This window comes from Pedobacter sp., assembly GCF_046462515.1.
GTDB lineage: Bacteria > Bacteroidota > Bacteroidia > Sphingobacteriales > Sphingobacteriaceae > Pedobacter.
Genome location: NZ_JBKGVD010000004.1, coordinates 115344 through 173014, shown reverse-complemented (window position 1 = coordinate 173014; position 57671 = coordinate 115344). Strand labels below are relative to the sequence as shown.

The following is a 57671-nucleotide window of genomic DNA, read 5'->3' as shown; positions in this document are numbered from 1 at the left end:
ATTTGCTGGCCTTAATTCGGGTTTCCAGATAAAGCCAGTCAGAAAACTTTCTTTAGGAAGTTTATCAGCAGGATTAACCGCTCCATCAATTTCTTTAACCATTGTAATCTGGTTAATTTTCTTATCCTTAAATGTAAACTTGATACGGCTGCTTACCGTTTGGTTTTGATTATCTATATCGCCTTTATTGTTTTTGGTGAAATAAATACTTTCGGCGTTGCCATCCACGTATAAGTTTCGCATTTGTCCATCGGCAAAAAAGCCTGTAATAATTTTGCCCTTGATCTGGTTAAATTTAGAGGTATCAGCTTGTTGGTTGGCAATAAAACCATTTTCAATAATCTGAAAACTGTTTATCTTTTTGTTTTTCAAAAACACGTTAATGGTATCGCCGGTTTGTTGGGTGCTGTCTGTCCACAGAATAGGATTTTTATACCATCTTAAAGCAGAATCTGCGGCTGCAAAAAATAGCGAATCTGCCTTTGCCTGCAGGTTGTGTTTAAAAACTTTAACATTATGGTAAGCTTTAATTACTCTGGTGCGTATCGTATCAGCAGCATTAACTAACGAGTCTTTTACAACTGCTTTGGTTAATACCTGTTGTGTACTATTAGTTTTTTTATCGGGTGCCTTTTTACCTGTATCAGACTTGAGTTCTTTATCTATTTTAATGATCTGCATATTTATCGTGTCTTTTATAGCAGGTGGAACATGCTTACTGAGGGTGTCGGCTAACTTTTGTTTAGCTGTGGTATCAGCGTTTAACGCATGGGCAATATCACGAGGTTTGTCGTCAAGTGTTTTTGCATCTTTGCGATTTTTACTTTTAGGCGCCACAGCAGTGGTTTTTTCTTTATTTCCGGCAGCAGTTAAGGCTTTTTTTGCTTCAGCTTTTTCCTTTTCCCTCTCTTGCTTGGCTTTTTCATCTTCACTACCTACCTCATTGTCTTTTTTTATGATAGGTTTAGCCAACAGCCTGAGGTTTTTTTGCAGTACCATTTGGCTTTCTAAAGTATCTGCGCCAAGCCAGAGCGTATCTGCTATTTTTTTATTATCAACCATTACCGAGTCATCAGATACCATGGCTACATAAGGGTTTCTGGTAACCAGAATTTTTTCTGTATCTCTAAAATACTCTCCTAAGTTTCCTTTTAAAGTAAAATCATCAACCGTATCTTTAAAAACAATGTTTTTTACAGCTTTACCATAACCTCGTTTACCGTAATAATATAGGCTATCACCTTGTAAAGACCTGCTTCCGCTAGTATAGAGGTTATTTTTGCCAAAATAAGCATTTTCTGTTTTGGTATTATAGGCTCCGCTCTCAGTATAAAGGTTTTCGTTTTTTTTGTTTTTAATATTGGTAGGACCATAAAAGTATGCCCAATTGCTTAGCGTATTGTAACGTAAGGTATCTGATTTTATAGTGCTTTCAGGATTGGTTACCAATACGTCGTACCTGAAGAAGGCATCACGTGAATTGGCAAAATACCAACCTCTTTTACTGGTAATGGTTACATCTGTCGTAACAATTTTTCCTCCGTTAACATAGGTGCCTATACGGGTTGCCATGTTATAATCCAGTACGTTGGTAGTTAAGGTAGAATTGTTTTTATCTACCATGCGTACATTCTTTTCTAAGTGGGCCAGCTTTTTATTGCCATCGTAATTGAGCAGGTCTGAATAGATGTTCAGGGTATCGGCCTGATTGATGTGAACATTGCCGAAGGCTTCAAAATAATTACGTTCTTTATAAAATACAGCACTATCGCAATATAAACGGGCATTATCGTGTCTGAATGTAGGATTTCTTAGATATGCAATCTGGTCTTTATTGGCACCATGCATCATATCAGCCCGCTCCAGAAAAATCAAAGTGCGTTGTCCGGGTGTTTGGCCGAGTAAAAACAGAGGCGAAAAAAGAAAAAATATAAATGTTAAAATCCTGTACACGCTGCAAATTTAGATTTAATTTTAGAACTGTTTACCAGAAGCCATAAATATTTAAATAACTTTGAACAATGTTGTTGCCCGTAAATGAATTCTTGCAATTTATAAGCCAAAACCAGCTGTTTAACTCTAACGATAAGGTTCTTTTAGCCGTAAGCGGAGGTAAGGATTCTGTATTAATGGCATATTTGTTTAAACAGGCTGGGTTTAATTTTAGTATTGCGCACTGTAATTTTAATTTACGTGGAGAAGAAGCTAAAAGAGATGAAGCTTTTGTAAAGTTTTTGGCTGCCACTTTAGAAGTGAATTTCTATGCTGTGCATTTTGATACAGCGGCTTATGCTGCTGAGCATAATATTTCTATACAAATGGCTGCCCGAACTCTTCGTTACAACTGGTTTGAACAGCTTTGTGTAAAAAACAATTACGCTTGCGTAGCTGTAGCCCACCATCAGAACGATGCCATAGAAACTTTATTGCTTAATCTGACACGTGGAACGGGTATTAGCGGGATGCATGGCATTTTAACTAAGAGAGATAAAATTGTAAGGCCTTTGCTGTTTTTATCACGTCAACAGATAGATGAATGGATCAGCAAAAATCAAATTTCTTTTGTAGAAGACAGCTCAAATCTGAGCGGTAAGTACGCCCGTAATAAGATAAGGTTAGAAGTAATTCCACATTTGAGACAAATTAACCCAAATCTGGAAGAAACCTTTGTACAGAATATAGAACGTTTTGCGCAAACTGAAAAACTGTTGCAGCACGTGGTTGCCGGTTTACGAGAGCAAATACTGGTAAAAGACGGTAATTACATACTAATTAGTAAAAAGGATGTATCGAACTTAGATCCTCAGCAGTTATTGTTTTATGAACTCTTATTGCCTTATCACTTTAGTGCGGAAGTGTGTAAAGAGATTTTAGCGCATATAAATGCGCAAAGTGGGACTTCTTTTTATAGCAAGAGCCACAGGTTAACTGTTGACAGAAAGCAACTCATTGTTTCGGCAATTGAAGAAAATTACCCATATTTTGAGATTGATAAAGAAGGAACTTTTACGGTAAATAGTGCTGTAAAATTGCAATTGAGCTATAGCAATACCTTATCATTTGAAACTAGGCCGCAAGCTGCATATGTGGATGCAGATCAACTGGTGTTTCCGCTTACAGTGAGAATATGGAAAGCAGGCGATAAGTTTAAGCCTTTAGGAATGAAACAATTTAAGAAGCTCAGTGATTTCTTTATAGATCAAAAAGTGCCTTTACCACAGAAAAACGATACTTTGGTTTTAGTAAACGGTAATGATGAAATTATCTGGCTGGCAGGAATAAGGCAGGACGATCGCTATAAATTAACTGCAAGCACAAAAAAAGTTGCTATATTCGAACTGTTAAATATCATTTAATTTAAGCGACCAATGGACAGCAAATATCCTTTCGTTGAGAAACAATACATAGGCAGAGATTATATCCGTATTTGTATCAGGCTATTGATGGCTGCATTTTGTTTTGGTGCTTATGTTTATGAAAGAGACCGCGATAATACCGTAGATCTGTTTCTTGTGGTTGGCTTTGGTATTATAGCCGTATCTATTATTCTCTTGTTTTTAATCCAGTATAAAACCACTATAACCAATAAAAGTGTAATTATAGATGGTTTATGGACTGCAAAAAGAGTAAAAATAGATTTGAACAGCATTGTAAATGTGCGTAAGGCTACCTATAGCAATTATCTTTTTAATAACCCAGTTTATAATCTGCATAAAAAAGGAAGTATCAGATTTTATTCCTCAGGTAAGGATGCCGTTGTGCTTACAGATCGCGATGGTTTAGAATATTTTATCGGTACTCAAAGGCCTAATGAAATGCTTTTGGTTATTCAAAAAGAAATGAACAGTTAAATCTGGCATTCTGTTCACTTTTAATTTGTTTTTTCATTACAATAAGTTTTAAATTAGGAATAGTTATTGCCTTACTAAGGCCTGTATATGTTAATTTAAATCGAACAATATGAAAAAAATCTACACCTTGTTGACCGTCGGATTTAGTTTATTGTCAGCAAATGTTTTTGCTCAAAAATATACCTCACAGGTTTCTAAAGATTCTTTAACCACTTTAAACTATAGATTAGATGCTTTAAAGGCAAGCCAGAAATTGTATGAACTTAAGATTAAAGAAGCTGATGAAGAGGCAGAAGTTGAAAAACTGAGAATAAAACTCTCAGACGCAAATGCCAAAGCAGAACAAGCCGCCAAGAAAAATACGTCTGTGGCCGAACTTTTAAAAGATGGTAAAACAGAGCATAAAAATGTAGCTAAAGCTGCCAAAGCTGCACAATCTGAAATGGCAGCAGCGGCTAAAGCATTAGAAAAATACAATAAGCAAATTAAAAGAGTTGAGGATTTGCGTGCCCAAATACAAAGTGAAGAGCAAAAAATTACCCAGAAAAACTCTCAGGTTGTATTTAAATAATGGCTATAATTTTCTTTAAATCAGAGCAGCCGCATTATTCCTAAAAAATATGCGGCTCTTTTTATTTTTAATTACAGACCATTAACAAAAAGTTAAATGTATATCGGTTACTTTGTTTTATAAAACAACAAATCATTAAGCTAAATGAAAATAGGGATTGTTTGTTATCCTACCTTTGGAGGTAGCGGAGTTGTAGCCACAGAATTGGGTAAAGCTTTGGCAAATCAGGGGCACCAGGTACACTTTATAACCTACAGCCAGCCGGCCAGACTGGACTTCTTCTCAGCAAATTTGTTCTATCATGAAGTTGCGGTAAGAGATTATCCTCTTTTTGATTATGCACCTTATGAATCGGCTTTGGCCAGTAAACTGGTAGATGTGGTTAGGTTTGAGCAATTAGACCTGTTACATGTACATTATGCCATCCCGCATGCTTCTGCCGCTTTTATGGCAAAGCAGATTTTAGCCACATATGGTATCAATATTCCTGTGGTAACTACCTTGCATGGAACAGATATTACACTGGTAGGCAAAGATGCTACTTATAAGCCTGTGGTTACTTTTTCCATTAATCAGAGCGACGGCGTAACCACAGTATCACAAGATTTAAAAGATGATACTTACCGTCATTTTGAAATTACCAAAGACATCAGGGTAATACCAAACTTTATAGATTTTAACCGCTTTAGCCTGCAACCTAAAGATCATTTCAAGAAAGCCATTGCACCTAATAATGAACGGATTTTGATTCATACATCTAATTTTAGGAAAGTTAAACGTACGGCTGATGTGATTAAGATGTTCCAAAAAGTTCAAGAGGTAATTCCTTCAAAGTTGTTGATGGTGGGCGATGGACCTGAACGTTCGGCAGATGAACAATTGTGTCGTGCACTGAATATCTGCGATAATGTGCGTTTTCTCGGTAAGCAGGATGCTATTGAAGAAATTCTTTCAGTATCAGACCTGTTTATTATCCCATCGGAAAACGAGAGTTTTGGTTTAGCTGCTTTGGAGGCAATGGCTTGTAAAGTGCCAGTTATCTCGTCAAATGCAGGAGGTTTGCCAGAGCTAAATGTAGATGGTTTTTGTGGTTACATGAGCAATGTAGGCGATGTGGATGATATGGCACAAAAAGCAATCTCCATTTTGAGGGATGATGAGACTTTGCAAAGGTTTAAAGAGAATGCGTTAACGAGGGCTAAAGATTTCGATCTGAAAAAAATATTGCCCCTATATATTGAGCTTTACAATGAAGTGATGCAGGTTAATTCATAACTGGGGTAAATTGCCTGAAAGCAGAAAAGGTGTCTAAAAATTAATTTTTAGACACCTTTTTTATTTATTTAATCAGATGTTTGATCTGTATCAGTTCATGTTCATCAAGGTAGCGCCATCTGCCTCTTGGTAAATCTTTTTTGGTTAAGTTACCATAAACTACTCGGTCTAATTTTACTACATCATAACCTAAGTGTTCAAAAATCCTTCTTACGATACGGTTTTTGCCACTGTGTATTTGAATACCTATTTCACGTTTGCTGCCTCCGCTTACGAAAGAAATATTGTCGGGTTTAATAAAACCATCTTCTAAATCCAAACCAAATTGAATCTTGTTGAAATCACCTTGGGTAAGGTTTTTGTTCAATTCAACATGATAAATTTTGGTAATACCGTTTCTTGGGTGCGAAAGTTTATCGGCTAATTCGCCATCGTTGGTCATTAAAAGCAGACCTGTTGTATTTCTGTCTAAACGCCCCACTGGATAAATACGTTCTCTGCTGGCATTTTCAACCAGTTGCATTACGGTACGGCGCTCCTGCGGATCATCGGTAGTTGTGATGTAATCTTTTGGTTTGTTCAAAAGTACATAGATTTTTTTTTCGCGCTTAAGCAACTCGCCATTGTAGCGTACTTCATCTTTAAAGGGATCTACCTTAAAACCTAATTCAGAAACCACCTTGCCATTTACACTGATTACACCAGCTTCTATAAGTTCGTCGGCTTTTCTTCTTGAGCAGATACCTGAATTAGAAATGTAGCGGTTTAAACGGATGGTATCTTGTTCAACACTGGTCTTTTTCCTTGGTCTTAAAACAGGAGCTACTCTTTCTCCTTTATCTTCGTTGGCAGTATTATGATTATATTTTGAGATTTCTCTTTTTCTGAAAGGGCGGTTATCTGAAAACTTACCCTGTTCATCTCTTTTGTAACCTTCTTTGCCTTTATAGCCTTCTTTACTGCGGGTACCGCGGTCAAATTTTGAAGGTTTAGAATCAAATTTATTGAATTCTTTGTTTTTGCTATCCTTGTTATCCTTAAATCTTGGTGAAGGTCCGTTTTCTTTGAAATTTCGTGGTGCGAAATTCTGCGAATCCTTCTTGCCTAATTTAGAAAAGGGCTTCTCAGCCGTTCTTCTTCCTCCTCTTTTTTCGCCCTTACCAGACTTGTCATCCCGACTGTTCTTGTGGTTATCTTTGCTCATCATATATTCAAAACGCATAAAATATGCGGATGCAAAATTACATAAAATGTACTAATGTATTTCTAAAAAAATGCGCTAAAAGAACAAAAAGAGAATCAATGTTTAAAGTGCTTTAAAAGCTGTTTTTTAAAGTTATTTCTGTAACTATTTGATAATTAAATAAATATAACTTACCTTTGTTGCCCTAAAATTATTGTTTAACTAAAGAAGGAGGAAGATGTTTAAAAAACACCTCATTCCATTGGTAGCAATTTTAGTAATGCTACTTATGGTAAAAGTGTTTGCTTATACACGACCGGCAGTAAAAACAAGTCTTGGAGAAGACAAAAAAATCAACATTATACAAAAGGCTGAGGAGCTTAAACCTAAACACGAAGAGCAGTTAGCTTTTGCCGAAGAAACATTGCCGGTAGGCGATGAGAAAGTAAGCAAAAAGATGAAAAAAGCATTGGCTGCCTTCTCTTATCAGAAATTACAAACTAACCGTTTGCATGAAAAGGCGGGGAAATGGTTCCCGATCATCGAGCCTATTCTGGCGGCATACGGTATTCCTAATGACTTTAAGTATTTACCTTTGGTAGAATCCGGTTTATTAGACGGGGTTTCTCCTAAAGGAGCGGCAGGGTATTGGCAATTTATGCCGGGTACAGCCCGTACTTATGGCTTAAAAGTTAATGGTCAGATAGACGAAAGATATAATCTGCGCAAATCTACCATAGCAGCATGCAAGTATCTTAATGAATTGTATGATGTTTTTGAAAGCTGGACTTTGGTTGCGGCGGCTTACAACGTAGGCGATACGCACATGAAGAAACAGATCAAAAAACAGAATCAGGATAACTATTTTAAGATGAAGCTGAATAGAGAAACTGCCAGTTATGTTTATAAGCTGATATCTATGAAAGAGATTCTGGAAAATCCGGCGGTATATGGTTACAAAAATCAGAGACCATTTATTGCCTATAATGTTGAAAATGAAAATGCTAATACTGCAATTGAATAGCATTTACATGTGATAAGCAATTTGCCCCGGTTTTTTAATCGGGGCTTTTTTATGTCTCAAAGTTTAAAAATACTACATTAGTATTGTTATGCATAGCAGGAAATTAAAGGTTACAGCAGTAGAGCAGCAGGTTAATGAAACAATAAAGATTGCGTTTGAGCCAACAGACGGACAAGCGTTTAATTATAGTGCGGGACAGTTTTTAACCTTAGTATTTAACGTAAATAGCAGAGAACTAAGACGTTCTTATTCTTTTTGCAGTTCTCCCCATGTTGACGAACCTTTGGCTATAGCTGTTAAATTAGTAGAGAATGGTGAAATCTCCAGATTTTTGCATCATCAAATAGCTGTGGGCGATATTGTAGAGGCAACAGAACCCAATGGTCAGTTTGTTTATGAAACTGATACAGATGTAAGGCGTACTGTTTTTTTGTTTGCCGCAGGTGTAGGTATTACGCCTTTGTTTTCTATCTTAAAATCGGCGCTTACAGCAGAAAAACATAGTGAGGTTGTACTTATTTTTAGTAACAGGACTGCCGAAGATGTACTTTTTAAAGATGAACTTGATAGCTGGAAAGAAAGATATGCTGAAAGATTAACCCTGATTTATTTGTTCAGCAGCTCAAAAGACTTAATGCGGGCACGGTTAAACAGTTTCTTAATTGGCCAGTTGGTACATGAAAATATGCATTTTGATGCTAAGGATGCCCTTTTCTATACTTGCGGACCGGTAGATTATATGGATATGTGCAGGATCAAGCTGCTGGGCTTAGGCTATTCATCCCTACAAATTAAAAGAGAAACTTTCGTTTTACCCGAAGATGAGCAGGATGAAGACGATACTACTGAAAAGGTAGTCGATAAAAACACTTATACTGTTAACTTAATTTTTAAAGGCAGCCAGTACCGTTTAGCGGTTCCTTATCCTAAACGTATTTTGGATGTGGCATTAGAAAACAAAATAAAACTGCCTTACAGTTGCAGCGGCGGTGTATGCAGCACATGTACAGCTACCTGTATAAAAGGAGGAGTGCGTATGGATTATAACGAAGTGCTTACTGACGAAGAAATTGCCGAAGGCAGGGTTTTGGTTTGCACCGGACATCCTACACAAAATGATACGACCATAACCTGGGATGCGTAATCTGATCCATCTTGTTGCTTAAGTATTAAAAATCAGGTGTTTGTTTTTTTAAAATAATGCTTGATAAAGTAAAATTTTATTTCCTACTTTGCGGTGTACATAATACACTTACAGCAAAATGCAATTTAATACTTCAATTATTACAACAATTATTACCACCGGGATTTTTTCTGGGGGATAGCCTGTTGTTATAATCTGAAGAAAATATAAACACAGAAAGCGCCCCCAAATTTGGGGGCGCTTTTTTTATTTAACCATATCCTAAAAACAATGAAAGTACTGAAATTCGGCGGCACATCCGTAGGTTCGGCCGAGAACATTAAAACACTTTTAAAACTTGTATTACAAGAAAAACAGAACGAAAACCCGGTAGTTGTATTATCGGCAATGAGTGGGGTAACCAACATGCTTACCGAAATGGCCGAAATGGCCGAACGGGGCGAGCCTTTTGCTACACAGCTTAATCAAATTGAAAATAAGCATTTTGAAATAATTAGAGCATTACTGCCCGCAGCAGATCAAAATCCTGTTTTTACAAAAATCAAGATATTTTTGAACGAATTGGAGGATGTTTTACAGGCTGTTTCTTCTTTAAAAGAACTAAGCCCGCAAACCAAAGATCTTATCTTAAGCTATGGTGAGAAATGTTCTACTTTTATGGTAAGTCATGTTGCCCGGCAGTATATTGATAATCCCTTATATGTTTTTGGCGCAGAGTACATTAAAACTGATCATAATTTTGGTAATGCCAAAGTTGATACTGTTTTAACAGACCTGTTAATCAAAGATTTTTACCGTTCAAATCAGGATAAAGTACTTTTTGTAACCGGTTTTATTGCCAGTAATGCAGAAAATAAAGTAACCACTTTGGGAAGGGGCGGTTCAGATTACACCGCTGCAATATGGGGTTCGGCATTGGATGCTGAAGAAATACAAATATGGACAGATGTAAACGGCATGATGACCGCAGATCCTCGCATGGTAAAGAAAGCTTTTTCGCTAGAGGAGTTAAGCTATACTGAAGCGATGGAACTGAGCTATTTCGGGGCCAAGGTTATTTATCCGCCTACCATGCTACCTGCATTTCTTAAGAAAATACCTTTGGTTATCAAAAACACTTTTCAGCCCGATTTTAAAGGGACTTATATCAGAAGCGATGTAAAGGCCTCTGTTATGCCTATTAAAGGCATATCTTCTATAGATCAGATCAGTATCATCAATTTATCAGGAGGTGGAATGGTAGGAAAAGCAGGTTTTAGCGGAAGGTTGTTTTCATTGCTATCCCGAGAACAGATCAATATGGTATTGATTACCCAATCATCATCAGAACATAGTATCACTTTTGCTGTAAAACCATCAGATGTAGAAACGGCTATCAAATTGATTGAGAAAGAATTTGAACTGGAACTCAATGCACAAAAATTAAGTTGGCCAGAAGTAGAACATAACCTTGCCGTTTTAGCGGTGGTTGGAGAGAATATGAAGCGTACACCGGGGATGAGTGGCAGGCTTTTCCATGCACTCGGCAGAAATGGTATCAATGTAAGGGCTATAGCACAGGGATCTTCAGAATACAATATTTCAGTTATTATTGGTAAAGACGATTTATCAAAAGCAGTAAACGCCGTTCATGATGCTTTCTTTACAGATTTGAAACGAACACTTAACATCTTTTGCTTAGGAACAGGAAATATAGGGAAAACCCTTTTTACACAGTTAAAAGATCAGATGTCTTTTTTGGCTCAAAATAATGATTTGCAGGTAAAGGTTACGGGTATAGGTAACACAAGGAAAATGATTTTTAATGCTGATGGTTTAAACTTGAGTACCTGGGAAACCGAACTGAACGAGCAGGGCGCACAGGCAGAACTGAAACGGTTTATAGATCAGATGGTAGCCATGAATTTACCAAACTGCGTTTTTGTTGACAATACTGCTAGTGAGGCACCTGTAGCTTTTTATCAGCATATCTTTGAAAATACCATTTCTATAGTAACCTGTAATAAGAAAGGTAATTCTGCCGCCTATGCGCAATATAAATTGTTTAAAGATACAGCCCGTAAACATGGCGTAGACTTTTATTATGAAACCAATGTAGGAGCCGGATTACCCATTATACGTACCCTAAAAGATCTGATGATGAGTGGTGATAAGGTTACGAGGATAGAAGCTATTTTATCAGGAACCATTTCTTACATTTTTAACAACTTTAAAGATAATGCCGGATTTTATGAAACCGTTAAACAGGCACAGGATTTAGGTTATACCGAGCCCGATCCACGTGATGATCTGAATGGTAAAGATTTTATGCGTAAGATGCTTATACTGGCTCGTGATGCGGGTTACCATCTCGAAGCAGATGATGTAAAAATCGATAATATTTTACCTGATTCATGCTTACAGGCACCAAGTGTAGAAGCCTTTTATCAGGAGCTTGAGCTTAATGCCACTTATTTTGAGGCACTTAAAAATAGGGCTAAAACTCAAAATAAGGTGCTACGCTATATAGGTAAGTTAGAAGATGGAAAAGCAGAGATTAGTTTACAAATGGTAGATGAAAATCACCCTTTTTATATGCTTTCGGGTAGTGATAACATCATTTCATTTACTACAGACCGCTATATGAACAGGCCAATGGTGGTAAAAGGACCTGGAGCGGGAGCAGAGGTAACCGCAGCAGGTGTTTTTGCTGATATTATTAATGTGGGGAGGGCATAACATGAAAAAGCAGCTTAAAGTATTTGCTCCGGCCACTGTAGCTAATGTGGTGTGCGGCTTTGATGTGCTGGGGTTTGCCGTAAATGAACCTGGAGACGAAGTGTTGATGACGCTTACAGATCAACCGGGTATTAAAATTATACAGATTACAGGTGATGGTGGCAAACTTCCTTTAGAGAGCCATAAAAATACAGTAAGCGCATCTGTACAACATTACCTTAAACATATCAACAGAGAAGATGTGGGTGTAGAAATTTCTTTGCATAAGAAAATGCCTATAGGTAGCGGATTAGGTTCTAGCTCGGCAAGTACAGTTGCGGGCCTTTTTGCCATTAATCAATTAATGGGTAATCTGTTAACAGCAAAAGAATTGGTGCCATTTGCGATGAAAGGAGAGGAGCTGGCTTGTGGTTATGGGCATGCAGATAATGTAGCCCCAGCCCTAATGGGAGGCTTTGTGTTGATCAGAAGCTATGATCCATTAGATATTATATCATTGCCTGTACCAGCCAGTTTACATGTAGCTATTGTTTACCCCGAAGTTGATGTACCTACAAAAGATGCCAGGCAAATGATCCGTACAAAAATTCAATTGAAAGATGCGGTTACACAATGGGGTAATGTTGCGGGTTTGGTAAGTGGTTTGTTTTTAGATGATTTGGATTTAGTGGGACGTAGCATGAAAGATGTGTTGGTAGAGCCCTTTCGATCTATCCTGATACCAGGTTTTGAAGAATTGAGAAACATAGCAATGGAAAACGGAGCTGTAGGATTTGGTATATCAGGTTCTGGACCTTCAGTTTTTGCATTGGCCGGGGATCCTCTTACTGCTAGAAAAATAACCGATTTACAGCAAGCGTATCTTTCAAAGATGAAAATCAACAGTTCTGCTTTTGTATCAGCGGTAAACACCGAAGGACCTAAACTATTGTGATCTGAACTCCAGTTATTTACATGTAATCAATATTTGAAAAATGAAATTTTATTCAACCCAAAATAAAAACTTGCGTGTATCATTTAAGGAAGCTGTTTTTAACAGCATGCCTTTAGATAGAGGATTGTATATGCCTGAGTTTATTCCACAATTAGGAGATCAATTTATTAATCAGATCGAAAAATATACTTTTCCTGAAATTGCCTTTGAAATAGCAACTAAATTGTTAAAAAATGATATACCTGAGCAGCAATTAAAAAAACTGATAGATGACGCTATAAATTTTGAAGCACCTGTTGTAAGACTTGATGATTCTACTTTTGTGTTAGAATTGTTTCATGGGCCTTCTTTAGCCTTCAAAGATTTTGGCGCTCGTTTTATGAGCAGGGTAATGAGTTACTTTTTACATGAGGGAGGGCCCATGCTGGATGTACTTGTGGCTACATCAGGCGATACCGGCGGAGCCGTGGCTTTAGGTTTTTTAGGTGTGCCGAATACACGGGTTACCATTCTCTATCCTAAAGGAAAGGTTAGCCCCGTACAGGAACTGCAGTTAACCACAAACGGGCAAAATATAAGATCGATAGAAATTGAAGGCACTTTTGATGATTGTCAAGCTTTGGTTAAACAGGCCTTTGCAGATGAAGAACTGAACCGGAAATTTCGTTTAACTTCTGCTAACTCTATTAATATTGCCCGTTTGATACCGCAAACTTTTTATTATTTCAATGCTTATGCCCAGCTTAAACGTATAGGTGTTGAACAGGTAACTTTTGCTGTACCAAGTGGTAATTTTGGAAATATTGCAGCAGGCTTACTGGCTTTTAAAATGGGCTTGCCTGTAAAGCAATTTATTGCGGCAACTAATGTAAACGATACTGTTCCCCGTTATCTGGAAACAGGAATTTATCAAACCAAACCATCTGTACCTACTTGTGCAAACGCTATGGATGTGGGGGCGCCGAGTAATTGGGTACGCATTATGGATTTGTTTCATAATGATACGAAAGCCATAAAAACGATGGTCAAAGCTTATCGTTTTACAGATGAAGAGACGCTAAGAGGTATGAAAGCAATTTGTGATAAATATGCTTACATTGCCTGCCCTCATACAGCTATTGCTTATCTGGCAACAGAAAGTTATAAGAAAGAAAGGGTACCAAATAATGATGTAACGGTATTTTTGTCAACTGCACATCCTTGCAAATTTCCTGAAGTATTTCCTGATGAGATCGCTGCCAAGATAGAAGCCCCTGTACAGGTTAAAAATCTGGCAAATAGGCAAAAACAATCAGAACGATTAGTCGCCAATTTTGATGCATTTAAGAATTACTTAATGCGGGTTTAGTTAAAATGGGTTGTTTGAAATATGGCTGTGTCACATTGAGCCTGTCGAAATGTGAAGCCTCCATTACGAGAGACTTCGACAAGCTCAGTCTGACATCATAGCCATTAAACAACCCCTTTTAACTCATTATAAATTAATAATTTCTCCTTTGCTTTCATTTCCAGTTCTGTCAACTGCTGTAACCATAATGGCTTTCAACGTTTGGGTAGATTTAACTTTACCATTTAATTCAATGGTTTTTGGCAATTGAAGGAATGAGCTTTTGGTATTTAGCGTGCGGTATGTCCATTTGGAGCCATACAAGGTATAAACTACATATTTAAATACGTCCTTAGCATCTTTTTGCGTCCATTTGATGTATAAATCATTATCCCTGTTCTCAGTGCTTACCGATGGCGACGCGGGTAGCTTTTTGTTGAGCCATAAAGACTGAGGAACCAAAGCTTCTTCCTGATAAGGTCCGGCTAATAGATCTTTGCGTAGGCTTTCATGTTGAAGTAAAGCAGCAATGCTCCAGTGGGCCACTCCTGGTGATAGGGGTGTAGTAGCACGAGAAATCATGATCTGATTGATGATTTCATCGCTGTTCTTTTCACCGCCCCCTAATCCACTGTTCAATCCTGGCCATAAGTGGCGATGTTTGGTGTTTTCTGAGTTCCACCAGTTTAATAACACGGGAAAACTTAAAGGAATATTGTTAATTTGCCAATATAGCTGTGGCATAAAATAATCTATCCAGCCTTTGTTTAACCATAACTTGGCATCAGCATAAAGTTTGTCGTACTGATCCATTCCTCTGATAGACTCAGGATAACCCGGACGCCATATACCAAAAGGACTGATTCCAAATTTTACGTGTTTTTTCTCTGCTTTAATGGTCTTGTAAATACGTTTTACAAAAATATTTACCTGCTCTCTACGCCAGTCTCCTCTTGATAATTTCCCTCCTTTGCTTTGGTAAGCTGCATAACTTTCATCATCCGGAAAATCTGCTCCACCGTTATACTCGGCATAAGGATAAAAGTAATCGTCAAAGTGTACGCCATCTATATCGTATCGTTTTACAATATCCTTTACCACCGCAACAGCTAAGTCCTGAGTGCCTTTTTTTGAAGGATCGAACCACCAGTAGCCCTGTTTTAATTTTACTACCAGATCGGGATGTTTCTTAACTACCGAGAAATCGCTAACCGGACCACCTGCAATATGATGTGCACGATAAGGATTTAACCATACATGAAGCTCCATACCGCGTTCATGAGCAGCATTTACCCAAAATTCTAAAGGATCATAATAAGGATCAGGGGCTTTACCTTGTTCTCCTGTTAGGTAATATGACCAAGGCTCCAGGTCGCTTTTATAAAATGCGTCTGCTTGTGGCCTGATTTGAAAAATAACTGCATTAAAATTATTTTTTTGCAACATATCTAATAAAGCAATGGCTTCATCCTGTTGTTGCTGTGTGCTAAGACCTGGTTTGCTCGGCCAGTTTATGTTGGCAACACTTGCTACCCAAGCAGCCCTGAATTCACGCTGTGCCTTGGGGCTATTTACAATTTGACTTTTCCCCTGTAAGACGATTAAACAGATGAGTAGTGTAAAAATGATGGTTTTTTTTAACATGATTGCAAAGTATTTTCATCAATAATAAAAATATTTTATCTAAATACTGCATATACCTGCAAAACAAAACATAAAGCTGCAAAATAAAGTTGTTTTCTTGGTTTTAGGCTGATCTGTTTGTAAAGCTTGATTAAAAAAATATTCACGTTTAAATGTTAGAGAAAAAAGGAGAACAATTTGTGCATTAAGCTGTTATACTTGATGTTGTTAAACTAAATCTTGATCATATGAAGAAATTATTCGCTGAATTTTTTGGTACCTTCTGGTTGGTTTTTGGGGGATGTGGCAGTGCAATTTTTGCAGCAGGCATACCCAGTTTAGGAATTGGTTTTGCTGGTGTTGCACTGGCATTTGGATTAACGGTACTTACAATGGCTTATGCTGTTGGCCCTATTTCGGGAGGGCATTTTAACCCTGCAGTATCTGTAGGACTGACTGTGGGAGGTCGTTTCCCTCTAAAAGATTTAATCCCTTATATTGTTTCCCAGTGTTTGGGAGCAATGTTGGCAGCTTCTGCACTTTACATGATTGCTTTAGGCCATGCTGATTTTGCAATTGATAATACAAAACCTGGCGCTTTTGCTGCCAATGGTTATGGAGCGCTTTCACCTAACGGCTATGCGCTTGCTTCGGCATTTTTAGCAGAATTTATACTTACAGCTTTGTTTCTAATTATTATTCTGGGCGCTACAGCAGCATCTTCCAATGGAAAATTTGCCGGCTTAGCCATAGGTTTAGGACTTACGCTTATTCACTTGATTTCTATCCCTATAACCAATACATCGGTTAATCCTGCCAGATCCACTTCACAGGCAATTATAGCCGGTGGGGCATATGTAAATCAGTTGTGGATGTTCTGGGCAGCACCTATTTTGGGGGCTATTGCAGGAGCTTTGATTTACACTTACCTGATTGGCAAAAGAGAAACTGCTCAATAGTTTTGAAGAAATCCCGTTACCCGAAAACGGGATTTCTTTATATTGTTTTTGATTAAAATATAGCCCGTGCAATTTCTTGTGTTTGTTCAGGCTTGCCCATGGTATAAAAATGTAGTACAGGAGCACCAAACTCAATAAGCTCTTTACATTGTTTAATCATAAAGTGGGTACCTACTTCCTTAACTTCTTGCGCCGTTTTACAATGATTAACGGCATCTGTAAGGTCATCAGGCAAATCAATATGGAAAATCTTTGGCAAACTGATCAATTGTTTGGCGGTACTAATGGGCTTTAAGCCTGGAATAATAGGAACATTAATACCATTTTCTCTGCATTTCTTTACAAAATCAAAGTACTTTTGGTTATCAAAAAACATCTGTGTTACGATGAACTCAGCACCCAAGTCAATTTTGTGTTTCAGGTATTTAAAATCCGTATTGAGATTGGGAGCCTCAAAATGTTTTTCAGGATAGCCCGCTACACCAATACAGAAATCGCTTTTAAAGGTATCGATATCTTCATGCAGAAATTTACCGTTATTATGGTTTTTAATATGCTGAACCAGATCACTGGCATAAGTGTGCCCGCCTGGAGTAGGTACAAAGCTCGAATCGGCCTGACGTGAATCTCCTCGTAAAGCCAGTACATTATCTATACCTAAAAACTGAAGATCTATCAGCGCGTTTTCGGTTTCTTCTTTGGTAAATCCACCGCAAATTAAATGAGGTACAGCATCAATGCCATATTTATTGATAATTGCAGCGCAAATAGCAATGGTGCCGGGTCGTTTACGGTAAGAGATTTTTTGTAATAAACCATCGCCTTTATCTTTATAGATATAATCTTCTCTTAGTGAAGTTACATCAATAAAAGGAGGATTAAATTCTAATAAAGGTTCAATTGAATCATAAACCCATTGTATGCTCTGTCCTTTTACAGGTGGTAACAATTCAAATGAGAATAAGGTCTTGCCTTTTGCATTTTTAATATGTTCGATGATCTTCATTGCAATGGTTTATGATTTTTAATGTATGATGATTTAATAAGCCAGATTAGGTGCCAGCCAGCGTTCTGTTTCTTCAAGTGGCATAGATTTTCGTTTTGCATAATCTTCTACCTGATCTTTGGTAATTTTGTTCAATCCAAAATATTTTGAATCGGGATGCGAAAAGTAAAAGCCACTTACTGCTGCGGTAGGGTACATGGCATAACTTTCCGTTATTTGCAGGCCAATTTCTTGATCTGCATTTAATAAGGCAAACAAAGTTCCTTTCTCAGTATGCTCGGGGCAGGCAGGGTAACCCGGAGCCGGACGTATACCGGTATATTGCTCTTTTATCAGCTCTTCATTGGTAAAGTGTTCATCTTTTGCATAGCCCCAATATTCTTTGCGTACCATTTCGTGCAGTTTTTCTGCAAATGCTTCTGCAAGACGATCGGCCAGTGCTTTAATTAAAATACTGTTATAATCATCATGATTGCGTTCGTATTCAGCTACCAGCTCATCGCAGCCAATGCCTGCAGTTAATGCAAAAGCACCAAAATAATCTTTTACTCCGCTCTCTTTTGGCGCGATAAAATCTGATAAGGCATAATAAGGTTGTCCTTCAGGTTTTTCTGCCTGCTGGCGTAAAGTATGAATACGTACTTTATTTGCTTTTCCGTTTTTCAATAGGCCACTTTGAGGTAATAACTCGGCATCAAGCTCCAGTTCTATGTCATCCCCAATTGAAGAAGCGGGCCAAAAACCTAATACGGCTTTGGCTTTCAATAATTTTCGTTCCACTACTGTTTTTAACAAAGCTTGGGCATCATCAAATAATTTCCGCGCTTCATGGCCTACATTTTTGTCTTCGAATATTTTAGGATAACTGCCCCTAAGTTCCCAAGTATGGAAAAATGGTGTCCAGTCTATGTAAGGAATAAGCTCAGTAAGCGGGAAATCATGCAGCACTTTTGTGCCTGTAAATAAAGGTGCAGGAGCTACCTTGCTTAAATCTATTTTGAATTTTGAGGCTCTTGCCTCTTCAATGCTTTTAAATCTTTTATCAGAGCGTTTGTTCAGATGAGCTTCACGGGCTTTATTGTATTCTTCTTTAATCTGTGTAATATAATTATTCTTCAGCTCGCCGTTCATTAAAGTGCTGCATACCGTAACGCTTCTTGAAGCATCCAGCACATGAATGGTAGGTCCAGAATAGTTCGGGGCAATTTTTACGGCCGCATGGATACGTGAGGTAGTTGCACCACCCACAATAAGAGGGATATTAAAACCTTCGCGTTCCATTTCTTTGGCAAAATGCACCATCTCATCTAAGGAAGGTGTGATCAGACCACTTAAGCCAATAATATCGGCATTGATTTCTTTAGCTTTTTTTATAATATCCTGTGCCGGAACCATTACTCCCATATCTACGATTTCGAAGTTATTGCAAGCTAGAACCACGCCTACAATATTTTTGCCTATATCGTGTACATCGCCTTTTACAGTAGCCAGAAGTATCCGGCCTGCCGAGGCTCCCTGGTCTAAATCAGGATTGGCCTGTTTTTCTGCTTCAATAAATGGCAGCAGGTAGGCCACTGCCTTTTTCATTACACGGGCAGATTTTACCACTTGAGGAAGAAACATCTTACCTGATCCGAACAAGTCACCTACGATATTCATGCCATCCATTAAAGGCCCCTCTATTACTTGTATAGGACGGGGATATTTCTGACGGGCTTCTTCCACGTCTTCATCGAGGTATTCGATAATACCTTTAACTAAAGCATGCGAAAGACGCTCTTCAACAGTTGCTTTGCGCCAGGTTTCATCTTTGCTAATGGTCTTACCTTTATTTTTTACCGTTTCAGCAAATTCTACTAAGCGTTCGGTAGCATCAGGCCTGCGGTTTAACAGTACATCTTCTACTTTTTGCAGTAGTTCAGGTTCAATTTCTTCGTAAACTTCCAACATCCCTGCATTTACAATACCCATATCCAAGCCAGCTTTAATGGCGTGATACAGAAAAGCAGAGTGCATGGCTTCACGAACCACGTTATTTCCTCTAAAAGAGAAAGAAATATTAGAAACCCCTCCACTAACTTTTGCCAAAGGCAGGTTTTCTTTGATCCATTTGGTAGCTTTTATAAAATCAACCGCATAATTGTTGTGTTCTTCTAAACCTGTGGCAACGGTTAAGATGTTCGGGTCGAAAATAATATCCTGGGGAGGAAAACCGATTTCGTTCACTAAAATATCATAACTGCGTTTACAGATTTCTGTTCTGCGTTCATAATTATCAGCTTGTCCCTGCTCATCAAAAGCCATTACTACTACTGCTGCACCGTATTTTAAGATCTGACGTGCATGAGATTTAAAGCTTTCTTCCCCTTCTTTCAAGGAAATAGAGTTTACAATTCCTTTTCCCTGTAGGCATTTTAATCCGGCTTCTATCACACTCCATTTAGAAGAATCGATCATGATAGGTAGTTTTGCAATTTCAGGTTCAGAAGCAATCAGGTTTAAGAATTTGGTCATGGCAGCTTCTGAGTCAAGCATACCTTCGTCCATATTTACATCTATGATTTGTGCACCGCCCTCAACTTGCTGCAAAGCAACAGAAAGTGCGGCTTCATAGTCACCGCTTAAGATGAGTTTAGAAAATTTTGGAGAACCTGTAATGTTGGTACGCTCGCCTACATTCACAAAAATACTTTCAGGTGTAATGGTAACAGGTTCCAGTCCGCTTAAACGTAAATAAGGTTCTATAAAAGGAATTTTGCGAGGCTGTGCTTTTTTTGCCTTTTTGGCAATGCAACCAATATGCTCAGGTGTTGTTCCACAACATCCACCTACAATATTCACAAAACCCGATTCGATAAAATCTTCTACCAGATGGGCGGTTTCATGCGGTAATTCATCATAAGCCCCAAACTCATTAGGTAGACCGGCATTGGGATAAGCAGAAACAAAGCAGGCGGCTTTGGCCGCTAATTCTTCTATATGTGGCCGCATTTCTTTAGCACCTAACGCACAATTGAACCCAATACTTAACGGTTGGGCATGTGCCACAGAATTTAAAAATGCTTCTGCTGTCTGTCCCGATAAAGTTCTCCCCGAAGCATCGGTAATGGTACCCGAAATCATGATCTCGAGTTTGCGCCCGATGATCTCTTCGTAATCTTTAATGGCTGCAATGGCAACTTTTGCATTTAAAGTATCAAAAATAGTTTCTATCAAAAGCACATCGGCACCGCCATCTACCAAACCTTTAACCTGCTCGTAATAAGCTTCATATAATTCATCATAAGAGATAGCCCTGAAACCCGGATCGTTCACATCGGGAGATAAAGATAAAGTACGGTTTGTGGGGCCAATGGCTCCGGCAACAAAACAAATCCTGTCTGGATTTGCTGTCATAAAATCAGCTGTAGCTTCTTTGGCAATTCTGGCACCCTCAAAACTCAGCTCATAAGAAAGCGATTCCATCTGGTAATCAGCCATGGAAATGCGTTGTGTGCTGAAAGTATTGGTTTCTATAATATCGGCTCCTGCTTCAAGATACCTGGTATGGATAGCTTTGATAATATCAGGCCGGGTTATATTTAACAGGTCGTTATTTCCCTTTACATCGCAGGGATGATTTTTAAAGCGCTCGCCTCTAAAATCTTGTTCAGTAAGTTGATATTGCTGTATCATGGTGCCCATTGCACCATCGATAACCAAAATGCGCTTTGCTAATTCTTCTCTAATGCTCATAATACGATCTGCGTTTAACGTTTGGCGAGTGAACGCTTATCGTTTAACGCAATACTCAAAATTTATTGGCTTACTTTAAAAGTAGGGGAACTGGTTTCCTTAAACTTATCTTTCCCCGGTTCCGGGTAGAATGTAGCACCTTGTTAGCACAGGTTGCTAAGACATCGTTGGGTCTAATCCCTCCGCCTTTCTTAATAAGCAGTACAAAAATGCAACATCGCTTTGTTATTTCCAAAAAAGAGGTAACAATAACCAAATAAAATTACAAAGGCCGTGCAATTTTGCACGGCCTTTGATATAAAATTTTGTATAACCTAAATAAAGCTGTTGATATTTTGATTGGCTTTTTATTTCCTGTTCCCAAAAATACGTAGCAGATATAAAAAGATATTTAAGAAATCAAGGTATAAAGAAAGAGCAGCAACAATAGCCATTTTTCTGCTCTCTACCTGTAATGCCTGTTCACCATTGCTTTCTATGCCTTGACCAATGCGTTTGATTTTTTGCACATCATAAGCGGTTAAAGCGGTAAATACAGCTATACCGATAAATGCCATGAACAGACTGAACTGCTCGCTTTGAATAAACATATTGATCAGGCTTGCAATGATTAGACCAATTAAGCCTACCATTAAAATAGGACCAAATTTACTCAAATCTATATTGGTGGTATAACCCATAAAAGCCATGATACCAAAAATGCCAGCAGCGGCAGCAAAACAACTTACGATAGAACCGCTGGTGTAAGCCAGTAAGATAAAGCTTAAACTTATTCCTGTTAATACCGAATATAGGATGAAAACGCCTACTAAAGCGCCATATGATAGTCTGCTTAAACCAAAGCTCATGGTTAAAACCAAAACCAAAGGCGAAAACATAGCTATATAACCAAAAATAGACATGCCTACTTTGCCAGTTTCAGGATTTTGTGTAATTAAATACTGCATTAAACCCGTATTTGAACCAAAAAGATATGCCGCAATTGTAGAAAGGCTTAAAGCGACAAACATCCAAGTAAACACATTCGCAAAAAATTTCTTTGCCACTTGTCCTTCTTCTAAAACAATTACATTAGGGTCTTGATATTGATAATTTTGTTGTTCCATTCTTATTTTTAAATTGGTTACTGGTTAAAAATACTATTTTAATTTAACCTTTTGGTCAATATTTCTTCAACTTTTTTATAAACCTGTAAAGGTTTTAGTTTACGCCAGTATAGCTCATCAAGTTCGCCACCAAAATTGATATAGTAATCGATACTGTTATCCCTGAATTCTTTAACCACATGCTCATTAAAATTTATTCCGGCTATCCATCCTTCTTCAACTTCCTGAAACCACTCCTCGTAATAACTATCATCAGAAGCATGAAAATTTAATACGTTTTCACCTATCAGAATAAATTTATTAATCCCTTCATCTATCATTAACTCAATGATCTCGCGTTTGAGTATCATGATGTCATTGGTAATGGCGTCATTCCATTCGCCTATAAATTCAATAATTGCATAGCAACGCTCATAATCAACAAATAAAACTTTGAGGTAAAGTGTATTTGAACCAAAGGCATCCCATTGCGGGTGCAAGAGGAAATTATATATCTGCTTGTCGAAATAAAACTCAGAATATTCCGTATTGTAAAATGGCGACCGCTCATCTTCTGCAGCAATATAATCATCACGCCATTGGTAATATGGTTCTATCTCGTGCATTTACAAGTTTCAGAGTAAAAGAATAAAGAGAGTTTTAGATGATCTTATCTGCTTTTAATGTTTTGCTTCAACTGCTTTACGCACGCTTCCGTATTTGTTTAGCAAAGCTGATGCTTCTTCCTGGCTAATGTTCAGTTCGGTCATCACCATGTGCGTACCCCTATCAACCAGTTTATGGTTGGTTAATTGCATATCAACCATACGGTTACCTTTTACACGGCCTAACTTAATCATTACTGTTGTACTTAGCATATTTAGTACCAGTTTTTGTGCAGTTCCCGATTTCATACGGGTAGAACCTGTTAAAAATTCAGGGCCAACCACAACCTCAACAGGGTAATCTGCTGCTGCAACAACAGGTCCGCCATGGTTACAAATGATACATCCGGTTAAAATGCCATGTTTGCGGGCCATATTTAATCCGCCAATTACATAAGGCGTTGTACCTGATGCAGCTAAACCTACTAAAGAATCATTTTCGTTAAGTTCATATTCCTGTAGATCTTTCCATGCCTGTTCTTCGTCATCTTCGGCAAATTCTACAGCTTTACGTATCGCCGTATCACCTCCCGCAATAATCCCTACTACCATATCAAAAGGAACACCGAAGGTTGGGGGGCATTCTGATGCGTCAACAATGCCTAAGCGTCCGCTGGTACCCGCGCCAATATAAAACAGTCTTCCACCGTTTTTCATTCTTTCAGCTACTGCGGTAGCCAATTTTTCTATTTGAGGAAGCGCATTTTCTACAGCAAGCGGTACTAATTTATCTTCGTTGTTTATGTTCTTTAATATCTCTGATACAGACATTTTATCAATGTCTTTATATTTTGATTCTTGTTCGGTAATTCTGTTCATTCTATAAAATCGGGATAAATCTCTTAACTTATAAACACGCTTTTTTAGAAAGTGTGCTTTAAACACAAATATCGAGAATAAAAATTAAAAAACTCAAAAGTAATTTCAGCGTTGTTATGAAATAAGAAGATTAAAATTTTGTAGCTTTGTGTAGTTCATTTACATGAAAAAGAATAACCGTTCTGCCTTACTGCTGGCTTTAATTTATGTGGTGTTTTTAGTTGGAGGTATGTATCTGGGTTACAGACTTCTGAGCCGTCCTGAATTTGAACGTAGTAAACAGGTAACGGCAGCTAATACCGAAGCCGAGAGGGTAGAGGATATCATTCACATTATCAAGAAAAAATATGTGGATGAAGTTAGCACCTCTCATTTAAAAAGTGATACCCCTATAGATAGTATCTTAAATCAGTTAGATCCTCATACCACTTATCTGCCTCCTTCTAAAGCCGAAGAACTGAGCCAATCTTTAGATGGTAATTTTGAAGGAATAGGAGTAGAGTATTATATTTTAAATGATACGCTTTTGGTTACCAACGTTTTAAAGGATGGGCCTGCTTTTTCTTCGGGATTAAGACAGGGAGATAAAATCTTAAAGATTGATAGTGTGGTGGTTAGTGGCAGGTCTTTGCCGCGTTCTGAAGTAACGGGAAGAATAAAAGGGAAAAAAGGAAGCTATGTTAAGTTGCAGGTTTTACATCAGGGATTAAATAATCCTGTTCTTTTGAACATCAGAAGAGGACGTGTAGAAGTGAGTAGCATTGATGCAGCTTACATGTTGAATGCTGAAACCGCTTATATCAAGATTAGCAGGTTTGGCGCAAATACCGATGCCGATTTTGTGAACGCCATTAGGGCTTTAAAAACCAAAGGCATGAAAAAGATGGTGCTGGATCTGAGAGATAACGGCGGTGGTTATTTAAGTGCTGCAACAGGGTTAGCTAACCAGTTTTTCCCAGAAAATAAGCTCATTGTTTATACCGAAGGTAAGCATGAACCCCGAACAGATTATTTTACCACAGGTGGGGCTGAATTTGCACAGGGAAAAGTTGCTGTACTGATTAATGAGAATTCGGCCTCTGCCAGCGAGATTTTTGCAGGCGCTATTCAGGATCTGAATCGAGGGATTATCATTGGGCGCAGGTCTTTTGGTAAGGGTCTTGTGCAGGAACAGTTCGCGTTTGAAGATGGCGCAGCTTTAAACCTTACAGTGGCAAGATATTATACGCCACTGGGCAGAAGTATCCAAAAATCTTATAAAAATGGATTGAAAGCTTATCAGCATGAAATAGAAGACCGACTAAATACAGGCGAGCTTACCGCAGAGAATAAACAGATAGACAGCATCAATAAAACCATGCCTTATGTGGTTAAAAATGGTAAAAGAGTTTTTGCAGGTGGAGGTATACAGCCAGATATTTACGTAAAACTGGATACAACAGGTTACAATAAATTCTATGCGGGCTTACAAAGTAAGAATGTGATGATTGATTTTGTTTTTGATGTACTGTCAGAGCGATATAATGCAGATCAGTTAAGTCAGAATTTAAGTGCTTTCGCCATAAGCGAGCAAGACTTTGCAGATTTTTTAAAATACGCTAAGCAAAAACAGGTTGTAGGTGATGTTAAGCAGATTAATGCTGCCAAGCCCTTGATCTATAATGCGCTTAAGATTCTTCTCTGTAAGTTTTATTTAGGTGATAATGGTTATTACAGAGCACTGAATTTAAACGATAATGCAGTAAAGCAGGCTTTAAACGCTTTACAATAAAATTTTCAGGTTCTTGGCAATAATTAAATACCGGTTAGCTCTATTTTTCTTTTTCTTTTTAGATTAATATTTTGTAAAATGTCGTATTTTGGAATTTTATTTTAAATTGAAATTATTTTTTGAAATATAGTTTTACTGACTGTAGTTTTGTGTTTTAAACTTACAGCCGATGCCATTACAAAATTTATTGCCCGGAGATTTAAATACTTTACAAGATCTATTGCAGAAAGTAAAAACCAATACCGATCATTTTATGGGTTATCCGGTAGCTAAAGATTTCGATTATACTGAGCTGCTACCCTTTTTGAATTATCCGATGAACAATCTCGGAGATCCTTTTGTGGATTCGACCTATGCGGTTGATTCAAGAGAAATGGAAAAAGAAGTGATCGCTTTTTTTGCTGCTTTATTTAGGGCTAATTTGGATGATTGGTGGGGTTATGTAACCAACGGAGGTTCTGAAGGAAATCTGTATGGTTTGTATTTGGCTCGTGAGCTTCACCCTAAGGGGATGGTTTATTATTCTGAAGCTACACATTACAGTGTACAAAAGAATTTGCATTTATTGAATATGCCTAATATTGTAATCAGTGCTCAGGAAAACGGTGAGATAGATTATGAGGATTTAGAAAGAACGATTGGCATGAACAGGCATATTCCGGTGATTATTATGGCCAATATTGGTACTACCATGACCGAAGCCCGGGATGATATTGCCAAAATCAAAACAATATTGAAGAAGTTAGCGATCAAGAACTACTATATCCATGCCGATGGTGCTTTATCGGGTAGTTACAGCGCTTTTATTGAACCAAGACCAGCATTTGATTTTGCGGATGGCGCAGACAGCATTGCCATAAGCGGTCACAAATTTTTCGGTTCGCCCATGCCTTGCGGCGTAGTTGTGGTAAAGAAATCTAACCGCAACCGCATAGCCAGATCTGTAGCTTACATTGGTAGTATAGATACCACCATAACAGGCTCAAGAAACGGGCATAGCCCTTTATTTTTATGGTATACCATTAAAAAATTAGGCATTGAGGGTTTACGTGAACGTGCTGCACATAGTTTAGATGTTGCTCAATATGCTACTGATGAATTGAACAAAATAGGTGTAAAAGCTTGGCGTAATCCTAATACCATAACAGTTAATTTCCCCGCGCCAGATCCAGCTATAAGACAAAAATGGCAATTGGCTTCAGAAAATGGGTGGTCGCATATTATCTGTATGCCTAACGTACAAAAAGAACATATTGATGCCCTGATTGCTGAAATGGCAGCACAGCCGGTTATAATCTAAAACCTTAAATACATCTAAATTAACACGCTCTTATTTCTGTCTGAAATAGATTTGGATGGGTACTCCCGAAAAATCGAAATTCTCACGCAGTTTATTTTCTAAAAAACGCTTATAAGGCTCTTTAATATATTGTGGCAGGTTACAGAAAAAGGCAAACATAGGTGCTACACCATTAATCTGGGTTATGTATTTGATCTTGATGTACTTACCTTTTGTGGCTGGAGGTGGATAATTCTCAATAATAGGCAACATCACATCATTTAACTTAGAAGTAGATATTTTCTTGCTGCGGTTATGGTAAACTTCCATAGCAGTTTCAACCGCTTTAAAAATACGCTGTTTGTTCAGTACCGATGTGAAAATAACAGGTACATCTGTAAAAGGCTGTAATTTTTCTTTGATCTGATCTTCAAAAACTTTCATGGTTTTGTTATTCTTCTCAATCAAATCCCATTTGTTTACTAAAATTACCACGCCTTTTTTATTCTTTTCAGCCAAGTGAAAAATATTGATGTCTTGCGCTTCAAGGCCTTCTGTTGCATCTAGCATTAATATACATACATCAGCTTCTTCCAGGGCTTTGATGGTTCGCATCACTGAGTAAAACTCTATATTTTCTTTAACTTTGGTTTTCTTACGTAATCCGGCCGTATCTATGAACATGAACTCGTACCCAAACTGATTATAATGTATATGGATCGAATCGCGAGTGGTACCTGCAATAGGAGTTACAATATTACGCTCTTTCCCCATTAAGGCATTAACCAAAGATGATTTGCCCACATTAGGACGACCAATTATGGTAATTTTAGGTAGCTTACTTTCTTCTTCCTCAACATTCTCCAGATGACTTACCACCTGATCAAGTAAATCGCCAGTGCCTGAACCGGTCATTGAAGATATGGTATAGATATCTCCTAAACCTAAACTGTAAAATACAGCAGAATCATGTTCAAGATTGTTGTTGTCTACCTTGTTTACCACCACAAAAACAGGCTTGTTGCTGCGGCGTAAAATATCAGCTATTTCATCATCCAGATCAGTTACACCCGTAGTTACATCTACCATGAAAAGTAGAACAGAAGCTTCTTCAATAGCAATAACCACTTGCTCGCGAATGGCTGCTTCAAAAACATCATCAGAGCCTGCAACATAACCGCCAGTATCAATTACGGTAAATTTCTTATCGGTCCACTCAGCCACACCATAATGCCTGTCGCGTGTTACACCGCTAAAATCGTCAACAATAGCTTTTCTGCTTTCCGTTAAACGGTTAAAAAGCGTTGATTTACCTACGTTTGGTCTTCCTACAATTGCTATAATGTTGCTCATTCTTGATTTGTTTTTGGGTATATGATCAGTTTAAGGCCTAAGCCGCTGATACAGCATGGTATTTAAAAGCCCGAAACAGAAAATCCAATCTCGGGAATTTGCAAAAATACAGTTAATTTTCGTAGCCGAAATTTTTTAAGTAATTCTTTTTACTGCGCCAATCTGGGATCACTTTCACAAACAGCTGTAAAAATACCTTTTGATCTATAAATTTCTCAATGTCTTTACGGGCTTCTGTACCCACTTTTTTTAGAGAACTACCTCCTTTACCTATGAGGATATTTTTTTGCGAATCGCGTTCAACAATGATTTCGGCGCTGATACGGGTAAGCCCGTCTTCCTCTTTAAAAGAAGTAATGATTACCTCTGTACTGTAAGGGATTTCTTTCTGGTAGTTTAAAAAGATTTTTTCTCTGATGATCTCCGAAGCAAAGAAGCGCAGATGTCTGTCTGTAAGATCTTCTTTATCGTAATAAGCCGGGTGCTCAGGTAAATGCTCCAGAATAAGCGGCAGTAAACCTTCTAAATTGTACTGATGCAATGCCGAAATGGCAAAAATGTATAAAGGGTTAAGTTTTTGCTGCCAGAAAGCGGTTTTTTCTGCAACGAGCTCCTGTGTAGCGGTATCAATTTTATTAATTAGTACAACCAAAGGAATATTACTGTTCGCAATTTTTTCTAAAACATCGTTTTCATCATGTTTTTCATGAATATCGGTTACAAAGAGAATAAGATCGGCATCTGATAAAGATAAGCTAACGGCGCTCATCATGGAGTCCTGTAATTCATATTTAGGTTTGATAATTCCGGGCGTGTCAGAAAAAACAATCTGGTAATCTTCTGTATTTACTATGCCCAATATACGGTGCCGTGTGGTTTGTGCTTTAGGTGTGATAATTGATAGTTTTTCACCTACTATGGCATTCATCAACGTAGATTTTCCTACGTTAGGTTTACCAATAATACTTACAAAGCCTGCTTTATGTGCCATCTTCTATATTTTTTTGAAAAAAAAATTTGCGATACAAAGAAACGAATTATATCTTTGCATTCCAATTCGGAACAAGTGTTAAGGATTTAACGCAAAAAAGAGAAGAGTTGTATATAGTGCGGGGTGGAGCAGTTGGTAGCTCGTCGGGCTCATAACCCGAAGGTCGCACGTTCGAGTCGTGTCCCCGCTACCAAATAAGTGCAAGGTAGCACTTGAAATAATGGCCCGTTCGTCTAGGGGTTAGGACGCCAGATTTTCATTCTGGAAACAGGGGTTCGATTCCCCTACGGGCTACGAAAAACATCAATCAAAAATTCAGGTTGGTGTTTTTTTATGCAGATTAAGGATTGTTAATCTGTCAGATTTACTGAAATTTGGTCCATTCGTCTAGGGGTGAGGACGCCAGATTTTCATTCTGGAAACAGGGGTTCGATTCCCCTATGGACTACTGAATTTTTTAAACCGTTATCATTGATCAGCGGTTTTTTTGTTTTATGTATTGTCTTACTTTTAAGCAGAACTTTTCTTATCAATACCAATAATATCTATCTTTAGCTTGTATTATTAACGATAAATTGAAAGCTACTACCGAGATACTATTTATACTAAGTGCTGTAGGATCATTAAATGGATTAATCTTAGCTGGATATCTGTTTTTTGTGCATAAAAATAAGTCAATCGCAGAGTTATTTCTGGCTGTGCTGCTATTGATGTTATCAATCAGGATAGGAAAATCGGTTTTCTTATATTTCAATCCTGGCTTATTAAAAATTTATCTTCAAATTGGCCTTTCGGCATGTTTTTTTATTGGGCCATCGCTTTACTATTTTACCAAGGCAAGTTTTGCATCTTTTGAACGAGTACCTAAAGCATGGCTAACAGTATATATAATTCTGGTTGTTTTGGCTCTCGTAGGAGGAAGTATTTGGCCTTATGAAGATTTTTCTGAAGCTTGGAGAAAAATCATTATTCCTTATGTTATTTATGGCGAGTGGGCTGTTTTTGCAATAATGTCGCTTTACATTTATATTAAGCGTAGAAGAGAGGCCAAGCCATTGGTAAAAGCGGTAGTTATTGGCAATTGCCTTATATTTTTGGCTTATGTATTGGCTATTCTAAATTGGATACCCGGATCCTATATATTAGGAAGCATTATGTATTCGTTCATTTTATACCTTTCAATTTTTATTGCTTTTTATAAAAATAAGCAGGAGAAAACAGAAGAGGCCGATAAATATCAGAACAAAAAGATAGCACAAGAAAATGCAATGCGTATTATTACCAAGCTAGAAAATATCGTTGAAAAGGATTGTCTTTACCAAAATTCTGAACTTAAACTGAGTGATCTGGCTCAGAGATTAAATATTGCCCCGCATCAGCTCTCCCAAATATTAAATGATAATTTGGGCAAAAGCTTCTCTAATTTTATTAATGAATACCGTATTAATGAAGCTGCTAAAAGAATTCTTAATGAAACCCATCTAAAAATAGAGGAGATAGGCTATGAAGTGGGGTTTAATTCAAAATCAGCTTTTTTCACTGCGTTTAAAAAAGTAAAACATACCACGCCATTAAAATACAGAGAGGAACTACTGGCAGCTCAGCCCGGTTCTGTTTTATAAATCAGAACTTCTGACTTCCAAATTCAGAACTCTTAAAATAATTCATATCAATAGTTTTGGACAAAATGTTATTCATTATGTGCCTTAAAACTATTATTACATTTATTCTTTTTATCAGCACGCTTGCTGCTTTTTCACAAACCACCGTGCGTGGAACCATTAAAAGCTCCGGAAACCAAACACCTATACCAACAGCGAATATTCATCTGATTGGTGAAACGGTTAGCAGCTCCAGATTGCTAACCATAACCGATACATTAGGCCGATTTAATTTTGAAACCACGGCTAAATCTAAGATTATATTAAGCATTACAGCTATAGGGTATGAAAATTATACTTTGTTTGTTGAATTAGGCAATCCTTTGGTCGAATTAGGGGTACTGTATCTAAGGCCAAGTACCACCTTGTTAAGTGAGGTGGTGGTGAAAGCCAACATTCCTTCGGTTACTATAAATAAAAGCGGTAACACACTCATCAGGGTTGCAGATAATAAAGAGCTTACGGCTACTGCTAATTTTTTAGATGTATTAAAACGTATTCCTGGGCTTGTTGTAAACGGAGAAAATACCATTTTAATGGGGAACGGTATCCAGCCCGAAGTTTTTATTAACGGAAGACCTTTACATTTAAATGGCACTGAGCTTATCAGTTATTTACAAGGTTTGCCACCCGAGCGGGTGTTGTCTGTAGAATTAATTGCAAATCCTTCGGCAAAATATGACGGTGAATTCAAAGCTATTATTGATATAAAATTAAAAAAAGAGAAAAGTGCCGGATGGGTAGCAAGTTATACAGGACAGGTAGATCAGAATGAATTTACCAGTACCTACCAAAATGTAAATCTTTCTTTTAACAGGAATAAGCTGCAAGCATTTGGCTCATTTAATTATGAAGGAGGGAAAACCATTTATCGCTATGCTGCTTTTCAGCATCTGCCCAATACCAATTTCATGGCTACCCGTTTACAGCAGGCAAATGGTCAAAATAACTACAATCTACAGACTGGAATAGAATACGCCATTAATGAAAAGAACAAATTAAGTGCTTTGGTAAGATATTATTCGCCACTAAATGAACGTGAACGTGAAGGGAGCATACTGATGTTTGATAACGATAGAAAAGATACTGTTTCTCATTTTTTAAATTCCAATCCGCTTCATTACGAGCAAAAGAATCTGGCCTTAACCTTAAATCATGAATTGAGTTTTAAAGATTTTAAGCTTGGGTTTTTGATAAACAGATTATCTGTAAAAAATAATCAATATGATGACTTTTTCAATTTAGATGCTTTGGCAGCAAAACGCTTAGATTATTGGAAATCTGATTTGCGCAATCAGTATATAATTAATAGTTTGCAAACAGATCTGTCAAGAAAATTCAATAATTGGGAAATTGAAGGCGGATTTAAAATCGTTCAGTCTAATTCAGCTAATCAACTTCAGTTTGATGTTTGGGATAAAGACAGCGGAAGGTTTTTTGATGATGTATCCCGAAGCAATTTTTTTGAATATACGGAAAGAATCAAAGCTGGGTATCTGGGTTTTTCAGGTAAAATAGATAAGTTAACATTAAGCGGTGGATTGCGAACAGAGTATACGCATACAGTTTCTAATTCCATTACGCTTGACTCTGTGGTGCTCAATAGTTATTTCAAATGGCTGCCTTCTGTAAGCGCAAGTTACCGCATAGATGATAACCAAAATATAGCCCTTTCTTTTTCAAGCAGACTTACCAGACCTAATTTTGGGCAGCTAAACCCCTTTAGGTTTTATTTTAGCATATTTAATTACTGGATTGGTAATCCTTATTTGTTACCCGCAAAAAGGGATCAGTTCAAAATAAATTACCAGTTCAAACAATTACTGATAGAAGCTAATTTTGGGATTGAACGAGATGTATTAGCCCGTTACCCATTATATGATGTGGTAACAAATGAAATGGCTTATCTAGGGACGAACCTTCCTCAGAAAAAATTTGCAAATATTGTCCTTAATCTTCCTGTTAAAATTAAATCTTGGTGGCAAATGGGTTATCAGCTATCTGGTTATTATAACAAAGAAAAGACACCCTATCTAAATGAAGTTTTTAATCTTAATATTTACAATTATATAGCTCGATTAAATCAGGTTTTTTCATTGCCTGGTAATACAGCCTTAAATCTTGTTGCTAACTATGAATCGAGATCTGGAAACAGCCTGTATATTATAAAACCCATGTATAATGTAGATATAAGTGTGCAGAAAAAGTGGTTGCAGGGGAAATTAAACACAAAATTAGCCTTTCTTGATCTATTTAATACATATAGCCAATATTTAATCTTTAGAAGGAAAGACATGCTTAACAATGAACTTTCTCATTGGTGGGGAATGCGAAAAGCCCAGTTCTCCATTACCTATAATTTTGGTAGTGAAACCACTAAAATGCAAAATCCAAGGGTTTCAGAAGAGGATACAAGGGTAAGATAATTTTATTTAAAGGAAATCTAACTGCAGGCCTTAAAACCGCTAATTATTTGGTTAGCGGTTTTATTGTAATCAAAAATTAATCTTTTGGCTCCCAAAGTTCAATTTTGTTGCCTTCTGCATCAAGAATATGTACAAATTTGCCATAGTCATAGCTTTCTATTTGATCTACAATGGTAACACCTTCTTTCTTCAATTCCTCAACAAGTGCCTCAAGATCTGCAACCCTGTAATTGATCATAAAATCTTTTACAGAAGGTTCAAAGTATTTTGTGGTTTCGGCAAAGGGGCTCCATTGTGTCTGAGCTTTTTGGGTATGATCCTCGCCTTCGTACCATTCAAAAGTTGCCCCGTAAGGATTTGTATTTAAACCCAAGTGTTTTTGATACCATTCTGTCATTTTCTTGGGGTCTTTGCATTTAAAGAAAATACCGCCAATACCTGTTACTTTTTTCATTGCTGATTTATTTTGTGTTGAAATAATCGTTTTGAGCGTAAAGCCCAACAGAAAAGAAAGCTATTCTAACTTTTTCTAATTTTCTAAGCTTGATCCATCAGCAGATCTGGTATCTGTTCTGCGGCTACCGTCATACAATTCATAAGTTAACAATCTGCAATCCAGTTTACCATTATAAAATTCAATCTTACGCTCAGCTTTCAAACCAATCTTCTTAGCCAAATCAGGATTACCTGTAAAAATATAGCCCCTGTAACCTTTGCAATGCTGCTTCATAAAATCGCCCATACGTTTGTACGTAAGCTCCAGTTTCTGGTGCGTACCTAAACGCTCGCCATACTCAGGATTAAAAACAACCACACCTTTACCGCTCTCAGGTACAGGCGTTTCAGCAAAATCACATACCTCAAAATGGATCAGCTGGTCAACGCCTGCCGTTTTGGCATTTTTGCGACTTACATCAACTGCATCCTCAGAAATATCGGTGGCGTAAATCTGTATATCCGTATTTTTTACAACCTGATCCTTTAATATTCTTCTTTCGGCAAAAAATGCCAGTTCGTCATAACCTATAATATGCATGAAGCCATAGTTCATTCTGAACAAGCCCGGGCGTCTGTTGGTAGCAATCAAAGCTGCCTCGATGGCCAAAGTTCCAGAACCGCACATTGGGTTAATAAAAGGCGATTTTTGATCCCATTGAGTCGCAAAAATTACACTTGAGGCCAAAGCTTCGAGCATGGGTGCTTTTCCCGGAATTTTACGATAACCGTGTTTGCTTAGTGTTTCTCCGCTGCTATCAATAAAAATTTCTGCGTCGCTGTCTTTCCAGTACAAATGAATTACAGCTTTATTTACCTCATTTCCGGAGTTGGGACGCATTCCCTTTTTAGCTTTGATCCTATCGGCAATGGCGTCTTTAACCTTTAAATTGGCAAAAAGAGGGGTGGTTATATGCACATTGTTCACATTTGAGGTTACCGAGAAATAACCTGTAAAATCAATAAGCTCTTCCCATTCCATTTGAACCAATGTATCATACAATTCGGCAGGAGTACCCGCTTTAAAGCTTTGTAAACTATATAAAATCTGGCTTGCACAGCGCAGGTTCAGATTCAGTTTTATACATTCTGTAAGCGTTATGTTTAACTCTACACCTGTCTGGAAAGTTCTAACCGGTTCATAACCAAGTTCTGTAATCTCTTTTTCCAGATATGGAGATAATCTTTTATTGCAGGTTACAATGACCTTGCTTTTTGTGTGGAAAACTTGTTTCATAACGTTTGCGAAGTTATCAATAAAAATATAGAGATTTGATTGGAGAGATAATAAAAAGATTTGACATGGAAATTAAAGGCAAGGTGCATGAAATTGGCGCTGTACAACAAGTAACCGAAACGTTTAAAAAACGTGATTTAATTATAGAATACGTAGAAAACCCACAATATCCTGAATACATCAGATTTGAAGCTACGCAAGATAAAACAGCTTTATTTGATACGGTAAAACCAGGTGATGAAGTGGAAGTTTCTTTCAATCTACGTGGCAGACCATGGACAAACAGAGAAGGTGTAACGACATATTTTAACACCCTTTCGGTTTGGCGATTAACTGCTCTTACCAATAACGCTACGCCGGCAGCTCAACCGGCTTTTGCAGCACCAGCTGATTTAAATGCGACTGCTGAAGAAGACGATTTGCCATTTTAATAAATTTTTAAGGAAACAATTGAGGCCATTCGGAGTAATTTCTGGATGGCTTTTTTTATGGTTTTCACTGTTAAAAAGTGTTAAATGAAGGCGGTTTAGTGCTTACTTGCTTATTTTTGAGATAACATGAAAAAGAGAAACCTCTGGATTATTACGGCTTTAATGACAGTAGCCCTTTTGGGTGTATTTGTAATGCAGTTGTTTTACATCAGGGAATCTTATTCTCTGAAATTACAATTGTTTGATCAGGATGTGAACCAAGCGTTATCATCGGTTGTAAACACCATACAGAAGCGTAACGTAGTAAAGCATTTTGATGAGAGAGATCGGGTTTCGCAAAGAGAACATACTTCAAGAATAAGAAGCCAAACAGATTCTATTGTTGCCTTTAAGGTAAGATTTAAAGAAAATGAAGCCATCAGAAAATATAAGCAACAGCAGCAATTGGTCGATTACCTGAATTTTCAGGACAGTGCGATTAGAGCCAATTATTTTTCACCAACCATTATTAGCGAAGAAACTTACCGGGCTTTTACAAACCCTAATCCGGGGAGTAACGGCCTTAAATATGAAGTTAAAGATATTAAGGATGTTAATGGCAACCTAATTGACAGACGCATTATTACCAATATTGCCAGTATAAGACGTCTGCCTGGAATTAATAACCTGCCCGATACGATTAGGTACATTGCCATTAACCCTTCTAATTATTTACCTTATACTGTTTCATTGGCCAGTAAAGATCCAGAGCTGATTCGGAAATTTAAGGTTGAAGATGCTAAGGCAGAGCGCAAATACCAGATGGAGTTGGAACGCCTGTATGCAGATACTTTGAATATATATGAAACAACAAGCTATAATCTGGTGCAGGATGTGGCTAAAGAATTACAGAACAAAGATGTGCCTTTAGAGAATAGGGTGCCTGGTAAAGATGATCTGGATACACTGATCAGAAAAGAACTCTTAAGCCGCAATATTAATCTGCCCTACAGTTTTTGGTTAACTCCTTCAAAAAATCAGGACAAGATTATTTACAGAAATGTGATCAATAAAAATGACGAGCTGTTGCCTAAAAACACCTATCAGAAGGTTGTTTTTGGCAATGATATTGCCATTGCCGATCCGGGAATGCTTTACCTCAGTTTCCCATCTAAAAACAACCTGATTTTAAGTAATATGTTTGTAACACTTGCATCATCGGCCGGCTTGTTATTGATATTAATCTTTATTTTTACCTATACCATCATGTCTATAGTAAGACAGAAGAAATTGTCTGAAATGAAAAATGATTTCATTAATAACATGACACATGAGTTTAAAACCCCGGTAGCTACCATTATGATCGCAAGTGAAGCTTTGAAAGATCCTGATATTATTGGCGACAAAAACAGAGTTAACCGGTTAGCTAATGTTATTTATGATGAAAATGTGCGTTTAGGTAACCACATTGAACAGGTATTGAACGCGGCAAGAGCTGATAAAAAAGAAATTAAGTTTGATGTTAAGCCAGTTAAGATAAATGAACTGATTGCTGCTGTGGTAGATAGCATGAGTCTGCAACTGCAAAAAAGAAACACACATCTTACTTTGTATCTGGATGCGATTGCAGATGAACTGGAAGGCGATGAGCTGCATTTATCAAATGTAATTTATAACCTGATAGACAATGCTATTAAATACAGTGTAAATGAACCTAAGATTACCATAGAAACTGCAAGCAGTTTTAGCCATATCAGTATAAAAATTACCGACGAAGGGATTGGGATGACCCGCGAGCAGACAAAACGTATATTTGACCAGTTTTACCGAGTACCAACCGGAAATTTACACAATGTAAAAGGTTTTGGTTTAGGGCTAAATTATGTGCAGGATATTATTACCCAAATGCATGGCAAGATTAAAGTAAACAGCGAAAAAGATAAGGGAACGACGTTTGAAATAATTCTTCCGATATAAAAATAAAACCATGAAACGAATACTATTAGTTGAAGATGATCCAAATTTAGGCCTGCTACTGCAAGACTACCTACAGCTTAAGGGTAATTTTGAGGTAATTTTGTGCACAGATGGAGAAGAAGGATTTAAGGCTTTTTCAAAACAGCATTTCGATCTCTGCATACTGGATGTGATGATGCCTAAAAAAGATGGATTTACTTTAGGTAAAGAGATCAGGAAGATTAATCAGCAAGTGCCTATTATTTTTGCCACAGCTAAATCAATGATAGAAGATAAAGCATCGGCATATGATTTAGGGGGCGATGATTACATTACCAAGCCTTTTAGAATTGAAGAATTGTTGTTGAGGATAAACGCACTTTTAAAACGCGTAGTTACAACAGAAAATGTTTCGGCCGAACCTGAACCAACACAATTTGAAATAGGAAAATATATTTTTGACTATACCACACAGCAGATCAACTTTAACGGTACACAGCAAAAATTATCAACCAAAGAAGCAGAGTTGCTACGCTTGCTTTGCTTAAAAATGAATAGCGTTTTAACCCGTGAAGAAGCCCTGCTTAACATCTGGCATGACGATAATTATTTTAACGGGCGTAGCATGGATGTTTTTTTGAGCAAGCTTCGTAAGTACTTAAAAGAAGATCCTAAGGTAGAGATCATTAACGTACATGGAAAAGGGTATAAACTTATTGTAAGCTAATACCCTTTGTTTTGGTTTACTTAAAGCGTAAACCATTTATAGTTTTCATTTGCTGTTTTTCCCCAGTCTTTAAAAGCACTTTTTAAGATGTCGTAAAGTTGTTTATGATTTACGGCTTTGCCTTTTGTAGGTGCTTTTAATTTATCATCGGTAATAGGTTGGTCACTTACCGAAGTAGCAAACCAAGTTACATGTTCATAAGGTAAGGCTACACCTAAGATCATTCCCGGTAAACCACTAAAACCTTCTGGTCCGCCACTTACAGCAATCTCATCGGTGTAAAAAGCAACTACATAAACTGAATCCATTATAAGCGCATTGGCCCTGCGACAGTTATAGCCGGCAATATCCCTAAACTCATCGGTAATCTTCCAGTTTATTTTCCTTGTACTATCGTTAATGAGGTAGTTTTGTTCATATACCTTTTTTAAGACGGTACTGGTACCTTCATTGAGTTTGGTTAATATGGTATTGTTTTGCTGAAATTGGATCAGGTCTAAGAAACCATTAGAAATAACGGCATCTTCTATAGGCGTAAAAAGTGTTTTGCTGTTGCCAAAAGTGAGCTTGCTCTTTTGGAGCTTAAACTGAGGATTGTTTTTCTGGTAATTTTCAACAAATGTTTTGCTGAACACGTTATCGCTATTGCCCCATAATTCCATCTGTTTTTTAATTAAAGCAAAAGTATTTATTCTTTTTTCAAATTCAATAGTGCCTTGGGTTACAAAACGTGTATGCTGCGCATAACTTTTGTGCAGGGTAGCCAATAATAATATGATGATGATATTTTTTATCTTATTCATAGATTTAAGGTTTTTGAGGTGCACCGCCCATTTTATTGAAATCCCAGATCAGGGAGAACATAAAGTAACGATTGATATTATTATATGTAGTTTGTGTGATAGAGTTTGAATTGCTAAACCTGTCAAAGCCTTTATTTTGATTAAGTAAATCGTTTACGCTTAGCATTAATTTTAATTTTTCTTCTTTATAAAAAGCTTTTGTAATCCTGGCATTTACAATAAATTGCTCAAAACTTTTATCAAATGATGCTGATTTAGGTTGATAGGTATAATCCCCGTCGGCATTTAATTTCACTTTTCCGGGTAATTTCACACTTGTATAAAAACTACCTGAACTACCCCAGCCTTTATTGTTTACATGTTTTTGAAGTGAGGCCTCTTGCGCATTATAGCTTGGGCCAAAGCTTATATAAAAATCATAATTTTCTGTATATTTAGAAATATTGGCTCTAGGGTTAAGACCCATATTGGTAGAGGTGTTTAAATCTCCATTTACATAATTGTAATTTTTTGAGTTATTAATATTTAAACTTAAACCTCCGCTTATGCCATTTGTATAAGGAATCTTTCGGCTAAAATTTGCATATGCATAAACAGAGTAAGGTGTTTTATTATGCAGATTTGCAGATTTATAAATGGTTACACCTTTATCATCAGTAGTGTTGTTACTTACAATTTGGTTGCTGGTAAAGCGATAGTTACCACTAAAATAAAAACTCTGATTGGTGATTACTTTGTAGCTACGGTAACTAAATCTGAGGCCGTTAGTGTACGATGGTTTTAGATTTGGATTGCCTTCAGGTATATTTAAAGGGTCATCATTGGTTTTTACAGGTTGTAACTGTGTTACGCCTGGCTGGGTTGTGTTGCCATTGTAATTAAATGAAACCGATTTCTGATTAGAGAATTTATAGGTATAAGAAGCCTGAGGCAACCAGTTGATAAAATTGCGGTCAAACTTTTGATTGGTTAAATGCTCTGACTGGTTAAAACGTGCAAAGTTGGTCTTGTTGCCAAAACTAATTACGGTTTTACCTTTTGCATAATTAAATACTGCACCAACTTGATGCGTAAGCTGATCAGATTCAAAATAATTGCTGTATTCATTGTTTAGAATGTTATAGACACCTGGAGCAGATGCATCGTAAGTTCTCTTATCGGCTTTGCCGTTTATAAAAGTAAGGCCATAATTGGTTACCAATTTTAAGAACTGGCTTATAGGTTCATTATAAGTAATGTTTGTACTTACTTTAAGGTTTTTGAGGTGGTTGTCTTTAAACTGATCAATAAGCTCTGATTTGTATTTTATTTCATTTTCATCAAAAAACTCATTTAAAGAATACATATAGCCTTCGCTATTGGTTTGGTTGTAAGACTGGCTCAGGTTAATAGAATAATTGCGACCAGCTTTTTTTAGTTTTTTGCTAAACAGTGCACTGAGGTTAAATGCTTGTTGTTTACTCTCATTGGTGGTATTACGATCAGATGTATTTAATAATGTGTTATCTCCGCGCTGTGAAGTAGCGTTATAAGTATTATCTTTATTAACATTGCCTAAGCTTCCATCTATATTAATTTTTAGATTAGCATTGGTGTCTATTTTGATGTTATAGGTAGCATCTACTTTTTGTCTAAAAGATCTGCTGTTACTGTATTCAGTGTTATTGCTGTTAATTATGCCATTAGGAAGATTGTTTTGATTTATGGTGTTTTTATCGACAAATACATTCAAGTTCCCTAACTTATAATTAGTATTGATGCTTTCTTTGTCGCCATTCCATTTATTTTCGTAGTGAAAGCCACCGTTTGCAGCTTTAGGAATACCCTGGCCCCAAAACTGGCTGCCAATATCTTCATCACTTGAATACATGATCATACCGCCATCGTCAGTCATTTCCATATTACCTGATAAGCCGCCATATTTACCTGCATCTTCCCAACCTAAACCTGTTTTTGTAGTATTACTGGCAGTGGCATAAGCAGCAATCCTCTCTTTGTTCTTAAACTTGTTGAACATGCCTTGCAGTACATAGAAATCTTGTGTTGCATAGCCAGCCTCAGCTTTTCCAAAATAACCCTGTTTCTTATCTTCTTTTAGTACAATATTTAAAGTTTGTTTTTTCTGTCCGTCATCAACCCCGGTAAATGCGGCCTGATCGCTGCTTTTTTCAAAGAGCTGTACTTTATCAACCATATCTGCCCGCAGGTTTTTGGTAACCAAAGTAGGGTCGTCGCCAAAAAACTCTTCACCATCTACCAGAACTTTTTCTACAGTTTTACCTTGTGCTGTAATCTTGCCATTAGCATCAACCTGTAAACCTGGAAATTTCTTTAAAAGATCTTCTACCTTATCATTGGGTTGTATGGTATAAGCCGCGGCATTAAACTCGGTGGTATCGCCTTTAATTTTAATGGCGGTAGCCTGCCCTTTGATAATTACCTCATTTAAAAGCTTAGATTTTAATTTCATATCTATGCTTTTCAGATCAATATGATTTTGCCCGTTGCTTAAAGTAAAAGGGTTAACATAATCAACATATTCAGGATAGGTGAGTAAGAGAATGAAATTCCCATTTTTTAAATTGTTCAACGCAAAACTACCGTCAGCAGCAGCCCGGGTAAATTTGTAAAGCGTAGAATCCTTAGCATTTAAAATACTGATAGTTGCATTGGTGAGTTTCACTTTTGCGGCAACATCTTCAACTATTCCTTTTATGGAATTGTTTTGTCCGCGGGCAGTCATGCCTATTATTAAATAACAGCATAACAGCAAAAGAGCTTTCTTCATATCTGGCTGGTTTGATTTTGGGAGTAAATTAAAACTAAAATCTTAGTTTTGAAAGGGCAATTTTCAGATTTAACATTTTGTAACATTATTTAACACTTGTATGATAATTAACTGGGTAGTGTTTTACTGAGCATATATCTTAAAATGGAAGGTTATTAAATATTATAATTTTAAATTTGTTGCTGATTGTAGATAACAATTGTGGAGATCAAACTTTTATAAATAGGTTTGATCTTTCAACTTACCTGTCTGTTAAAAAAAAATAGTTTTAATGATAGAAGATTTATCGCTTGCACCTGCAGAGATTGCGGCAAAATTTATTAACCAAACGCATCGGCATGTTTTTTTAACAGGTAAGGCGGGCACAGGAAAAACGACTTTTTTAAAAGAGATTATTGCAAAAACGCATAAGAAAACCATTATTGTGGCACCTACAGGCATTGCTGCTATTAATGCAGGTGGTGTAACTGTACATTCATTATTCCAGCTTCCTTTTGGCACTTTTATACCTCGTATTCTTACAGAAGATCAGTTTACAGGGCAGCATTACCATAACCCTCAAACTTTGGTAAAGCATTTAGGGATGAATGCGGCAAAAAGGCGGATGCTGTTGGATATAGAGTTGCTGATCATAGATGAGGTAAGCATGTTGCGTGCCGATTTGTTAGATGCCATAGATTTTGTATTGAGATTTGTGCGCAGAAATAATGCGGGTTTTGGAGGTGTGCAGCTCCTGTTTATAGGCGATTTGCATCAGCTGCCCCCTGTAGTAAAAAATACCGAATGGAATCTTTTAAGCTCATGTTATAGCAGTGCTTTCTTTTTTGATGCACTGGCATTAAGGAGCCAGCCGCCGGTTTATATAGAGCTTGAAAAAATATACCGTCAGGATGATGATACCTTTATCGGTTTATTGAACAATCTTCGCAATAATAAAACTACCGAAGCTGATATTGGCCTATTAGAGCAGTATTATAAAGCTGATTTTGAACCCTCGTTAAAAGACAATTACATTACTTTAACTACGCATAACCATAAAGCCGATGGGCTGAATAAAAGCAATCTGGAGAAATTAAAATCTAAATCTTTTTTTTACAAGGCTCATATTGAAGGCGATTTTCCTGAAAATGCATTTCCGGCGGAGAGTACTTTAGAATTAAAAGTAGGTGCACAGGTAATGTTTATCAAAAACGACCCGAGAGGAGAGCAACGTTTCTTTAATGGTAAGCTGGCTGTGGTAACCCATTTAAGCAATTCATTTATAGAAGTACAGCCCGATGGGGAAACAGAAACGCTACTGCTGGAGCAATATACCTGGAGAAATATCAGATATACAACTAACAAAGCAACCAATGAGATCGAAGAAGATATCATTGGAACTTTTACTCAGTTTCCGCTTAAGCTGGCATGGGCAATTACGGTACATAAAAGCCAGGGACTAACTTTTGATAAGGCCATTATAGATATTGGTGATGCTTTTGCTCCGGGACAGATTTACGTTGCTTTATCGCGATTACGTTCATTAAATGGCTTGGTGCTTACTTCTTTAATGGGCAACCGTGTAATAAGGGCAGATCAGAACGTAACATATTTTTCTCGGCTTAAAGAGCAACAGGGCGATTTGCAGGAGCAGATCAAAAAAGAGAGAGAACTTTATATCAGGCATATCCTGATCAATAGTTTTGATTTGACCCACCTGGATATATATACTTATGAGCATGCTTTCAGCTACTCAAAAGATGAAAAAAGGTCGGTTAAACAACACTATGCAAAATGGGCCGAACAATTACAAACTGATATCAAAGCGCTAAAAGTAAATGCCGATAAATTTTTAAAACAGATAGAAAAAATATTTGCTACAGAAAGCCCCGGACAGTTAGATATACTAAGAGATCGGATAGAAGCCGCCACCCGGTATTTTAATCCTCTATTGCAGCAATATAGTTGTTCGGTTTTTGATACCATAGAAGAGGTTAAGCAGCAGAAGCAAACCAAAACTTATCATCGGGAGTTGTTGGATTTAGAGGCAATGATTTATGAGCAATACAAGAGAATTGCCAAGGCAGGATTATTGATGCAGGCTGCTGTTAATAATATAGAATTAGACAAAGAAGCTTTTGTTTCTCTGAATGAAAATCCTGAACGGGAGGCACAGATTCTAAGGGCTTATACTTTGGCCAATGATCAAGAGCTTACAGAAGAAACCTATTTTGCCAAGCCTAAAAAGACTAAAAAAAACCAGAAGATAAAAGAACCTAAAGAAGATACCAAAGCCATTACGTTAAGGTTGTTTAGAGAAGGGAAAACACCAACAGAAATAGCGCAGGAGCGTAAAATGACCAAAGCTACTATTGAAGGTCATTTGGCACATTTTGTAGCTCAACAGATGATCAATGCCAAAGAGGTTGTAGCACCAAAAAAGTTAGAAGAAATTCTATATGCCATAAGGGAACATAAGACCATAAAATTAGGAGAATTGAAAGAAATCCTGCCTAAAAATATAGATTATGCCGAAATCAAGATAGGTATAGCGGCATATTTGGCAGAAGGTGAATAAAAGGAAATGAAAAAGCTGTTTAAAGCAACTGCCACATTGAGCTTTCAAAATGTTAGTCCTAATAATAAGATAAGTTTCCAACAGGTTCAGCTTAACAGTAGAGGTATTACTTTAAACAGCTTTCTATATTAAGTTTAGTAAATTATTTCCATCCGCCGCCCAGTGCACGGTATAAATTAACCACAGCTTGCAATTTTTGCAACTTGTCGTTAACGGCACTTAATTGTGCATTCAGCAGACTTTGCTCAGAAGTTAATACATCAGTATAATTGGTGGCCGAACTGTATTTTAGCAATTCTTCTGTAAACTCAACTGCTTTTTGTAAAGAAGCAATTTGCTTAGCTCTCGAAGTTTCTTTTTCTATCGCAGTCTGGTAAGCATATAATGCATTTGAAACTTCGCTTCCGGCTGTTAAAATAGCTTTCTGGAAATCATTAAATGCAATTTGCTGGTTAGCTTTAGCGGTTTCTAAGCGAACCTTATTTTGCCCACGGTTAAAAATGGGCTGAGTTAATCCACCTACAATATTATAGAAAACAGAATTATCAAACAGGTTTTGCAGTTTTAAACTTGATAAACCCCCATTAGCTGTTAAAGTTAACGAAGGGTAAAAATAAGTTTTGGCCACATTGGTGTTTTCAAAAGCTGCCCTGAAAGCAAACTCAGCCTGTTGCACATCCGGACGGTTTTTGAGCAATAAACTAGGTACCCCGGTATTTAGATCATTATAAACTTGTTGATTGTCTATATTACTACGTTGAATTTGACCGGCAGGTCTGTTTAGCAAAATACTTAAAGCGTTTTCAGTTTCCCTGATGCTTCTTTTCAAATCAGGAATACTCACTTCTGCAGCATATTTATTAGCTTCGCTTTGCACCACTGCTGCACCATTTACTATACCGGCTTCTTTTAACGATTTAATGGTTTCAACACTTTTTTCTCTAACCTTTAAGGTTTGCTCGGTGATTTTTAACTGTTGATCTAATGCAATTAAACTATAATAAGCATTGGCAATATTACTGATCAACTGGGTCTGTACAACTCTTTTTGCAGCATCCGTTTGCAGGAAAGAAGCTAAAGCAGAACGTTTGCTGCTTGCCAGCTTACCCCATATATCCAATTCCCATGAGGCACTTAACTGTGCTTTGTAGAGTTGTGTTTCAGTATTGATATTTACGCCCGAAGGAAAATTTAAAGCTGCGGAAGACTGTTTATTATCCGCAACAGAAACATCAGCCGTTAAAGTAGGTAGAAACGCTAATTTACTTCCTGTTAAATTGGCCTGCGCTATTCGCATACGTTCAATAGCGCTTTTCAGATCAAGGTTATTACTCAAGCCTTCCTGTATTAAAGCTCTTAGAGCTTCATCTTTAAAAAGAACTGAAGGTTGCAGATCAGCAATACTTGTACTGTCAGTACTACTTATACCTCTATAGAGATTTTCTGTTTTAAGTTCGGGTTGTTTATATTTTTGTGTAACACACGATGCAAAGCTTAAAGCAATGAAACCTGCCACAAAAATGTATATGTTCTTATTGTTGTTCATTTCTAACGACTGTTTTTTATTCGCCTGTATCTTCTTTAACCTCTTCAAAATTTAAATGTGTCTGCTCCTGGATCAAGTTTTCTTCGAAAGGAGATTTTGAGCTTACTTTCTCTTGTAAAGTCTGAAACACAATAAATAATATCGGGATCACAAATACCCCTAAAATGGTTCCAAAAAGCATTCCGCCTACAGCACCTACACCAATAGAATTATTACCGGCAGCACCTACACCGGTAGATAGCATCAACGGTAATAAACCTAAGATAAATGCGAAAGATGTCATTAAAATAGGTCTTAATCTAGCAGTAGCACCATCTAAGGCCGCATGCAAAATGCTCATCCCTCTCCTGCGCCTGTCAACAGCAAATTCTACAATCAGGATGGCATTTTTAGCCAATAGGCCAATTAACATGATCAGTGTAATCTGTGTATAGATATTGTTATCGATGCCGAAGATCTTATCGAAAATGAATACTCCCGCCATACCTACCGGTAAAGATAGAATAACTGCTACTGGTAATACATAACTCTCATATTGCGCACAAAGCAGGAAGTATACAAATACCAGACACAGTAAGAAAATATATACGGTCTGACTGCCTGCGTTCTGTTCTTCTCTCGACAAGCCTGAGAACTCATATCCAAATCCCGGAGGGAGATTTTTAACAGCTTCTTCTTTAATGGCATTAATGGCATCACCAGAACTGAAGCCAGGGTTAGGGTTGCCTGTAATGGTAATAGCCGTATAAAGATTAAAACGCGAAATAGTTTGTGGACCATATACTTTTTCAAGACTGATAAAACCTTTTATAGGAGCCATGGTTCCACCTGGTGTGCGTACATAAACATTATTTAAACTCTCTAAATTAGCTCTGTACTGAGGGTCTGCCTGATAAACTACGCGATACTGCTTGCCAAATTTATTAAAATTAGAAGCATAAATACCACCGTAATAACCTTGTAGAACACTCATTACTTCATTAAGAGAAAGACCTGCTTGTTTGATTTTAGGCACATTGGCCGTAATCAGGTATTGCGGATAATTAGGGTTAAATGATGTAGAAGCGTACTGTATTTCAGGACGCTGATTTAAAGCGCCAATAAATTTATTACTTACCTGCGTAAAGTTCTCAATGCTTCCACCTGTACGATCTTGCAGCTGAAGCTCAAAGCCACCGCTTGAACCAAAACCGGAAATAGTAGGAGGAGCGAAGAAAATAATACGGGCTTCTTTGATACCGGCAGTTTTGGCAAAAAGTTCTTTAATAATTGCTTTTACATCACGTTTCCTTTCATTCCATGGCTTTAACCTTGAGATTACCATACCATTAGAACTTCCGCTGCCACTTAGCATGCCCCGACCGTTTACCTGTAAGGTTAATCTTACTTCGGGAATTTCTTTAACAATATCATTTACTTTATTCAATACCTCTGCGGTACGTTCCATTGAAGAACCAGGAGGTAAAGCAATATCAGACATGATTGAACCTAAATCTTCATTTGGTACGAAACCTTTAGGTGTACTGTACATCAACCATCCAAAAGCGAGTGTAGCAATCAATAAACCTAAGCCGGCAATCCACTTCTTGTGTGCCAGAAAATTCACAGACTTCCGGTATTTAGCTGTCATGCTATTAAATGAAGCATTGAATGCAGCGTAAAAACGCTTTAAAAAAGTTGTTTTTTCATGCTCGGGATGATCTTTGTGCGGTTTTAAAAGTAAAGCGCAGAGTGCAGGACTTAAGGTTAGTGCATTAATGGCCGATAATACAATGGAAATAGCTAATGTTAAACCAAATTGCTTAAAAAATACCCCTGATGAACCACTGATAAAGCTCACTGGGATAAATACCGCCGACATAACTAAAGTGATGGAAATGATAGCGCCTGTAATTTCATCCATTGCATCTTTCGTGGCCGATTTTGCAGAAGTATATTTACCCGTTTCTAACTTTGCATGCACTGCTTCTACTACCACAATGGCATCATCTACCACAATACCGATAGCCAGTACCAAGGCAAACAATGTTAACAGGTTTATGGTAAAGCCAAATAAGCTAAGAAAGAAAAAAGTACCGATAATGGCAACCGGTACCGAAATGGCCGGAATCAAAGTTGATTTAAAATCCTGCAGGAAAATAAATACCACAATGAAAACCAGAATAAATGCTTCAAAAAGAGTATGTAATACTTTTTCTATGGATGCATCAAGGAAATCGTTTACATTGGTAAGAATGGTATATTTTACTCCGGAAGGAAAAGTGTGCGAAGCACTTTCAATCGCGGCTAATGCACCTTCAATAACTTCTTTAGCGTTAGAACCCGCAGTTTGGTTAATGGCAAAACCTAAGCCCGGTTTACCATTTAATTTAATTGAACTGGCATAGCTTTGAGCGCCCATTTCAATACGGGCAATATCTTTTAATTTTAATACTTGCCCATTTGCTGCGGTTCTTACAATAATATCGCCAAACTGGCTTTCATCTTTTAAACGGCCTGTATATTTTAAAGTATATTGAAACGATTGCTGGCCTTGCTCACCCAACTGGCCTGGTGCTGCTTCAATATTCTGCTCGGCAAGTACCGCGCTAATATCGGCAGGGACTAAACCATAAGCAGCCATCACATCAGGTTTTAACCAGATACGCATGGTGTAAATAGACTGGCCAAAAGCGTTTACATCACCTACACCAGGTACACGTTTAATTTGCGGGATGATATTGATTTCAGCATAATTCTGTAAGAATTTTTGGTCGTACTCAGGTTTTTCTCCATATAGCGAGAAAATTAGTACGTTACTTGCCTGACGCTTGGCCGTGATTACGCCTGCTCTTGTTACCTCGGCAGGTAATAAACTGGTAGCCCGGGCAACACGGTTCTGTACGTTTACGGCGGCAAGATCGGGATTGGTACCCAATTTAAAATAAACGGTAATATTTGCCGAACCATCGTTGCCAGCTGTTGAAGTCATGTAGGTCATGTTTTCAACCCCGTTTATTTGTTCTTCGAGCGGAATAACCACACTACTCATCACCACATCAGCATTGGCACCCTGATATGATGCTGATACCTGAATGGTTGGAGGTGCAATTTCTGGATATTGAGAAACCGGTAAAGTGATAATACCTAAGATACCCAGTATAACAATGATAATGGATATAACTGTAGATAAAACCGGCCTTTCTATAAATTTCTTAAACATGGTATCGATTTACGATTTTAGATTTCTAACTATAAAATTGACCCTTATGCGGGTAGACTGGAGCTAAAATTTATGGTTTTGCGTTTTTAATATCAGCAAAAACAGAATCAGCAGGTTTATTTACAGGCTTGATCTTATCACCTTCTTTTAAGCCTGAAAAACCTTCCAGAATAATTTTATCACCTGTTTTTAAGCCGTTGGTTACCACAAAGAAATTGCCTTTGGTTAACTCCATAATTTCTATGTTGGTAATTTTTACACCACCTGTATCTGTTACCAGATAAACAAACTTCTTACCCTGGATATCTGTAGTTGATTTTTGAGGTACTAAAATGGCATTTTTTAAGTATTGAGGTACTCTTATTGACGCACTTCCTCCGGTTCTGAGTAAGCCATTAGGGTTTGAGAAAGTAGCCCTTAAGCTTGAAGCACCGGTTTGGCTGTTAATCTGTCCGCTAACTGTTTCAATCTTACCTTTCTCATTATAAATACTTCCATCAGCCAATACCAATGAAACGGCTGGCATTTGTTTAATTTTATCTGCCAGATTATTTCCTTTTACATTTCGAGAAATATCCAATAACTGCTTTTCATTTAAAGAGAAATATGCAAAAACCTTAGAGATATTAGATACGGTTGTTAAAGGCAATTGACTATTGCTGCTTACCAAGGCGCCAACTTTATAAGGGATTGTTCCTATAACCCCGTTTACTGGACTTGTAACCACGGTATAACCTAAGTTAACTTTAGCATTCACTAAAGCTGCTTTTGCCTGAGCAAGATTAGCCTTTTTTGCGGTTAATGTAAGTTCAGCATTCTGAAGGTCAAATTTGCTGATGATATCTTTTTCTACTAAAGGTTTTGTTTTGTTGTATTGCAATTGAGCTGCATTAACATCGGCTTCGGCACTTTTAATAGCTGCTTCAGCAGTTCTTACGGCCTGCTCATACTGAGGGGCGTTAATGGCAAATAAAGGCTGTCCTTGTTTTACGGTAGCGCCTTCGTCAACATATATACGCTCAATAAAGCCATCTATTTTTGGCCTGATATCTACATTTTGCATGCCTTCCAAAGTAGCAGGATAATCTGTTTCAAGGGAAGTGTTTTGCTCATCAACTTGCACAACAGGGTAGGGCTGAGGACCTGTAGGCCCTGCGGGGCCACCTGCTTTTTGGTTTTTATCACCTCCGCTGCAAGCGGCAATCAGTATGCTAAATGTACCTGCTAAGGTTAATAATTGTGTTGCTTTTTTCATATATATGTTACTGAATTTGATGCTTTAGATTGTATCCTGTACTAAAAATAGAAACCATTAAACGGTAGGGTTTAATGGTTTTATGATCGGTATATTGATTTGTAAAATCAGGGAAGAAGCTTGGTGTGACCAAATCATTAAATAAAGAGGGCCTTTTGCGTAGCAATCTATGAATGCTTGATCTGATGATATTTCTTTTTACCAAGTTGTAGTATTTTGATTGTTAAAACGACAACAAAAATAGCAGAGCGTTGTTTCGACAAAGTCAGAGAAATCTCATTTAATCAATTGATTGATTTTTGTTACAAAAACAAGAGGGCTGGCCTTTGTTAAAGCACTTTTTTATAAATAGGTACCCTGTTTCAGAAAAGAAATTTGCTTTTGAAATTAAACCACCATATTCCCCTCAAAAACTTTTTCTGCAGGACCGCATAAAAAAACATCTGTAAAAACCTGCCCATCATAATTAAATTTTATTTCCAGATTGCCACCTAAGACTTGTATGGGAGTTTCAATATGGCCTATTCTGTTATCCTTTTTAGCCATAGCCATAGCAACAGCAGTTACTCCTGTTCCACAGGCATAAGTTTCATCCTCAACTCCACGTTCAAAAGTGCGTACAAATAAATGGTTTGGTCTTTTCTCTACAAAGTTTACATTGATACCATTCACTTTGTAAGTATGATTGTTCCTGATTTCGTAACCGTGCTTATACACGTCTAACGCTTCTAAGTTCTTTACTTCCTTTACATAATGAGGCGAACCAGTGTTTAATACAAAGGCATCTTCATCATTTGCAATTTGCTCTACATTTATCATTTGCAGTGCTACCCAGTTACCTTCTTCTGTAATTTTGGCATAATGAGCGCCGTCAACTGCCAAAAAATTAGTTTCATTTTTAATGATACCCAGATGTTTGGCAAAAGCAACAATGCAACGTCCACCATTACCACACATGGTACCTACGTTACCATCAGCATTGTAGTAATGCATTTCAAAATCATAATCGGGATGCGTAGTTAAAAACATTAATCCGTCAGCCCCTATACCAAATCTTCTGTCGCAAAGCCGGGCTACAAGGGCATTATCAATGTTTTGCAAAGGAGCGTCGCGGTGATCTATCACAATAAAATCATTTCCTGCACCTTGGTATTTATAGAAAGAGATATTCATATTTTCTTCATTTAATGATGAAATATTTGCCTATAGATTAAACAATTGTTTAAGAGCTAATTGTTTTAACATTTTTTAACATCAAAAGATGTGTTATAAATGTACAAATATCGTTGATATGGTATTAAATTTGAATACTTGACATTAAAATTGATTCACGAGAATAAAAGTAATAATATGCAAATGAAAAAAATAGGTTTGATTGTGCTGGCTGCATTTATAGGAGGTGTAGCTGCAATAGGCGCCTATAAATTATTTGAGCGCCATGATGATGGTTTTACAATTGCAGACAAACAGAATATGATGTTTGCAAAAAATCCTATAATTTCTTCATCTACAGGTGCACCTGATTTTGTTCAGGCTGCTGCTGCTGTTTCTCCTGCAGTGGTACATATCAAGACCACGTATGCTGCCAAATCGGGTAGCGGAGGCAGAGATATGGGCGATATCTTTGAACAATTCTTTGGTTTTGGAGGAGGAATGCAACGTGTTCCGCGTCAACCACAGGCTGCTTCGGGCTCAGGAGTAATCTTAACTTCTGATGGCTACATTGCAACAAACAACCATGTAGTTGACGGTGCAGATAAAATTGAAGTGATTTTGTCTAACAGACGCAAAGTAACGGCAAAAGTGATTGGTAAAGACTCTAATACAGACCTGGCTCTCATCAAAATTGATGTTAGCGGATTGCCTTTTATAAAAATGGGTAATTCAGATAATGTACAGGTAGGCGAGTGGGTATTGGCAGTGGGTTTCCCTTTAGATTTGCAAACTACTGTAACGGCAGGTATTGTGAGCGCGAAAGCCCGTAACATTGGTATCTTAAATCGTGAGAACGGACAAATGACACAGGAAGAGTATGAAGAATACCAAAGAACAGGTAAATTGCCAAGCCGTACCAATAATTCTATCGAATCATTCATCCAGACAGACGCTGCCATTAATCCTGGAAATAGCGGAGGTGCTTTAGTAAATGCAAATGGAGAGCTAATAGGTATTAATGCGGCTATTGCTTCGCAAACAGGAAGAAATGAAGGATACGGATTTGCGATCCCTGTTAACTTGGCTAAAAAGATCTTAGAAGATTTTAGAAAATACGGCTCTGTAAAACGTGGTTATATAGGAGTATCATTTAAACCTTTAGATGCTGATGTTGCCGAGGAATTAAAAACCAAAGAAATAGCAGGTTTATATGTAAGCGATGTTGTTCCAAATGGCGGTGCTGAAGCTGCGGGTATCAAATCAGGAGATATTATTAAGAAAGTAAATGGCGCTGATATTTATGATTCGCCTGATCTGCAGGAAAAAATTGGTAGAATGAGCCCGGGAGATAAGGTTAACTTAACTGTTTTAAAGGCAGATGGATCTTTGAAGAACGTATCAGTTACCTTAAAACCAGAGAGCACAATGTCTGATTTAGCCAAAAATAAGGATAAAGCTGCAGGAACGAGCGTTAGCGCTGTAGGAGCAAGCTTTGCACCTGCAACAGATTCTCAAAAAGCAAGATACCGTATTAGAAATGGAGTATATGTAACCGAAGTAGCCCCAGGTAAATTGTTTGATAACTTGGGAATTAAAAAAGGTTTAATTATTACCAGCATAAATGGTAAGGAAGTAAATAGTGCTGCAGATATAGAAAAAGCCATGCCTTCAGGAAAAAATGAGAGAATTACCATCTCAGGAGTAAGTGAAGGCGGAACATTTACATTCTCTTTTAATTAATAAGTAGCGATATTACTATAAATAAAAAATCCCGGGCAATTTGTCCGGGATTTTTTATTTATAGTATGATTTAGTGCTGTTCCGTTATTTTTTTTTGCTATCAGCGTAACCAAATACTTTTTGCAATAATGTTGTTGAACGGGCACCTATATTATCTCTGATCTTTAATTCTTCCTGTGCTACCTGAACAAACATACCATCAATAGCTTTCTGAGCCACGTAGCTGGTTAGATCTGTTGTTACAGGTTTTACAAGAGGTATTTTATTGTAAGCTGTTGCAGCATCAGTCCAGTATCTTGTAGCACCTACTTTGCTTAAACTATTGGCAATTATAGGCGAGAATTTTTCCATTAACTGTGCAGTCGTAACTCTTTTAAAATATTGTGTAGCCGCATCTTTGTTCCCAAATAAAATATTGGTAGCATCAGCAATGGTCATCTGCTTTATTGCATTTACAAAAATAGGCTTGGCCTCTTTAGCCGCATCTTCGGCTGCGCGGTTTAAACTTAAAATCACATTGTCGGCCAAACTGTTTAATCCAATGCTCCTCAATGTGCTTTCTACTTTTTGAGCTTCTGTTGGGAACAGTATCTTTATTGCCATATTACCAAAGAAACCATCTCTTGCCGATAAACGGTCTGCTCCGGCACTGGTACCCAGTTCTAATGCCTGCTTTAAAGCATTACCTATCTCTAAGCTGGTAGGTGTGCCCGTAGTTCCTGTAGCTACCTGACCTAAAATTCCACTTATTTGTTGTTGTGATTGAACATCGCAACTGCTACAAGTAACTGTGGCTGCAATTAACATGCTTAACGCTATCTTTTTATTCATTTGATTTGAAGGCTAAAGTTCAATGATTAGGGAATTGATACAATATTAATAAAATCTTTTGCGATCAATGCTGCTATTGCTTAAATAATAACATAGTATCTTATTTAAGAGGAAAATGTGTTTAATAAAATTAAGTGCTCATGTCAAAAAATATTTTTATAATTGAAAAAGATTAAAGTTTAGTATCCGCTTGAAATTTATCAAAAATACATCCAAAAGTCAGAACCCTGATGATGCAGAGTTGGTTGCCCTTTACCAGAAAAGTGGCGATCTGGATGTGTTGGGCAATCTCTATAACAGATATATGCATTTGGTGTACGGTGTTTGCTTAAGTTACTTTAAAGACGAAGAGCAGAGCAAAGATGCTGTTATGCAGATTTTTGAAGAACTGGTTGTTAAACTGCGGGTTCATCAGGTACAGAATTTTAAAAGCTGGCTGCATGTCTTAACCCGTAATCATTGCTTAATGGCCCTGCGCAAGCAAAATAGAAATCCATTGGTGCCAATGGATGAGAACTTTGTGGAAAAAGATGATTTTGTGCATCTGGATATTGACGATACAAAAGAAACGCAGTTGACCATTATGGAAAAGTGTATGGAAACCCTTTCAGAAGAGCAGAGAAAAAGCGTAGATTTATTTTATCTGCAAGAAAAATGCTATAAGGAGGTTGCAGAAATTACGGGCTATGATATGCTCAAAGTAAAAAGCTATATCCAGAACGGTAAGCGTAATTTAAAAATTTGCATAGAGAAAAACAGTGGCTTATAACGATTGGTTAGATATTGAGGTATTGGAAGATTACCTTGACGGTAAACTGGATGCCAAAGAGATGTATCAGGTGGAAAAATTATCCCTTGAAGATCCCTTTGTTGCCCAGGCTTTAGAGGGTTTGGCTGCCAGTAAAAAACGAACCTATCATCTTTCGCTCTTACAAAAACAATTACAGGAGCGTTTGCAGCAAAAGCCTGTTGAACGTAAAATGTGGCGTTTAACTTCTCATCGTTTAAGCATCGCGGCTACTGCGGCAGTTGTATTCATATCAGTTAGTATCTTGTTTTGGATGAGGGAGACCAATAGACAGAAACAAGCAGAACTGGCTGCAAATAAACCTAAAAATGTAGAAGTAAATCTGGCTCCTCAGACCGCTGATATTCCTGAAAACCAAAAGTCAGAAAATGAATCACAGATTGTGCCTGAAAAAGTTCAAGCAGAATTAGATCATACTTTAAAAAACAAGAGCGGAGCACTTGCCCGAAATAATAAACAAACTGATAATAAACAGAACGATAAAGATATTGCACCCTTGCAAGATATGGTAACTGTAGCAGAACCTATGGCTGCACAGGCTAAGCGGGCAATGGTGAAGCCAGAAATAGGAGTAGCTGCAATGAGTAGCTCTGTAGCTTTGTCTGTACCTAAAACAGACAGTATCTCATCTAAACCTCAACCTTTAAATGGATGGGCTGCCTATCAAATCTATTTAACAGAGCAGAATAGGGTAAGCAAGAATCAGGAACTGGGAAAAACAGTAGAACTGCATTTTCTTATAGATAAAAATGGTTTACCAGCTAAAATAGAAATAACCAAATCGGCAGGAGCACAACTTGATAATGAGGCAGTACGTTTAGTTAAAGAGGGTTCTAAGTGGAATTATATTGAAGGTACGCCAAACCAAGTTATATTGAAAGTACAATTTTAATGCTAAAACCGTACTTTCAATAAGTTATATCATTAGCACTCAGGCAAACTTATAGGCACTTTGGTTGCGAGGCCACCATCAGAAGTTTCTTTGTATTTCACATTCATGTCAAGAGCAGTTTCCCACATGGTATTTACTACTGCATCTAAACTCACTTTAGCTTTATCCGGATTGCTTTGTAATGCAAGCTGACTGGCTGTGATGGCTTTGATTGCCCCCATGGTATTGCGTTCGATACATGGAATTTGTACCAGCCCGCCAATAGGATCGCAAGTTAAGCCTAAATGATGCTCCATAGCGATTTCTGCGGCCATTAAGACCTGTCGTTGTGAGCCCCCTAAACACTCGGTTAAGGCCGCAGCAGCCATGGCTGATGAAACACCTATCTCTGCCTGACAGCCACCCATTGCTGCTGATATGGTGGCACCTTTTTTAAAAATGCTGCCAATTTCGCTTGCACAGGCAATAAACTGTATAATTCTATCTTCTGTATAGCCATTACAAAATGTGATGAAATATTGCAGAACAGCCGGAATAACACCTGATGCACCATTGGTTGGGGCAGTCACTACACGACCAAAAGCGGCATTTTCTTCATTTACGGCCAAAGCAAAACAGCTTACCCAGTCCAATATATAATTAAAGCCGGTTCCACCATTTTGGATGGCTTTAACCCAACTGTTATAATCTGTATAAGTCTGGTTATTAATCAGTCTTTTATTTAGTTTGGCAGCACGACGGGCTACATTTAGTCCTCCAGGTAAAAAACCATCGGTGTGGCAGCCACGGTAGATACAATCTCTGATTACGTAAAAATGCTCTAAAACGCCTTTACGGGTTTTTTCCTCAGAACGCCATGCGGCCTCATTTTCCATTACAATTTCACTTACTTTGAGCCCGGTAGATAAGCACCAGTGTAGTAATTCACTGGCTTTTTCAACAGGAAAAGGAAGCTCTACTGGTTCTTTGTCGCTGTTTTCCTGGCCTTCTTTTACAACAAAACCACCTCCAATAGAATAGTAAGTTTCGGAAATGGCTTTTCCGTTATTTAAAAAAGCCTGAAAGGTTACAGCATTTGGATGGAAAGGCAAGCTTTCATTAAACAAGAAAATCAGATCTTCGGCGTAGGTAAAACCAATTTCGTGTTTAGCGGCCAAAGTCAATTTTTGTTCTCCTTTTATCTGGTTAACGGTACTGTCTATCGCATTTACATCAAAAGTTACGGGATCTCCTCCTGATAAGCCCAATAATATGGCAATGTCAGTTCCATGACCTTTGCCTGTTTTGGCTAATGAGCCATATAATAATATTTTAACCTGTTCTACATCGTTAAGCACATTTTGCTGGATCAGCAGATCAGTAAATTTCTGAGCTGCACGCCAAGGGCCTAAAGTGTGCGAACTTGAGGGACCGATACCTATTTTAAAAATATCGAAAACGGAGATTTGTTCTTGTTGCATGATTTGTATACAAAATTACGAAGGTTTAAATAATATTTCTCGTTATTTTCCCTTTAATAATGTATAATGATAAGATATCTTGTTTTTGTATGATAATATCGCCTTTATAGTTAGGGTTTGATGATCTTAGGATGACTTTCTTTTCATCAGCATGTTCATGGATAATTTTAATGGCCTTAATTTCATTGGCATTTTCGTTGGTAATAACCACATAGGCTTCTCCCCAAAGTATGATACTTTTATTTTTTACTTCCTTAACTGCTATTACATCGCCTGCTGCATACCGCGGGTACATGCTATCGCCATAAACTGGCAGGTAAGCAGTACAATCATTGAAAGGTTTATAGCTTACAAAATAATCGGGCTTTTCTTCCATAGCTGTTAAGCTGTTTATTTCTGTAAGCTTAAC

At 37.5% G+C, this 57671-nt stretch carries 42 protein-coding genes, 3 tRNA genes and 1 riboswitch (2 of these 46 cut by a window edge); of the genes, 24 read left to right on the top strand and 21 right to left on the bottom strand.

Annotated elements, in window-relative coordinates; translation table 11 throughout:
• Positions 1-1953, bottom strand: partial view of an OstA-like protein gene (locus ACLHG9_RS04235; RefSeq protein ID WP_410220277.1) — the 5' portion only. The gene continues 174 nt to the left of window position 1, outside the view; the window shows 1953 of its 2127 coding nt (coding positions 1-1953); the start codon lies at positions 1951-1953; its stop codon lies off the left edge, out of view.
• Positions 1954-2021: 68 nt separating this feature from the next.
• Here ACLHG9_RS04235 and tilS point away from each other — a divergent pair, with 68 nt between their 5' ends.
• The 4 genes from tilS (at position 2022) to bshA (ending at position 5697) form a co-directional block, all read left to right on the top strand.
• Complete coding sequence (gene tilS, locus ACLHG9_RS04230) at positions 2022-3356, top strand: tRNA lysidine(34) synthetase TilS (protein ID WP_410220276.1); 1335 nt, start codon at positions 2022-2024, stop codon at positions 3354-3356.
• Positions 3357-3368: 12 nt separating this feature from the next.
• The gene (locus ACLHG9_RS04225; protein ID WP_410220275.1) at positions 3369-3851 is read left to right on the top strand and encodes a hypothetical protein; all 483 of its coding nucleotides are present in this window, start codon (positions 3369-3371) and stop codon (positions 3849-3851) included.
• Between the two features lie 109 nt (positions 3852-3960).
• Complete coding sequence (locus ACLHG9_RS04220) at positions 3961-4422, top strand: hypothetical protein (protein WP_410220274.1); 462 nt, start codon at positions 3961-3963, stop codon at positions 4420-4422.
• Positions 4423-4566: 144 nt separating this feature from the next.
• Positions 4567-5697 (top strand): N-acetyl-alpha-D-glucosaminyl L-malate synthase BshA, encoded by a 1131-nt coding sequence (gene bshA, locus ACLHG9_RS04215; RefSeq protein WP_410220273.1) that lies wholly within the window; start codon positions 4567-4569, stop codon positions 5695-5697.
• Between the two features lie 64 nt (positions 5698-5761).
• Here the strand turns inward: bshA and ACLHG9_RS04210 are convergent, their stop codons facing one another.
• Positions 5762-6901 (bottom strand): pseudouridine synthase, encoded by a 1140-nt coding sequence (locus ACLHG9_RS04210; protein WP_410220401.1) that lies wholly within the window; start codon positions 6899-6901, stop codon positions 5762-5764.
• A 217-nt stretch (positions 6902-7118) separates the two neighbouring features.
• Here ACLHG9_RS04210 and ACLHG9_RS04205 point away from each other — a divergent pair, with 217 nt between their 5' ends.
• From ACLHG9_RS04205 to thrC, 5 genes are all read left to right on the top strand, one after another.
• Entirely contained in the window at positions 7119-7904 is a 786-nt protein-coding gene (locus ACLHG9_RS04205; RefSeq protein ID WP_410220272.1) for a lytic transglycosylase domain-containing protein, read from the top strand.
• Positions 7905-7992: 88 nt separating this feature from the next.
• The gene (locus tag ACLHG9_RS04200; protein ID WP_410220271.1) at positions 7993-9048 is read left to right on the top strand and encodes a 2Fe-2S iron-sulfur cluster-binding protein; all 1056 of its coding nucleotides are present in this window, start codon (positions 7993-7995) and stop codon (positions 9046-9048) included.
• Positions 9049-9318: 270 nt separating this feature from the next.
• Positions 9319-11766: a bifunctional aspartate kinase/homoserine dehydrogenase I gene (gene thrA, locus ACLHG9_RS04195; RefSeq protein ID WP_410220270.1), complete on the top strand. Its 2448-nt coding sequence runs from the start codon at positions 9319-9321 to the stop codon at positions 11764-11766.
• 1 nt (position 11767) lies between these two features.
• Complete coding sequence (locus tag ACLHG9_RS04190; RefSeq protein ID WP_410220269.1) at positions 11768-12700, top strand: homoserine kinase; 933 nt, start codon at positions 11768-11770, stop codon at positions 12698-12700.
• Between the two features lie 40 nt (positions 12701-12740).
• Entirely contained in the window at positions 12741-14048 is a 1308-nt protein-coding gene (gene thrC / locus ACLHG9_RS04185; protein ID WP_410220268.1) for a threonine synthase, read from the top strand.
• 126 nt (positions 14049-14174) lie between these two features.
• Here thrC and ACLHG9_RS04180 read toward each other — a convergent pair whose 3' ends face one another.
• Entirely contained in the window at positions 14175-15671 is a 1497-nt protein-coding gene (locus tag ACLHG9_RS04180; protein ID WP_410220267.1) for a glycoside hydrolase family 10 protein, read from the bottom strand.
• A 227-nt stretch (positions 15672-15898) separates the two neighbouring features.
• Here ACLHG9_RS04180 and aqpZ point away from each other — a divergent pair, with 227 nt between their 5' ends.
• The gene (aqpZ, locus tag ACLHG9_RS04175) at positions 15899-16609 is read left to right on the top strand and encodes an aquaporin Z (protein WP_410220266.1); all 711 of its coding nucleotides are present in this window, start codon (positions 15899-15901) and stop codon (positions 16607-16609) included.
• 52 nt (positions 16610-16661) lie between these two features.
• Here the strand turns inward: aqpZ and metF are convergent, their stop codons facing one another.
• The 5 genes from metF to murQ form a co-directional block, all read right to left on the bottom strand.
• Positions 16662-17615, bottom strand: a complete 954-nt coding sequence (gene metF, locus ACLHG9_RS04170; protein ID WP_410220265.1) for a methylenetetrahydrofolate reductase [NAD(P)H] — start codon at positions 17613-17615, stop codon at positions 16662-16664.
• Positions 17616-17648: 33 nt separating this feature from the next.
• Positions 17649-21350, bottom strand: coding sequence for a methionine synthase (gene metH / locus ACLHG9_RS04165; RefSeq protein ID WP_410220264.1), 3702 nt, complete (start codon positions 21348-21350; stop codon positions 17649-17651).
• Positions 21351-21452: 102 nt separating this feature from the next.
• Positions 21453-21551: riboswitch (SAM riboswitch) on the bottom strand.
• 146 nt (positions 21552-21697) lie between these two features.
• Positions 21698-22456, bottom strand: coding sequence for a Bax inhibitor-1/YccA family protein (locus ACLHG9_RS04160; RefSeq protein ID WP_410220263.1), 759 nt, complete (start codon positions 22454-22456; stop codon positions 21698-21700).
• A 38-nt stretch (positions 22457-22494) separates the two neighbouring features.
• Entirely contained in the window at positions 22495-23061 is a 567-nt protein-coding gene (locus ACLHG9_RS04155; RefSeq protein WP_410220262.1) for a hypothetical protein, read from the bottom strand.
• Positions 23062-23115: 54 nt separating this feature from the next.
• Positions 23116-23919 carry an N-acetylmuramic acid 6-phosphate etherase gene (murQ, locus tag ACLHG9_RS04150; RefSeq protein WP_410220261.1) on the bottom strand — a complete coding sequence of 268 codons (804 nt, stop codon included), beginning with the start codon at positions 23917-23919 and terminating at the stop codon, positions 23116-23118.
• Positions 23920-24082: 163 nt separating this feature from the next.
• Between murQ and ACLHG9_RS04145 the strand changes: the two genes are divergently transcribed.
• Positions 24083-25690 (top strand): S41 family peptidase, encoded by a 1608-nt coding sequence (locus ACLHG9_RS04145; RefSeq protein ID WP_410220260.1) that lies wholly within the window; start codon positions 24083-24085, stop codon positions 25688-25690.
• A gap of 169 nt (positions 25691-25859) precedes the next feature.
• Entirely contained in the window at positions 25860-26990 is a 1131-nt protein-coding gene (locus ACLHG9_RS04140) for a histidine decarboxylase (protein WP_410220259.1), read from the top strand.
• 30 nt (positions 26991-27020) lie between these two features.
• Here the strand turns inward: ACLHG9_RS04140 and der are convergent, their stop codons facing one another.
• Both der and era read right to left on the bottom strand, forming a co-directional pair.
• The gene (der, locus tag ACLHG9_RS04135) at positions 27021-28322 is read right to left on the bottom strand and encodes a ribosome biogenesis GTPase Der (protein ID WP_410220258.1); all 1302 of its coding nucleotides are present in this window, start codon (positions 28320-28322) and stop codon (positions 27021-27023) included.
• A gap of 112 nt (positions 28323-28434) precedes the next feature.
• Positions 28435-29313 carry a GTPase Era gene (gene era / locus ACLHG9_RS04130; RefSeq protein WP_410220257.1) on the bottom strand — a complete coding sequence of 293 codons (879 nt, stop codon included), beginning with the start codon at positions 29311-29313 and terminating at the stop codon, positions 28435-28437.
• Positions 29314-29430: 117 nt separating this feature from the next.
• Between era and ACLHG9_RS04125 the strand changes: the two genes are divergently transcribed.
• From ACLHG9_RS04125 to ACLHG9_RS04105, 5 genes are all read left to right on the top strand, one after another.
• Positions 29431-29506: transfer RNA gene (locus tag ACLHG9_RS04125), tRNA-Met, on the top strand.
• 29 nt (positions 29507-29535) lie between these two features.
• A tRNA-Glu gene (locus ACLHG9_RS04120) sits at positions 29536-29607 on the top strand.
• Positions 29608-29689: 82 nt separating this feature from the next.
• A tRNA-Glu gene (locus tag ACLHG9_RS04115) sits at positions 29690-29761 on the top strand.
• A 127-nt stretch (positions 29762-29888) separates the two neighbouring features.
• The gene (locus tag ACLHG9_RS04110) at positions 29889-30935 is read left to right on the top strand and encodes a helix-turn-helix domain-containing protein (protein WP_410220256.1); all 1047 of its coding nucleotides are present in this window, start codon (positions 29889-29891) and stop codon (positions 30933-30935) included.
• 77 nt (positions 30936-31012) lie between these two features.
• Positions 31013-33400, top strand: a complete 2388-nt coding sequence (locus ACLHG9_RS04105; RefSeq protein WP_410220255.1) for a TonB-dependent receptor domain-containing protein — start codon at positions 31013-31015, stop codon at positions 33398-33400.
• Positions 33401-33476: 76 nt separating this feature from the next.
• On the opposite strand, the gene ACLHG9_RS04100 is transcribed toward ACLHG9_RS04105, so the two are convergent.
• Complete coding sequence (locus ACLHG9_RS04100) at positions 33477-33854, bottom strand: VOC family protein (protein ID WP_410220254.1); 378 nt, start codon at positions 33852-33854, stop codon at positions 33477-33479.
• A 75-nt stretch (positions 33855-33929) separates the two neighbouring features.
• Positions 33930-35132 (bottom strand): class I SAM-dependent RNA methyltransferase, encoded by a 1203-nt coding sequence (locus ACLHG9_RS04095; protein ID WP_410220253.1) that lies wholly within the window; start codon positions 35130-35132, stop codon positions 33930-33932.
• A 65-nt stretch (positions 35133-35197) separates the two neighbouring features.
• Here ACLHG9_RS04095 and ACLHG9_RS04090 point away from each other — a divergent pair, with 65 nt between their 5' ends.
• The 3 genes from ACLHG9_RS04090 (at position 35198) to ACLHG9_RS04080 (ending at position 38225) form a co-directional block, all read left to right on the top strand.
• Positions 35198-35563 carry a DUF3127 domain-containing protein gene (locus ACLHG9_RS04090; RefSeq protein WP_410220252.1) on the top strand — a complete coding sequence of 122 codons (366 nt, stop codon included), beginning with the start codon at positions 35198-35200 and terminating at the stop codon, positions 35561-35563.
• Positions 35564-35689: 126 nt separating this feature from the next.
• A complete protein-coding gene (locus tag ACLHG9_RS04085; protein ID WP_410220251.1) occupies positions 35690-37519 on the top strand; it encodes a sensor histidine kinase in 1830 nt (609 codons plus the stop codon).
• 10 nt (positions 37520-37529) lie between these two features.
• Positions 37530-38225 (top strand): response regulator transcription factor, encoded by a 696-nt coding sequence (locus tag ACLHG9_RS04080; RefSeq protein ID WP_410220250.1) that lies wholly within the window; start codon positions 37530-37532, stop codon positions 38223-38225.
• A 20-nt stretch (positions 38226-38245) separates the two neighbouring features.
• Here the strand turns inward: ACLHG9_RS04080 and ACLHG9_RS04075 are convergent, their stop codons facing one another.
• Together ACLHG9_RS04075 and ACLHG9_RS04070 are read right to left on the bottom strand one after the other, a co-directional pair.
• The gene (locus tag ACLHG9_RS04075) at positions 38246-39028 is read right to left on the bottom strand and encodes a GLPGLI family protein (RefSeq protein ID WP_410220249.1); all 783 of its coding nucleotides are present in this window, start codon (positions 39026-39028) and stop codon (positions 38246-38248) included.
• A gap of 4 nt (positions 39029-39032) precedes the next feature.
• Positions 39033-41816, bottom strand: coding sequence for an outer membrane beta-barrel protein (locus tag ACLHG9_RS04070; RefSeq protein ID WP_410220248.1), 2784 nt, complete (start codon positions 41814-41816; stop codon positions 39033-39035).
• 271 nt (positions 41817-42087) lie between these two features.
• On the opposite strand from ACLHG9_RS04070, the gene ACLHG9_RS04065 reads away from it, so the two are divergent.
• Positions 42088-44373, top strand: a complete 2286-nt coding sequence (locus ACLHG9_RS04065; protein ID WP_410220247.1) for a helix-turn-helix domain-containing protein — start codon at positions 42088-42090, stop codon at positions 44371-44373.
• 142 nt (positions 44374-44515) lie between these two features.
• On the opposite strand, the gene ACLHG9_RS04060 is transcribed toward ACLHG9_RS04065, so the two are convergent.
• From ACLHG9_RS04060 to dapF, 4 genes are all read right to left on the bottom strand, one after another.
• On the bottom strand, positions 44516-45919 hold the full coding sequence (locus tag ACLHG9_RS04060) for an efflux transporter outer membrane subunit (RefSeq protein WP_410220246.1): 1404 nt from the start codon (positions 45917-45919) through the stop codon (positions 44516-44518).
• Positions 45920-45935: 16 nt separating this feature from the next.
• Complete coding sequence (locus ACLHG9_RS04055) at positions 45936-49121, bottom strand: efflux RND transporter permease subunit (protein ID WP_410220245.1); 3186 nt, start codon at positions 49119-49121, stop codon at positions 45936-45938.
• A gap of 70 nt (positions 49122-49191) precedes the next feature.
• Entirely contained in the window at positions 49192-50376 is a 1185-nt protein-coding gene (locus ACLHG9_RS04050) for an efflux RND transporter periplasmic adaptor subunit (RefSeq protein WP_410220244.1), read from the bottom strand.
• Between the two features lie 387 nt (positions 50377-50763).
• A complete protein-coding gene (gene dapF / locus ACLHG9_RS04045; RefSeq protein WP_410220243.1) occupies positions 50764-51549 on the bottom strand; it encodes a diaminopimelate epimerase in 786 nt (261 codons plus the stop codon).
• A 183-nt stretch (positions 51550-51732) separates the two neighbouring features.
• Here dapF and ACLHG9_RS04040 point away from each other — a divergent pair, with 183 nt between their 5' ends.
• A complete protein-coding gene (locus ACLHG9_RS04040) occupies positions 51733-53271 on the top strand; it encodes a trypsin-like peptidase domain-containing protein (protein WP_410220242.1) in 1539 nt (512 codons plus the stop codon).
• An 84-nt stretch (positions 53272-53355) separates the two neighbouring features.
• Here ACLHG9_RS04040 and ACLHG9_RS04035 read toward each other — a convergent pair whose 3' ends face one another.
• Positions 53356-54102, bottom strand: a complete 747-nt coding sequence (locus tag ACLHG9_RS04035) for a DUF4197 domain-containing protein (protein WP_410220241.1) — start codon at positions 54100-54102, stop codon at positions 53356-53358.
• 190 nt (positions 54103-54292) lie between these two features.
• Between ACLHG9_RS04035 and ACLHG9_RS04030 the strand changes: the two genes are divergently transcribed.
• Both ACLHG9_RS04030 and ACLHG9_RS04025 read left to right on the top strand, forming a co-directional pair.
• Complete coding sequence (locus ACLHG9_RS04030) at positions 54293-54871, top strand: RNA polymerase sigma factor (protein ID WP_410220240.1); 579 nt, start codon at positions 54293-54295, stop codon at positions 54869-54871.
• Entirely contained in the window at positions 54861-55802 is a 942-nt protein-coding gene (locus ACLHG9_RS04025) for an energy transducer TonB (protein ID WP_410220239.1), read from the top strand. Before ACLHG9_RS04030 ends, ACLHG9_RS04025 begins: the two co-directional genes overlap by 11 nt.
• A gap of 32 nt (positions 55803-55834) precedes the next feature.
• Here the strand turns inward: ACLHG9_RS04025 and ACLHG9_RS04020 are convergent, their stop codons facing one another.
• Together ACLHG9_RS04020 and ACLHG9_RS04015 are read right to left on the bottom strand one after the other, a co-directional pair.
• A complete protein-coding gene (locus ACLHG9_RS04020; protein ID WP_410220238.1) occupies positions 55835-57262 on the bottom strand; it encodes an L-serine ammonia-lyase in 1428 nt (475 codons plus the stop codon).
• Positions 57263-57287: 25 nt separating this feature from the next.
• Positions 57288-57671, bottom strand: the 3' portion of a protein-coding gene (locus ACLHG9_RS04015) for a helix-turn-helix transcriptional regulator (protein ID WP_410220237.1). It continues 303 nt past the right edge of the window; the window shows 384 of its 687 coding nt (coding positions 304-687); its start codon lies off the right edge, out of view — the gene reads right to left on this strand; the stop codon is at positions 57288-57290.

What these genes read in the sequence shown, in the direction of transcription:
- der (WP_410220258.1), bottom strand. Translation starts at nt 28,322, where the DNA reads ATGAGCAACATTATAGCAATTGTAGGAAGACCAAACGTAGGTAAATCA.
- ACLHG9_RS04065 (WP_410220247.1), top strand. Translation starts at nt 42,088, where the DNA reads ATGATAGAAGATTTATCGCTTGCACCTGCAGAGATTGCGGCAAAATTT.
- bshA (WP_410220273.1), top strand. Translation starts at nt 4,567, where the DNA reads ATGAAAATAGGGATTGTTTGTTATCCTACCTTTGGAGGTAGCGGAGTT.
- ACLHG9_RS04070 (WP_410220248.1), bottom strand. Translation starts at nt 41,816, where the DNA reads ATGAAGAAAGCTCTTTTGCTGTTATGCTGTTATTTAATAATAGGCATG.
- thrC (WP_410220268.1), top strand. Translation starts at nt 12,741, where the DNA reads ATGAAATTTTATTCAACCCAAAATAAAAACTTGCGTGTATCATTTAAG.
- ACLHG9_RS04180 (WP_410220267.1), bottom strand. Translation starts at nt 15,671, where the DNA reads ATGTTAAAAAAAACCATCATTTTTACACTACTCATCTGTTTAATCGTC.
- ACLHG9_RS04225 (WP_410220275.1), top strand. Translation starts at nt 3,369, where the DNA reads ATGGACAGCAAATATCCTTTCGTTGAGAAACAATACATAGGCAGAGAT.
- metF (WP_410220265.1), bottom strand. Translation starts at nt 17,615, where the DNA reads ATGAAGATCATCGAACATATTAAAAATGCAAAAGGCAAGACCTTATTC.
- tilS (WP_410220276.1), top strand. Translation starts at nt 2,022, where the DNA reads ATGTTGTTGCCCGTAAATGAATTCTTGCAATTTATAAGCCAAAACCAG.
- ACLHG9_RS04035 (WP_410220241.1), bottom strand. Translation starts at nt 54,102, where the DNA reads ATGAATAAAAAGATAGCGTTAAGCATGTTAATTGCAGCCACAGTTACT.
- ACLHG9_RS04155 (WP_410220262.1), bottom strand. Translation starts at nt 23,061, where the DNA reads ATGCACGAGATAGAACCATATTACCAATGGCGTGATGATTATATTGCT.
- ACLHG9_RS04140 (WP_410220259.1), top strand. Translation starts at nt 25,860, where the DNA reads ATGCCATTACAAAATTTATTGCCCGGAGATTTAAATACTTTACAAGAT.
- ACLHG9_RS04040 (WP_410220242.1), top strand. Translation starts at nt 51,733, where the DNA reads ATGAAAAAAATAGGTTTGATTGTGCTGGCTGCATTTATAGGAGGTGTA.
- ACLHG9_RS04145 (WP_410220260.1), top strand. Translation starts at nt 24,083, where the DNA reads ATGAAAAAGAATAACCGTTCTGCCTTACTGCTGGCTTTAATTTATGTG.
- ACLHG9_RS04090 (WP_410220252.1), top strand. Translation starts at nt 35,198, where the DNA reads ATGGAAATTAAAGGCAAGGTGCATGAAATTGGCGCTGTACAACAAGTA.
- ACLHG9_RS04190 (WP_410220269.1), top strand. Translation starts at nt 11,768, where the DNA reads ATGAAAAAGCAGCTTAAAGTATTTGCTCCGGCCACTGTAGCTAATGTG.
- ACLHG9_RS04075 (WP_410220249.1), bottom strand. Translation starts at nt 39,028, where the DNA reads ATGAATAAGATAAAAAATATCATCATCATATTATTATTGGCTACCCTG.
- ACLHG9_RS04050 (WP_410220244.1), bottom strand. Translation starts at nt 50,376, where the DNA reads ATGAAAAAAGCAACACAATTATTAACCTTAGCAGGTACATTTAGCATA.
- ACLHG9_RS04085 (WP_410220251.1), top strand. Translation starts at nt 35,690, where the DNA reads ATGAAAAAGAGAAACCTCTGGATTATTACGGCTTTAATGACAGTAGCC.
- era (WP_410220257.1), bottom strand. Translation starts at nt 29,313, where the DNA reads ATGGCACATAAAGCAGGCTTTGTAAGTATTATTGGTAAACCTAACGTA.
- ACLHG9_RS04060 (WP_410220246.1), bottom strand. Translation starts at nt 45,919, where the DNA reads ATGAACAACAATAAGAACATATACATTTTTGTGGCAGGTTTCATTGCT.
- ACLHG9_RS04205 (WP_410220272.1), top strand. Translation starts at nt 7,119, where the DNA reads ATGTTTAAAAAACACCTCATTCCATTGGTAGCAATTTTAGTAATGCTA.
- metH (WP_410220264.1), bottom strand. Translation starts at nt 21,350, where the DNA reads ATGAGCATTAGAGAAGAATTAGCAAAGCGCATTTTGGTTATCGATGGT.
- ACLHG9_RS04055 (WP_410220245.1), bottom strand. Translation starts at nt 49,121, where the DNA reads ATGTTTAAGAAATTTATAGAAAGGCCGGTTTTATCTACAGTTATATCC.
- ACLHG9_RS04020 (WP_410220238.1), bottom strand. Translation starts at nt 57,262, where the DNA reads ATGCAACAAGAACAAATCTCCGTTTTCGATATTTTTAAAATAGGTATC.
- aqpZ (WP_410220266.1), top strand. Translation starts at nt 15,899, where the DNA reads ATGAAGAAATTATTCGCTGAATTTTTTGGTACCTTCTGGTTGGTTTTT.
- ACLHG9_RS04100 (WP_410220254.1), bottom strand. Translation starts at nt 33,854, where the DNA reads ATGAAAAAAGTAACAGGTATTGGCGGTATTTTCTTTAAATGCAAAGAC.
- thrA (WP_410220270.1), top strand. Translation starts at nt 9,319, where the DNA reads ATGAAAGTACTGAAATTCGGCGGCACATCCGTAGGTTCGGCCGAGAAC.
- ACLHG9_RS04210 (WP_410220401.1), bottom strand. Translation starts at nt 6,901, where the DNA reads ATGAGCAAAGATAACCACAAGAACAGTCGGGATGACAAGTCTGGTAAG.
- ACLHG9_RS04105 (WP_410220255.1), top strand. Translation starts at nt 31,013, where the DNA reads ATGTGCCTTAAAACTATTATTACATTTATTCTTTTTATCAGCACGCTT.
- ACLHG9_RS04160 (WP_410220263.1), bottom strand. Translation starts at nt 22,456, where the DNA reads ATGGAACAACAAAATTATCAATATCAAGACCCTAATGTAATTGTTTTA.
- dapF (WP_410220243.1), bottom strand. Translation starts at nt 51,549, where the DNA reads ATGAATATCTCTTTCTATAAATACCAAGGTGCAGGAAATGATTTTATT.
- ACLHG9_RS04080 (WP_410220250.1), top strand. Translation starts at nt 37,530, where the DNA reads ATGAAACGAATACTATTAGTTGAAGATGATCCAAATTTAGGCCTGCTA.
- murQ (WP_410220261.1), bottom strand. Translation starts at nt 23,919, where the DNA reads ATGAACAGAATTACCGAACAAGAATCAAAATATAAAGACATTGATAAA.
- ACLHG9_RS04095 (WP_410220253.1), bottom strand. Translation starts at nt 35,132, where the DNA reads ATGAAACAAGTTTTCCACACAAAAAGCAAGGTCATTGTAACCTGCAAT.
- ACLHG9_RS04200 (WP_410220271.1), top strand. Translation starts at nt 7,993, where the DNA reads ATGCATAGCAGGAAATTAAAGGTTACAGCAGTAGAGCAGCAGGTTAAT.
- ACLHG9_RS04220 (WP_410220274.1), top strand. Translation starts at nt 3,961, where the DNA reads ATGAAAAAAATCTACACCTTGTTGACCGTCGGATTTAGTTTATTGTCA.